Source organism: Streptomyces sp. NPDC001902, assembly GCF_042891295.1.
Classification (GTDB): Bacteria; Actinomycetota; Actinomycetes; order Streptomycetales; family Streptomycetaceae; genus Actinacidiphila.
This window is the reverse complement of the sequence record NZ_JBIATA010000004.1, coordinates 32,222-87,461: the sequence shown is the minus strand read 5'-3', so window position 1 is coordinate 87,461 and position 55,240 is coordinate 32,222. Positions and strand designations below refer to the sequence as shown.

Annotated in this window: 52 protein-coding genes (1 of these 52 only partly in view); 28 read left to right on the top strand and 24 right to left on the bottom strand. The window is 74.0% G+C overall.

What is annotated here, in order from left to right; all coding sequences use genetic code 11:
* The 3 genes from pulA to ACFYYN_RS09130 all read left to right on the top strand — a co-directional run.
* A protein-coding gene (gene pulA / locus ACFYYN_RS09140; RefSeq protein WP_500545260.1) for a pullulanase-type alpha-1,6-glucosidase crosses the window boundary here: on the top strand, positions 1-4,679 show its 3' portion. Its footprint begins 751 nt before the window's first position; the window shows 4,679 of its 5,430 coding nt (coding positions 752-5,430); its start codon lies off the left edge, out of view; its stop codon occupies positions 4,677-4,679.
* A 215-nt stretch (positions 4,680-4,894) separates the two neighbouring features.
* Positions 4,895-5,671 (top strand): TNT domain-containing protein, encoded by a 777-nt coding sequence (locus ACFYYN_RS09135; RefSeq protein ID WP_500545259.1) that lies wholly within the window; start codon positions 4,895-4,897, stop codon positions 5,669-5,671.
* Between the two features lie 12 nt (positions 5,672-5,683).
* Complete coding sequence (locus ACFYYN_RS09130; protein WP_500545258.1) at positions 5,684-6,034, top strand: hypothetical protein; 351 nt, start codon at positions 5,684-5,686, stop codon at positions 6,032-6,034.
* Positions 6,035-6,114: 80 nt separating this feature from the next.
* Here the strand turns inward: ACFYYN_RS09130 and ACFYYN_RS09125 are convergent, their stop codons facing one another.
* From ACFYYN_RS09125 to ACFYYN_RS09115, 3 genes are all read right to left on the bottom strand, one after another.
* A complete protein-coding gene (locus tag ACFYYN_RS09125) occupies positions 6,115-6,621 on the bottom strand; it encodes a GNAT family N-acetyltransferase (RefSeq protein WP_500545257.1) in 507 nt (168 codons plus the stop codon).
* Entirely contained in the window at positions 6,618-7,496 is an 879-nt protein-coding gene (locus tag ACFYYN_RS09120) for a hypothetical protein (RefSeq protein WP_500545256.1), read from the bottom strand. Before ACFYYN_RS09120 ends, ACFYYN_RS09125 begins: the two co-directional genes overlap by 4 nt.
* A 122-nt stretch (positions 7,497-7,618) precedes the next feature.
* Entirely contained in the window at positions 7,619-8,293 is a 675-nt protein-coding gene (locus ACFYYN_RS09115; protein WP_500545255.1) for a Tat pathway signal sequence domain protein, read from the bottom strand.
* A gap of 278 nt (positions 8,294-8,571) precedes the next feature.
* On the opposite strand from ACFYYN_RS09115, the gene ACFYYN_RS09110 reads away from it, so the two are divergent.
* From ACFYYN_RS09110 to ACFYYN_RS09100, 3 genes are all read left to right on the top strand, one after another.
* Complete coding sequence (locus ACFYYN_RS09110) at positions 8,572-9,369, top strand: TetR/AcrR family transcriptional regulator (protein ID WP_500545254.1); 798 nt, start codon at positions 8,572-8,574, stop codon at positions 9,367-9,369.
* Between the two features lie 188 nt (positions 9,370-9,557).
* The gene (locus ACFYYN_RS09105) at positions 9,558-10,214 is read left to right on the top strand and encodes a DUF6230 family protein (RefSeq protein WP_500545253.1); all 657 of its coding nucleotides are present in this window, start codon (positions 9,558-9,560) and stop codon (positions 10,212-10,214) included.
* Positions 10,214-10,654 carry a DUF6114 domain-containing protein gene (locus ACFYYN_RS09100; protein ID WP_500545252.1) on the top strand — a complete coding sequence of 147 codons (441 nt, stop codon included), beginning with the start codon at positions 10,214-10,216 and terminating at the stop codon, positions 10,652-10,654. Before ACFYYN_RS09105 ends, ACFYYN_RS09100 begins: the two co-directional genes overlap by 1 nt.
* Here the strand turns inward: ACFYYN_RS09100 and ACFYYN_RS09095 are convergent.
* A complete protein-coding gene (locus ACFYYN_RS09095) occupies positions 10,638-12,608 on the bottom strand; it encodes a hypothetical protein (RefSeq protein WP_500545251.1) in 1,971 nt (656 codons plus the stop codon). The genes ACFYYN_RS09100 and ACFYYN_RS09095 overlap by 17 nt on opposite strands.
* A 119-nt stretch (positions 12,609-12,727) precedes the next feature.
* On the opposite strand from ACFYYN_RS09095, the gene ACFYYN_RS09090 reads away from it, so the two are divergent.
* Positions 12,728-13,891, top strand: coding sequence for a hypothetical protein (locus ACFYYN_RS09090; protein ID WP_500545250.1), 1,164 nt, complete (start codon positions 12,728-12,730; stop codon positions 13,889-13,891).
* A gap of 23 nt (positions 13,892-13,914) precedes the next feature.
* Entirely contained in the window at positions 13,915-14,439 is a 525-nt protein-coding gene (locus tag ACFYYN_RS09085) for a DUF1203 domain-containing protein (RefSeq protein ID WP_500545249.1), read from the top strand.
* A gap of 66 nt (positions 14,440-14,505) precedes the next feature.
* On the opposite strand, the gene glnII is transcribed toward ACFYYN_RS09085, so the two are convergent.
* Complete coding sequence (glnII, locus tag ACFYYN_RS09080; protein ID WP_500545248.1) at positions 14,506-15,525, bottom strand: glutamine synthetase; 1,020 nt, start codon at positions 15,523-15,525, stop codon at positions 14,506-14,508.
* Between the two features lie 218 nt (positions 15,526-15,743).
* Between glnII and ACFYYN_RS09075 the strand changes: the two genes are divergently transcribed.
* From ACFYYN_RS09075 to ACFYYN_RS09065, 3 genes are read left to right on the top strand one after another with little or no spacing between them, the layout of a single operon-like run.
* Positions 15,744-16,118 carry a 5-carboxymethyl-2-hydroxymuconate Delta-isomerase gene (locus ACFYYN_RS09075; RefSeq protein ID WP_500545247.1) on the top strand — a complete coding sequence of 125 codons (375 nt, stop codon included), beginning with the start codon at positions 15,744-15,746 and terminating at the stop codon, positions 16,116-16,118.
* Between the two features lie 2 nt (positions 16,119-16,120).
* Positions 16,121-16,990, top strand: a complete 870-nt coding sequence (locus ACFYYN_RS09070) for a Gfo/Idh/MocA family protein (protein ID WP_500359662.1) — start codon at positions 16,121-16,123, stop codon at positions 16,988-16,990.
* 58 nt (positions 16,991-17,048) lie between these two features.
* Positions 17,049-17,450: a hypothetical protein gene (locus ACFYYN_RS09065; RefSeq protein WP_499511481.1), complete on the top strand. Its 402-nt coding sequence runs from the start codon at positions 17,049-17,051 to the stop codon at positions 17,448-17,450.
* A gap of 6 nt (positions 17,451-17,456) precedes the next feature.
* Here ACFYYN_RS09065 and ACFYYN_RS09060 read toward each other — a convergent pair whose 3' ends face one another.
* Positions 17,457-18,077 carry a hypothetical protein gene (locus tag ACFYYN_RS09060; protein ID WP_500545245.1) on the bottom strand — a complete coding sequence of 207 codons (621 nt, stop codon included), beginning with the start codon at positions 18,075-18,077 and terminating at the stop codon, positions 17,457-17,459.
* 71 nt (positions 18,078-18,148) lie between these two features.
* On the opposite strand from ACFYYN_RS09060, the gene ACFYYN_RS09055 reads away from it, so the two are divergent.
* Both ACFYYN_RS09055 and ACFYYN_RS09050 read left to right on the top strand, forming a co-directional pair.
* On the top strand, positions 18,149-19,159 hold the full coding sequence (locus ACFYYN_RS09055; protein ID WP_500545244.1) for an NADPH:quinone reductase: 1,011 nt from the start codon (positions 18,149-18,151) through the stop codon (positions 19,157-19,159).
* A gap of 80 nt (positions 19,160-19,239) precedes the next feature.
* On the top strand, positions 19,240-19,827 hold the full coding sequence (locus ACFYYN_RS09050) for a TIGR03086 family metal-binding protein (RefSeq protein WP_500545243.1): 588 nt from the start codon (positions 19,240-19,242) through the stop codon (positions 19,825-19,827).
* On the opposite strand, the gene ACFYYN_RS09045 is transcribed toward ACFYYN_RS09050, so the two are convergent.
* Positions 19,814-20,650 (bottom strand): undecaprenyl-diphosphate phosphatase, encoded by an 837-nt coding sequence (locus ACFYYN_RS09045; protein ID WP_500545242.1) that lies wholly within the window; start codon positions 20,648-20,650, stop codon positions 19,814-19,816. The genes ACFYYN_RS09050 and ACFYYN_RS09045 overlap by 14 nt on opposite strands.
* A gap of 465 nt (positions 20,651-21,115) precedes the next feature.
* Here ACFYYN_RS09045 and ACFYYN_RS09040 point away from each other — a divergent pair, with 465 nt between their 5' ends.
* The 9 genes from ACFYYN_RS09040 (at position 21,116) to ACFYYN_RS09000 (ending at position 29,719) form a co-directional block, all read left to right on the top strand.
* Positions 21,116-22,210, top strand: coding sequence for a magnesium and cobalt transport protein CorA (locus tag ACFYYN_RS09040; protein WP_500545241.1), 1,095 nt, complete (start codon positions 21,116-21,118; stop codon positions 22,208-22,210).
* Between the two features lie 26 nt (positions 22,211-22,236).
* Positions 22,237-23,412 carry an NAD(P)/FAD-dependent oxidoreductase gene (locus ACFYYN_RS09035; protein WP_500545240.1) on the top strand — a complete coding sequence of 392 codons (1,176 nt, stop codon included), beginning with the start codon at positions 22,237-22,239 and terminating at the stop codon, positions 23,410-23,412.
* Positions 23,409-23,717 carry a (2Fe-2S)-binding protein gene (locus ACFYYN_RS09030; RefSeq protein ID WP_500322324.1) on the top strand — a complete coding sequence of 103 codons (309 nt, stop codon included), beginning with the start codon at positions 23,409-23,411 and terminating at the stop codon, positions 23,715-23,717. The genes ACFYYN_RS09035 and ACFYYN_RS09030 overlap by 4 nt, the downstream gene beginning before the upstream one ends.
* 355 nt (positions 23,718-24,072) lie before the next feature.
* Positions 24,073-25,407, top strand: coding sequence for an FAD-dependent oxidoreductase (locus ACFYYN_RS09025; protein ID WP_500545239.1), 1,335 nt, complete (start codon positions 24,073-24,075; stop codon positions 25,405-25,407).
* On the top strand, positions 25,404-26,303 hold the full coding sequence (locus ACFYYN_RS09020; protein WP_500545238.1) for a dihydrodipicolinate synthase family protein: 900 nt from the start codon (positions 25,404-25,406) through the stop codon (positions 26,301-26,303). The genes ACFYYN_RS09025 and ACFYYN_RS09020 overlap by 4 nt, the downstream gene beginning before the upstream one ends.
* Positions 26,304-26,365: 62 nt before the next feature.
* Positions 26,366-27,367 carry a proline racemase family protein gene (locus ACFYYN_RS09015; RefSeq protein WP_500545237.1) on the top strand — a complete coding sequence of 334 codons (1,002 nt, stop codon included), beginning with the start codon at positions 26,366-26,368 and terminating at the stop codon, positions 27,365-27,367.
* Positions 27,368-27,425: 58 nt separating this feature from the next.
* The gene (locus ACFYYN_RS09010) at positions 27,426-28,097 is read left to right on the top strand and encodes a GntR family transcriptional regulator (protein ID WP_500545236.1); all 672 of its coding nucleotides are present in this window, start codon (positions 27,426-27,428) and stop codon (positions 28,095-28,097) included.
* Complete coding sequence (locus ACFYYN_RS09005; RefSeq protein ID WP_500545235.1) at positions 28,094-28,792, top strand: (2Fe-2S)-binding protein; 699 nt, start codon at positions 28,094-28,096, stop codon at positions 28,790-28,792. Before ACFYYN_RS09010 ends, ACFYYN_RS09005 begins: the two co-directional genes overlap by 4 nt.
* A 135-nt stretch (positions 28,793-28,927) precedes the next feature.
* On the top strand, positions 28,928-29,719 hold the full coding sequence (locus ACFYYN_RS09000) for an SAM-dependent methyltransferase (RefSeq protein ID WP_500545481.1): 792 nt from the start codon (positions 28,928-28,930) through the stop codon (positions 29,717-29,719).
* A 14-nt stretch (positions 29,720-29,733) separates the two neighbouring features.
* Here ACFYYN_RS09000 and ACFYYN_RS08995 read toward each other — a convergent pair whose 3' ends face one another.
* Entirely contained in the window at positions 29,734-30,192 is a 459-nt protein-coding gene (locus tag ACFYYN_RS08995) for an SRPBCC family protein (protein WP_500322332.1), read from the bottom strand.
* 138 nt (positions 30,193-30,330) lie between these two features.
* Here ACFYYN_RS08995 and ACFYYN_RS08990 point away from each other — a divergent pair, with 138 nt between their 5' ends.
* Positions 30,331-30,558 (top strand): hypothetical protein, encoded by a 228-nt coding sequence (locus ACFYYN_RS08990; protein ID WP_500545234.1) that lies wholly within the window; start codon positions 30,331-30,333, stop codon positions 30,556-30,558.
* A 470-nt stretch (positions 30,559-31,028) separates the two neighbouring features.
* On the opposite strand, the gene glnA is transcribed toward ACFYYN_RS08990, so the two are convergent.
* Positions 31,029-32,441, bottom strand: a complete 1,413-nt coding sequence (gene glnA / locus ACFYYN_RS08985; protein WP_499511463.1) for a type I glutamate--ammonia ligase — start codon at positions 32,439-32,441, stop codon at positions 31,029-31,031.
* Positions 32,442-32,640: 199 nt separating this feature from the next.
* On the opposite strand from glnA, the gene ACFYYN_RS08980 reads away from it, so the two are divergent.
* On the top strand, positions 32,641-33,108 hold the full coding sequence (locus tag ACFYYN_RS08980; RefSeq protein ID WP_500545233.1) for an RDD family protein: 468 nt from the start codon (positions 32,641-32,643) through the stop codon (positions 33,106-33,108).
* Between the two features lie 94 nt (positions 33,109-33,202).
* Here ACFYYN_RS08980 and ACFYYN_RS08975 read toward each other — a convergent pair whose 3' ends face one another.
* From ACFYYN_RS08975 to lipB, 4 genes are all read right to left on the bottom strand, one after another.
* Positions 33,203-33,883: a DUF4191 domain-containing protein gene (locus tag ACFYYN_RS08975; protein WP_500322334.1), complete on the bottom strand. Its 681-nt coding sequence runs from the start codon at positions 33,881-33,883 to the stop codon at positions 33,203-33,205.
* A 79-nt stretch (positions 33,884-33,962) separates the two neighbouring features.
* Positions 33,963-34,196, bottom strand: coding sequence for an SCO2195 family GlnR-regulated protein (locus ACFYYN_RS08970; protein ID WP_499516811.1), 234 nt, complete (start codon positions 34,194-34,196; stop codon positions 33,963-33,965).
* Positions 34,197-34,434: 238 nt separating this feature from the next.
* Entirely contained in the window at positions 34,435-35,409 is a 975-nt protein-coding gene (gene lipA, locus ACFYYN_RS08965; RefSeq protein ID WP_500322335.1) for a lipoyl synthase, read from the bottom strand.
* Positions 35,410-35,448: 39 nt separating this feature from the next.
* Positions 35,449-36,255, bottom strand: coding sequence for a lipoyl(octanoyl) transferase LipB (lipB, locus tag ACFYYN_RS08960; protein ID WP_500545232.1), 807 nt, complete (start codon positions 36,253-36,255; stop codon positions 35,449-35,451).
* A gap of 363 nt (positions 36,256-36,618) precedes the next feature.
* On the opposite strand from lipB, the gene ACFYYN_RS08955 reads away from it, so the two are divergent.
* On the top strand, positions 36,619-38,142 hold the full coding sequence (locus ACFYYN_RS08955) for an NsdA family TPR-like regulatory protein (RefSeq protein ID WP_500545231.1): 1,524 nt from the start codon (positions 36,619-36,621) through the stop codon (positions 38,140-38,142).
* Positions 38,143-38,756: 614 nt separating this feature from the next.
* On the opposite strand, the gene ACFYYN_RS08950 is transcribed toward ACFYYN_RS08955, so the two are convergent.
* Positions 38,757-39,998, bottom strand: coding sequence for an NAD(P)/FAD-dependent oxidoreductase (locus ACFYYN_RS08950; RefSeq protein ID WP_500545230.1), 1,242 nt, complete (start codon positions 39,996-39,998; stop codon positions 38,757-38,759).
* Positions 39,999-40,152: 154 nt separating this feature from the next.
* A complete protein-coding gene (locus ACFYYN_RS08945) occupies positions 40,153-41,055 on the bottom strand; it encodes a TIGR01777 family oxidoreductase (RefSeq protein WP_500545229.1) in 903 nt (300 codons plus the stop codon).
* A 50-nt stretch (positions 41,056-41,105) separates the two neighbouring features.
* Here ACFYYN_RS08945 and ACFYYN_RS08940 point away from each other — a divergent pair, with 50 nt between their 5' ends.
* Positions 41,106-41,591, top strand: coding sequence for a GNAT family N-acetyltransferase (locus tag ACFYYN_RS08940; protein WP_500545228.1), 486 nt, complete (start codon positions 41,106-41,108; stop codon positions 41,589-41,591).
* Positions 41,592-41,652: 61 nt separating this feature from the next.
* Here ACFYYN_RS08940 and ACFYYN_RS08935 read toward each other — a convergent pair whose 3' ends face one another.
* The 6 genes from ACFYYN_RS08935 to ACFYYN_RS08910 all read right to left on the bottom strand — a co-directional run bounded on the left by ACFYYN_RS08935 (position 41,653) and on the right by ACFYYN_RS08910 (position 49,750).
* A complete protein-coding gene (locus ACFYYN_RS08935) occupies positions 41,653-42,168 on the bottom strand; it encodes a DUF4240 domain-containing protein (RefSeq protein WP_500545227.1) in 516 nt (171 codons plus the stop codon).
* A gap of 88 nt (positions 42,169-42,256) precedes the next feature.
* A complete protein-coding gene (locus ACFYYN_RS08930; protein ID WP_500545226.1) occupies positions 42,257-43,228 on the bottom strand; it encodes a helix-turn-helix transcriptional regulator in 972 nt (323 codons plus the stop codon).
* A 401-nt stretch (positions 43,229-43,629) separates the two neighbouring features.
* Complete coding sequence (gene sucB / locus ACFYYN_RS08925) at positions 43,630-45,396, bottom strand: 2-oxoglutarate dehydrogenase, E2 component, dihydrolipoamide succinyltransferase (protein WP_500545225.1); 1,767 nt, start codon at positions 45,394-45,396, stop codon at positions 43,630-43,632.
* Positions 45,397-45,447: 51 nt separating this feature from the next.
* Positions 45,448-46,836 carry a dihydrolipoyl dehydrogenase gene (gene lpdA / locus ACFYYN_RS08920; RefSeq protein WP_499511451.1) on the bottom strand — a complete coding sequence of 463 codons (1,389 nt, stop codon included), beginning with the start codon at positions 46,834-46,836 and terminating at the stop codon, positions 45,448-45,450.
* Positions 46,837-47,139: 303 nt separating this feature from the next.
* Entirely contained in the window at positions 47,140-48,651 is a 1,512-nt protein-coding gene (locus tag ACFYYN_RS08915) for a leucyl aminopeptidase family protein (protein ID WP_499511450.1), read from the bottom strand.
* 286 nt (positions 48,652-48,937) lie between these two features.
* Entirely contained in the window at positions 48,938-49,750 is an 813-nt protein-coding gene (locus ACFYYN_RS08910) for an adenosylcobinamide-GDP ribazoletransferase (RefSeq protein WP_500545224.1), read from the bottom strand.
* Positions 49,751-49,819: 69 nt separating this feature from the next.
* Here ACFYYN_RS08910 and ACFYYN_RS08905 point away from each other — a divergent pair, with 69 nt between their 5' ends.
* Complete coding sequence (locus ACFYYN_RS08905) at positions 49,820-50,557, top strand: hypothetical protein (RefSeq protein WP_500545223.1); 738 nt, start codon at positions 49,820-49,822, stop codon at positions 50,555-50,557.
* A gap of 191 nt (positions 50,558-50,748) precedes the next feature.
* On the opposite strand, the gene ACFYYN_RS08900 is transcribed toward ACFYYN_RS08905, so the two are convergent.
* The 3 genes from ACFYYN_RS08900 to ACFYYN_RS08890 are packed head-to-tail and all read right to left on the bottom strand — an operon-like array spanning position 50,749 to position 54,781.
* On the bottom strand, positions 50,749-52,455 hold the full coding sequence (locus ACFYYN_RS08900; RefSeq protein ID WP_500545222.1) for a phosphatidylglycerol lysyltransferase domain-containing protein: 1,707 nt from the start codon (positions 52,453-52,455) through the stop codon (positions 50,749-50,751).
* 39 nt (positions 52,456-52,494) lie between these two features.
* A complete protein-coding gene (gene cobT / locus ACFYYN_RS08895) occupies positions 52,495-53,538 on the bottom strand; it encodes a nicotinate-nucleotide--dimethylbenzimidazole phosphoribosyltransferase (protein ID WP_500329943.1) in 1,044 nt (347 codons plus the stop codon).
* A 40-nt stretch (positions 53,539-53,578) separates the two neighbouring features.
* Positions 53,579-54,781, bottom strand: coding sequence for a bifunctional adenosylcobinamide kinase/adenosylcobinamide-phosphate guanylyltransferase (locus ACFYYN_RS08890; RefSeq protein WP_500545221.1), 1,203 nt, complete (start codon positions 54,779-54,781; stop codon positions 53,579-53,581).
* Between the two features lie 69 nt (positions 54,782-54,850).
* Here ACFYYN_RS08890 and ACFYYN_RS08885 point away from each other — a divergent pair, with 69 nt between their 5' ends.
* Positions 54,851-55,057, top strand: a complete 207-nt coding sequence (locus ACFYYN_RS08885; RefSeq protein ID WP_500329941.1) for a hypothetical protein — start codon at positions 54,851-54,853, stop codon at positions 55,055-55,057.
* The last annotated feature ends 183 nt before the right edge of the window (positions 55,058-55,240 follow it).

Sequence of the window (55,240 nt, the reverse complement as noted above, 5' to 3'; positions counted from 1 at the left end):
CCGCGAACAGCAAGGTCCCGGCCTGGCTGAACGACCCGACGATGTACCACAACCGGGGCGACTCCACCTTCGCCGGCGAGAGCTCCGACCAGGGTGACTTCTCCGGTCTGGACGACCTGTGGACCGAGCGTCCCGAGGTCGTGAGAGGCATGGAGGAGATCTACGAGAAGTGGGTCCGCGACTTCGCCGTCGACGGCTTCCGCATCGACACCGTCAAGCACGTCGACCTGCCGTTCTGGACCCGGTGGGCCACGGCGCTGGACGCCTACGCGGCCGAGCACGGCCGCAAGGACTTCTTCATGTTCGGCGAGGTCTACTCCGCCGACACCGCCATCACCTCCCCGTACGTCAGGCAGGGCCGCCTCGACTCGACGCTCGACTTCCCCTTCCAGGACGCCGCCCGTCAGTACGCCTCCCAGGGCGGCTCCGCGGCGAAGCTGGCCGGGGTCTTCGGTGACGACCACCGGTACACGACGGACAAGGCCAACGCGTACGAGCAGGTCACCTTCCTCGGCAACCACGACATGGGCCGCATCGGCACGTTCCTGAAGCAGGACAACCCGAAGGCCGACGACGCCGAACTCGTGCGGCGGGACCGGCTCGCCAACGAGCTGATGTTCCTCTCGCGCGGCAACCCGGTCGTCTACTACGGCGACGAGCAGGGCTTCACCGGCGCCGGCGGCGACAAGGACGCCCGCCAGACGATGTTCGCGTCCAAGGTCGCCGACTACCTCGACGACGACCAGCTGGGCACCGACCGCACCCACGCGAGCGACGCCTACGACACCGGCGCACCCCTCTACCAGGCGATCGCGAAGCTGGCCGCGCTCCGCAAGGCCCACCCGGCGCTCGCCGACGGCGTCCAGACCGAGCGCCACGTCGCCGACGGCGCCGGGATCTACGCCTTCTCCCGCACCGACGCGAAGACCCGCACCGAGTACGTCGTCGCCGTCAACAACGCGACCGAGGCGCGGACCGCCGACGTCCCCACGGGCTCCGCGAACACCGCCTTCACCGCCCTCTACGGCACCCAGGGCTCCGTCACCAGCGGCGCCGACCGGAAGATCGGCGTGACCGTTCCGGCGCTGTCCACCGTGGTCTACAAGGCGGCCAAGCCGCTCGGCGCCCCCGCCGCCCGGCCGTCCCTCACGCTGAAGGCCCCCGCCGCGGGTGCCACCGGCACCGTCGAGCTCTCCGCCGACGTCGACGGCGGGCAGCTCAACCGGGTCGTCTTCGCCGCGCAGACCGGCAACGGCCCGTGGAAGGTCCTCGGCTCCGCGGACCACGCGCCGTACAAGGTCACCCAGACGGTCGGTGACGAGGTGACGCCCGGCACCGCGCTGCGGTACAAGGCCGTCGTGATCGATTCCGCAGGCCGCACCGCGAGCGCCACCGCCGGGACCACCAGCGGCACCCCGGTTCCGCCGCAGCCCCCGGTGGCGAGCAGCCGCGACTACGCGATCGTCCACTACAAGCGGGCCGACAACAACTACACCGACTGGCGCCTGTACGCCTGGGGCGACATCGCCGACGGCGAGGGCACCACCTGGCCCGCCGGGCACGACTTCATCGGCCGCGACGCTTACGGCGCCTTCGCCTATGTGAAGCTCAAGCCGGGCGCGTCGAACGTCGGTTACCTCGTCATCGACAAGGACGGGAACAAGGACGTCGCCGCGGACCGGTTCATCGACGTCACGAAGACCGGTGAGATCTGGGTGGAGCAGGGCAAGGAGGCCGTGGCCACCCAGGCCCCCTCCGGCACCGAGCCCGGGCAGGACAGGACGAAGGCCGTCCTCCACTACCACCGGGCCGACAACGACTACACCGGCTGGGGCCTGCACACCTGGACCGGCGCCGCGAACCCGACCGACTGGACCGCCCCGTTGCAGCCGGTGCGGACCGACGCCTACGGCGCCGTCTTCGAGGTGCCGCTCGCCGCGGGCGCCACGTCGCTCAGCTACATCCTGCACAAGGGCGACACCAAGGACCTGCCCGCCGACCAGTCGCTCGACCTCGCCACCTACGGACACGAGGTGTGGCTCCTGAACGGAACCGAGAAGTACCTCCTGCCCTCCACGTCCGGCTCCTCCGCCGACCTCGACCTGTCCTCGGCCAAGGCCCAGTGGATCGACGCCGACACCGTCGCGTGGAAGACCGGCGACACCGCCGCCAGTCACCAGCTCGTCTACGCCCCGGACGGCGGCCTGGCGATCAAGGACGGCGCTCTGACCGGCGAGGGCCACTGGCTGCGCCTGCAGCGCGTCGCGGGCGGCCTGACCGACGCCCAGAAGGCCCGCTTCCCGCATTTGAAGGACTACGCGGCCTTCACGATCGACCCGCGCGACCGTGACCGGGTCCGCACCGCCCTCACCGGCCAGGTCGTCGCCACGCAGCGGCTGGCCAACGGGGCGTTGCTGTCCGCCACCGGCGTCCAGATCCAGGGCGTCCTGGACGACCTGTACGCCGCGAAGGCGACCAAGGCCGCGCTCGGCCCGGTCTTCTCCCACGGCAGGCCCACGCTCTCCGTATGGGCCCCGACCGCCCAGTCCGTCGCCCTGGACCTGGACGGGCGCACCGTCCCCATGCGGCGCGACGGCTCCACCGGCGTGTGGAGCGTGACCGGTGAGCGGAGCTGGACCGGCAAGCCGTACCGCTACGCCGTGAAGGTCTGGGCGCCCAGCGTCCAGAAGGTCGTCACCAACACCGTGACCGACCCCTACTCGGTCGCCCTGACCGCCGACTCGAAGCAGAGCCTGGTCGTCGACCTCGACGACAAGGCGCTCGCTCCGGGCGGCTGGTCGCACCTGGCCAAGCCCAAGGCCGTGGGCCTGAACAACGCGCAGATCCAGGAACTGCACATCCGGGACTTCTCCGTCGCGGACGCCACCGTCCCCGCGAAGGACAAGGGCAAGTACACCGCCTTCACCGACACGGGCTCCGCGGGGATGACGCACCTGAAGGCGCTTGCGAAGTCCGGGGTCTCCTACGTCCACCTGCTGCCGGCCTTCGACTTCGCCACCGTCGCGGAGAAGAGCGCCGACCAGGCCACCGTCGACTGCGACCTGGGCGCCTACCCGGCCGACTCCGACAAGCAGCAGGAGTGCGTGGCCGCGGTCGCCGCGAAGGACGCCTACAACTGGGGCTACGACCCCTTCCACTACACCGTCCCCGAGGGCTCCTACGCCACCGACCCGGACGGCACGGAGCGCACCGTCGAGTTCCGGAAGATGGTGCAGGGGCTCAACCAGGCGGGCCTGCGGGTCGTCATGGACGTGGTCTACAACCACACCGCCGCGAGCGGCCAGGACGACAAGTCCGTCCTCGACCGGATCGTCCCCGGCTACTACCAGCGCCTGCTGGACGACGGCACCGTCGCCAACTCCACCTGCTGCTCCAACACCGCGACCGAGAACGCGATGATGGGCAAGCTGGTCGTCGACTCGATCGTCACCTGGGCCAAGGAGTACAAGGTCGACGGCTTCCGCTTCGACCTGATGGGCCACCACCCCAGGGCGAACATCCTCGCCGTCCGCAAGGCGCTGGACACGCTGACCCCCGCGAAGGACGGCGTCGACGGCAAGAAGATCATCCTCTACGGCGAGGGCTGGAACTTCGGCGAGGTCGCCGACGACGCCCGCTTCGTGCAGGCCACCCAGAAGAACATGGCCGGCACCGGAGTCGCCACCTTCTCCGACCGGGCCCGCGACGCGGTCCGCGGCGGTGGCCCCTTCGACTCCGACCCCGGCGTCCAGGGCTTCGCCTCGGGCCTGTTCAACGAGCCCAACGGCTCCGCCGCCAACGGCAGCGAGGCCGAGCAGCGGGCCCGCCTGCTGCACTACCAGGACCTCATCAAGGTCGGCCTCACCGGCAACCTGAAGTCCTTCTCCTTCACCGACAGCAGCGGCAAGGAGGTCAGCGGCGCCGAGGTCGACTACAACGGCTCACCCGCCGGATACGCGGACGCCCCCGGCGACGCCCTCGCCTACGCCGACGCCCACGACAACGAGGCCCTGTACGACGCGCTCGCCTTCAAGCTGCCCCAGGGCACCTCGCCCGCCGACCGGGCACGCATGCAGGTCGTCGCCGAGGCCGTCCCGGCCCTCTCCCAGGGGCCGGCGCTCTACCAGGCGGGCTCGGACCTGCTGCGCTCCAAGTCGCTGGACCGCAACTCGTACGACTCCGGCGACTGGTTCAACGCCATCCACTGGGACTGCTCCTCGGGCAACGGTTTCGGCCGCGGCCTGCCCCCCAAGGCCGACAACGAGTCCAAGTGGTCCTTCGCTAAGCCGCTGCTGACCGCGGACACGCTCCGGGTCGGCTGCGCGCAGACCACCGCGGCCTCGGCCGCGTACCAGGACCTGCTGCGGATCCGCTCCACCGAGCCGGCCTTCGGGCTGACCACGGCGGCGCAGGTCCAGGAGCAGCTGTCCTTCCCGCTCTCGGGCGAGCAGGAGACCCCCGGCGTCATCACCCTGCAGCTGGGCCGGCTGGTGGTGGTCTTCAACGCGACCCCGAAGGCCCAGGACCAGCGCGTCGGCGCCCTGTCGGGGAAGGGCTACGCTCTCCACCCGGTGCAGGCCGCGGGCTCCGACGCCGTGGTGAAGCGGGTCTCCTACGACGTCGCGTCCGGCACCTTCACCGTGCCGGGCCGCACCGTCGCGGTGTTCGTCCGGAAGTAGCGACACGTTCCGTGACCGCCCGGTCGGCGGCCCGCTCTCCGCGGGTCCCGGCCGGGCGGTGCTGCGTACGGGCGAAGTGGGTGGCCATCCGGATGAATCGGCGGCGCGTCGGTCCCGGTGGGTGATCCGCCAGGGGTACGTATCCGCGCGGCTCCGGTGACGCAGGGTGATTGCCGTCTCGGGAGGCCTCGTTCCCGTCGTCCCCTGGAGGACCCTTGAAGCGGCGCCAGCGAATATCGCTTTCCAGCCTTCCCACCCTGCTCGTCCTGCTCGTCGGCACCCTCCTGGGTGCGGTCGTCCCCGCGCACGCCGACGACTGGGGGCCGGGCGCACAGCTCGCGGCCCACCACGACCGCCCCGGGGCCGGCCCCGGATCGGGCCCCGGCTCCGGTCCTGGTTCCCGCCCCGGTTCCGGCCCGGTCGTGGGAGCTCCCGGGCACCTTCCCGGTGGCCCGGAGAACCCGCGCATCTGCATCGGTGCCACCTTCACCGACCGCAAGTTCTTCTGCGGTGACCCCCGGCTCGGCCCGCGGCAGCTGCCCACCAAGGGCCTGCTCGGCGCGATGGTGGCCGACTACCGGCGCCTCGACGGGCAGAACGCCAACGGCTTCCTGCGCACCTGGTTCGACTTCACGACGAACAGCTACAAGTTCCCGCCCAACGACGGCTTCCTCCCGGGCGGCCCCGTATCGGTCATCAACCTCGCCGTGGGGCAGAAGATCGACCGCTTCGGCGGCGAGGGCGGACGGTTCCTCGCGCCCGCGGGCTCGCCGTACTCCCAGCGCTCCATCGCGCCGTCCAACCTCAACACCTTCGACCCGGGCTACCCCTTCAACTACCACCTGTACAAGGTGGTCAGGCCGTTCGCGGTCTCCGCGGGAGTCGTGGCGCCCTTCTACGGGCAGCCGGGCAACGGGCTCCAGTACGTGCTGCCGCTGAACGACAGCGTGCTCAACCACATCAACAACGGCGAACTGATCCGGCTGAACTGACGGGCCCCGACCATGGACCGGCGTGAACTGTGCGAGGCGCTCGCCTCCGCGGGGGTGCCCGGCGGGCTGTACGAGGTCCCCGGATTCCACGAGTTCGACCTGCGGCCACCGGACTTCAGGTACCTCCGGCAGGAGGGCGACGTGTGGGTGGTCGGCAACTACGAACGCGGGGTGCACGACCCGCACCGGCGCTTCGACACCGAGGACGCGGCCTGCCGCTACCTCTACGACCGGCTCACCGACCGCGGGCCAGGACCGGGCCCCGGAATCGACCAGGAGATGGAGGAGGTGCTCCGCGACCGGGAGGAGATCCGGCGCGCGGCCCATGATTCCTATGAACGGGCCCGGCGCCGGGAGACCTGACCCGCGGACGTCCAGGCCGCACGTGGCGGAGCGGCCCGCCCCCGACCTCCGGGCGGGCCGCTCCGCCGCGTGCCGTGCGCCTACAGCTTCTTCTCCAGCAGGGTCACCGCGTACGGGCTGCCCTTGCCGCTCTGCTTGTGGGGCTGCTCTCCGACGACGGTGTAGCCCGCGCCCTCGTAGTACGCCCGCAGCTGCGGGTTGGCCGCCACGCAGTCCAGCCGCGCGTACGGGCGGCCGGACTCGGCGATGCGGCGCTCCGCCCGGTCGAGCATGGCCCGGCCGGTACCGCGGGGGGCGGCCGTCCGGTCCACCATGAGCCGGTGGACGTAGCCCGCGTCCGGCGGGCGCACCCCCCAGGCGTGCTCGTCGTCCCACCACAGCTCCCAGGCGCCGACCACCCGGCCCTCGCGTTCGGTGAGCCAGACCTCGCCCGCCGCCATGCGCGTGCGGAAGTGACCCTCGTCCATCTCGCCGGGCTTCCACTGGTCGATGCCGTGCTCCTGCATCCAGCGGGCCGCGTCGTCCCGGAGGCGGACGAGGAGGGCGGCGTCGTCGGGCAGCGCGAGGCGGAAGGAGAGGTCGTTCATGCCCCCATTGTCAGGGAACCGTTCCCGGGCCATCGCTCGGCCGGTCCCGCGAGGGCGAGGCCCACCAGTCCCATGCCGACGAGCCCGAGCATGCCCAGCACGTACAGCCAGGCGAAGGCCGAGCCCCAGTCCATGGCGCCGGGGTGGGTGAGGACCGCCAGGAGCGAGAAGGCGCCGACCGCGGCGTAGCCGGCCGCGCCCGCCCTCATCCGTTCCGGATCGCCCTCGCGCAGCGCCCACAGCGAGCCGAGGCCGAAGGTGAGCGTCCACACGCCCAGCGCCCGAAGGTCGAGGTCGGTCACCGGCCACGGCCACGCGCCGCGCAGCGCGCCGGGCACCGTGAGCATGGCCGCCCCGAGGCCGCAGCCCACCAGCGCCACCCAGGCGACGGGCACCCCGGTGAAGAGGTCGGCCGGCCCGGACCGCGGCGGGTCGGCGCCCGGAGCGCGGGACTGCACGGCCAGCAGGACCAGCCCCACGACCGGCATCACGGCGTGGACGGCGACGAAGCCCCACGCGCCGAGGAAGCCGCCGATCTCGCCCTCGGTCAGGTGCAGGCGGTCGTGGTGCAGCACGGCGACGCCCAGCATCAGCACCAGTTGGGCCAGCGAGGTGTACGCCACGATCCGCACGTCCACCCAGCGCCGCAGCCGCAGCCCCACCGCGAACAGGGCCACTCCGGAGGCGTACGAGGCACCGAGGGTGGCCGCGGTCAGCGGGGAGCGGACGGTCCAGGCGAAGTACGCCGCCGTGCCGCCGGCGAACAGCAGCAGGAGCAGTGCCAGGTAGCCGCACGCGAGCATCAGCGGCACGAAGTACAGCGCGCGCAGCGAGGGCCGGACGGCGCGCCCGGGGACGTCCGCGGGAGTGGTCATGGCACGACAGGGTGCCGCATCGCCGCCCGGAACTGAACCCTTCGGCAGGAAGGAGTTACCAAGGGTACGGCCAGGTCCGGGCGGCTCGCGGCGCCGCGTGGGGGGGTGGCGCGGCGGTCCGGTCAGTTCACGAAGACGGCAGGGCCGCCGTCCTGGCCGGAGTCGGTGACCGGGGCGTACTTCGCGGTGAAGAACCCGTTGGCGAAGCAGAGCGAGGAGCCGGAGGCCTTGGTGAACTGCTGGGCGGCGAAGGTGATGCTGTTGTCGGCGTTGTCCGCCGTGCCGGTCAGGCCCGCCGCCCGGTAGACGCAGGTGACGCTGCCCAGCAGGGTGCGCAGCACGACCGTGGTCTGGACGGTCGAGCCGTCGGCCGGGGAGACGGTGACGACGCCGTCGGAGGAGACGGCGGAGGTGTACGGCAGGTTGTCGACCGTGATGCTCGTGACGCCCAGCACGCCCACGACGTTGCTGCGGCAGCTCGCGCTCGGGAAGGTGTGCGCGGTGACCGACTCGGTGGCGGTGCCCGGGGCGGCGGGGTTGTCGGTGACGGTCGCGACGAAGGTCGACTCGGAGCACGTCACGCCGCTGGTGCCGGTGGCGCTGGAGTAGAGCGTGGCGCTGGTGCCGGGGGCCAGCGAGGCGTTCAGCACGTCGCCGGCCGCGACGGGGGTGCCGCCCGGGGCTCCGGTGGTGAGGACCGGTGCGTCCGCGGCGGAGGCGGGCGCGGCGGCCTGCAGTAACGAGAGCGCGGCGGCGGTGGCCGTGGCGGCCAGCGCGAGGGCGGGACGAGTGCGCATGCGGGTGCCTCGTTTCGGTGTGGGGGGAGGGTGGGGGGACGTGGGGGACCGCACCGGGGACCCGTACGGGATCAGGAGCGGGACCGCGGCCGGGGAGCTGCGGGCGACGGTGGCGGGGGTCCGGAATCGGCCATGCGCACGTGCTCCTCGTGACGGAGTGGGGCCGGGAGGATGTGCTGCGGTGGAGAACGGGTCCGGCGCCACGAACCCGTGGGAAACCTGCGAGAGTTGTAAACCTGACGAGTATTCAGCGTCAAGGACCCGGAAGGAAGTTCGAGATGACCGCGGTTCCCTCGACACCGCCGCCCCTCGTGCTCCCCGGCACCAGGACCGGCCGCGATCCGGAGCGCTCCATCCGCCGCGGACCCCGCCGCGTGCCGGCCGAGGTGGTCGCCGCCACCCAGCGCGACCGGCTGCTGGACGGCATCGTCCGCACCGTGGCGCAGAGCGGCTACGCCAAAGCCCGGATCAGCGACATCTGCCAGGCCGCGGGCGTGACGAGGCCGGTGTTCTACGAGCAGTTCCGCGGCAAGGAGGACGCCTTCCTGGCCGCCCACCGCCACGGCACCGGACTGGTCATCGCCTCCATGGAGGCCGCCTCGGAGGCCGCCGGCGACTGGTCCGCCGGCATCCGGGACGCCCTCGGCGCGCTGCTCGGCATCCTCGCCGGGGCGCCCGCCTTCGCGACCATGGCCGTGGTCGAGATCGACGCCGTGGGGGAGGCCGGGCGCGAGGAGCGCGATGTGCTGCTCGCCCGGTTCCGGCGCTTCTTCACCGCCGCGGACGGCGCCGCCGGTGCCGTCGGGGCTCCGCCGCAGGTCGCCGCCACCGAGCTGGTCGACGCCGTCGTCGGCGGGGTGTACGCGAGCATCTACCGGCGGATCGCCGCAGGTGGCGCCGCCGAACTGCCCGCACTGCTGCCCACCTTGAGCTACTTCGTCCTCGCGCCGTTCCTGGGGCCGGAGGCCGCCGCGGCGCGGCTCGCGGAGCCGCGGCCCCCGGCCCGCGCCTCCTCGACGCCGTGCCTGGCGCCCGCCGCGCCCCTCCGTCACAGAATCGACGCACCGTCATCATGAGCCGCACACAGGGCCCTTGACCCGGTCCCTACCCGGTTGTAACTTCCACCCCGGCCACTGCGCCGTACCGTGAACGCCCTCGCGCCCCGCCGGGAGGCGCCGGGGACGGACGTGCGCAGCCGCTGTCCGCGCCAGGACACCGCGCCAGTCAGCTCGTTCCTCCGCATTCGCATGTCCTGGGAGCAGCCATGGCCTCGTCCGAAGAGCCCGGAACCACCGGCACCGCCACACCCGCCACACCCGCCACCCCCGAACGGCCCGGCCGCGTCCGCTGGCGCCGCGCCGCCGTGATGGCCGTACCCGCCGCCGCGATCGGCGCCACGCTCATGGTCCTCACCGCGCAGGGCGCGCTCGGCGTGCAGTTCGCGATCTCCGGGATGCCCTTCACCGTCACCGCCACCGAACTCAAGGGCGAGGGCTTCGCGCAGTTCGGCGGCCTCGACTCGATGGCCGAGGGCAGCCCGAACACCGGCGACACCGGCGGCCAGGTCCTGGTCGTCGTCTCCGCGATCAAGAAGGCGACGCTCACCGACCTCTGCCAGAGCGTCGACCTCGGTGGCACCAACCTCGTCATCACGGCGGGCGGCGGCGCGGAGAAGGTCACCGCCCGCGGGCTGACCACCGACTCCACCGAGCTGTCCGGCGACGCCGCCTTCGACGGCATCGAGATCGGCAACGACGCCAGCACCCTCGACAAGGCCGGCGTCCAGGGCCCGATCGGCGTCTTCAGCCAGCAGTCCGACACCGTGACCATCGACAACCTGCGGCAGACCAACTACGCCACGACGGCCGCGGTGTTCAAACTGCCCGGCCTGAAACTGAAGTTCAGCGGCGAGGGCTGCTGATGGCCGGCTTCCGCCGGTGGCGCGGCCGCCGCCCGTTCTGGGGAGGGGTCCTGCTGACCCTCGGCGGCGCCGAGATCCTGGTGACCGAGAAGGCCGCGCTGCCCGTCGTCCTGCACATCGGCGCGCAGGGACTGGCCGGCTACCTCCTGCCCGGGCTGATGGTGATCTGCGGGCTGCTGATCCTGCTCAACCCGGCCCAGCGGCTCTTCTACTCGGTCGTCGGTGTCCTGCTGGCCCTCGGCAGCTGGGTCACCTCGAACCTCGGCGGCTTCTTCGTCGGCCTGCTGCTCGGCGTCGCCGGCAGCTGCCTCGCCTTCGGCTGGCACCCCGACGGGGGAGCACCGCGCCGCGCCCGCTCCCCGCGCGGCGCCCCGGCGGCCGCTCCTGGCACGGAGCAGGCCACCGGGGCGGGGGAGGGCGGGCTCAGCGCAGCGTCGTGAGCGCCGCGCCCGAGTCGAGCACCGCCGACAGCTCGGCCCGGGCGCCCTGTTCGGCGCGCACCGCCATCGTCGGGCCCTTCGAGGCGCCGGTCACGCCGCCCGTGGCCTTGATCCGCGTCACGTCACGGCTGCCCGCCGCCAGCAGGTACCAGTGGCCGGCGGTGGACTTCCACAGCGCCCCGGCCAGCACTTGCGGCACCGCCCGGCCGCACGCCCCGCTGTCCCGGCCGCTCTGGCCCACCGGTGCGCCCGGGGTGCCCGGTTCGGAGACCGGGGGCAGGAACAGCGCCAGCGCCCGGCCGTCCGTGCCGCGCCAGGTGTCGGCGCGGGCGCACACCCACGACGCCTGCCCGTTGCCCTCCGGCAGCCGCTGCGTCGCGTACCGCCAGACATTGACCGACCGGGTGCCCAGGCCGCTCATGGAGGGAAGGTTGCAGGCCGTCCGGGCCACGTTCGCCAGCGCCGTGGGGCCGGTCGCCTCCAGCGGCGTGGCGTCCGCGGCGGGCTGGTACGTCAGGTGCGCCGGCACGAGGTCGCCGAGGTCGGTGAGGAGGAACGGCCGGTCCACGCCGAGCCCGCCGGCGGCCCGGAACTGCAGCGCGGGCCAGGTGTCCCCGCACACCCCGGGACGGCTGTCCGCGCCGGGCATCCGCACCGGCTCGGTCACCCCGTCCGCCGTGCGGTCCAGCTTCGCCGGGGCGCGCCCCGGGTCCCGCAGGTCGCGGGAGGCCGCCTCGGTGACCCAGGGGGCGGTCAGGAACCGGGTGTTGCCGTCCGTACGGCCCAGCACCACGGCCGCCGTGGTCACGCCCGCGCCGTCCACCCGGGCGAAGTCCAGGGCCGCCGAGCCCCCGCCGTCGCGCGGCTCGGCGTAGCGCACCAGGCGCAGGCCGTCGTACATCAGCACCACGGTGGCGCCGTCCACGTCCCCCGCGTACAGCAACTGCGGCTGCTGCGCGGGCAGTCCCTCGGCGGTGCCCTTGGTGGCCGACACGGCGACGTTGCCGGAAGGGTGCGCCCACACCGCCATCGCCCGGCCCAGCAGCGCCCGGTCGCCGGCGCGCCCGCCGCGGGCCGGCCAGGCCGTGAAGTCCACCCGGGAGGCGCGGGTCCACGCGGTGTCCTGCACCCGCACCAGCTTCGCCGGGTCCAGCAGATCCGCGGTCCCGTACGCGCCCCCCGGCGACCCGCCCGCCGCGTACGGGTCCTGCCCGCCGGCCAGTACCGCGACCAGGGTCGCGGTCACGGCGACCGCGCCCGCCGCGATGAGGCCCACGCGCACGTGCTGCCGCCTGCGCAGCAGATCCGTCGGCCGGGCCTGCACCGTGCACGGGTCGAACCCGGTGCCGCCCAGCAGCAGTCCCTCCGGTACCGCCTTGGCGGCCTTCAGGGCGCCCCGCGGGTCGGCCACGCCGGCGGCCACCAGCAGCCTGCGCACCTCGCGGCCGTCCGCGTGCCGGGGCCGCTCCAGCTCCAGCAGCGCGTAGGCCGCCCGCCCGGCCGCGCTCAGCCCGGACAGCGCCCGGTCCAGCTCCGCCTCGTCCGTCCCGGTCGCCTTGGTGTGCAGCCGCAGGCCCCAGACGTACGGCGCCGGGCCGCCCACCACCGTCCTGCGCAGCCGGCCCCGCCAGCCCCGCTCGCGGCCGAACGCCAGTGCCGTGTCCAGCACTTCCTGCCGCACCAGGGCGTACGCCGGGTCCACGGTCCCCCGCGGCCCGGGGACGTCCACCACGGCGGGGTCCGGCTCGCACGGCGAGCGCGGCAGCACGCCTTGCGTCAGGGTGTGGGCGGTCAGCACCCTCCGGTGCCGGCCGAGCGACGGCGGCAACGTCAGGTAGGCCAGCCGGACCAGGTGCGGGTAGTTCTCGACGAGTGCGGCCTCCGCCTCCTCGACGTCCACGATGACGGCTGCGCCGTGCCGGGGACGGGTGGCGGTCGCGTGCGGGGCGTTCACGTTCCGTAGAACGAGTGAATCCTGGGATGGTCACCCCGCCACCGCGCGCCGCCCCGGTGCCGGAGCGCCCAACCGGCCTGCGAGCAGGCGTTGTCGGTGCCCCGCGCCATGATGGCCGCATGCACGAGACGGACTGGGCACGGCTGTTCCACGCCTACGGCGCCGCCACGGACACCCCGCGGCATCTGGCCGCCCTGCGCACCGGCCGGGAGGCGGACGTCCGGGCCGCCCTGGAGCACCTCAACGGGGCGATCGTGCACCAGGGCACACCCTGGCCCGCCACACCGCCGGCCGTCCGCCAGGTCGCGGAGCTGCTCGCCGGGGAGCACCCGGCCGCACCCAGGCAGGCTCTGCTGGCCTTCCTGCGGTACGCGGCGCAGGCGGCGCCCGACCCGGCGGAGGCGCAGGAGTGGCGGGCGCGGGCGTTCCCCGCGGACGGGGCGGCGGCCGACGCCTGGCAGGAGGCCTGGGCGAACGCGGACGAGGAGGAGCAGCAGGCCCTCTGGGACGACGAGATGGCCGACCTGGCGGTCGTCCGTCCGGCCGTGGGGGTGTACGACGCCCTGCCCGCCGTCCACGCGGCAGCGGCCGTCCACCTGACCGACCCCGACCCGCAGGTGCGGACCGCCGCGGCCGCCTGCGTGGCGCGCACGGCCGCGCACCCGGCGCTCGCCGGCCGCAGGGACGAGGTCGTCCGGGTCCTCACCGCGGTCGCGGCCACGGCCGGGACGGACGAGCGCGCCGCCCTCGCCGTCCACCTGGGGGAGTTGGGCGAGGCGCCCCGGGCCCTGCTCGCCGACCCCGAACCGGCCGTGCGGGTCTGCGCCGCGCTCGCCCCCGCCCTCGACGGCGACGAGGACGCGCACACGGTGCTGCTGGACGCCCTGCGCGACCCGGCCGCGCTCGACGCGGCGTTCGGCCGCAAGCCCGCCACCTTCACCGGCCGGCCCCGCTTCACCGTCGCCGCCGCACTGTGCCGGCGCGTCACCGACCCCGAGCGGCTGCTGCCCGCGGCCCTCGCCGTCCTGCCGCTGCTCCCGTGGCGCCACCCCGACCCGGACATCGGCCCCTATCTGCCCCGGTTCTTCCCCGACGGCTGGCCGGCGCCCCACAGTGCCACCGCGGCCCAGCGTGCCTACGCCGGGGCCCTGGCCGCGCACGACACCCTGTGGGATCCGCGCGGCGGCAATCGGGGTGCCCTCCTCGCCCGGTTCGGGCTGCCCGGCGACCGTGCCGCGTGGCGTGCCCTGAGCACGACGTCCGAATCCCGCCGGACCTCCTGACCGGACCGGGCGACGCTGGGGGCATGGACACCCATCGCATCGTGTACGAGGTCCGGGCGCTCGACCCGGCCGTCGCCGAGGAGTTGCGGGACGGCGACGACGCCGGTCTCGTACCCCGCCCCGAGCCGGACCCGGAGGGCGGCGCCCCGCTCCGCTGCTGCCTGCGGCACAGCGCACCGGGGGAGCGGATCGCGCTGGCCGCCTACGCGCCGCTGCGCCGCTGGGCCGCCGCGACCGGGGCCGACCCCGGCCCGTACGACGAGACCGGGCCGGTCTTCGTGCACGCCGCCGCGGAGGACTGCCCCGGCCCGCCGGACGCCCCCGGCTACCCCGCGGCCCTGCACGGCGAGCGGCGGGTCTTCCGGTGCTACGACGCCCGGGGCCGCATCCTCGGCGGCCGGCTGGTCAGGCTGACCGCGGACGAGGTCTCCGCGGGCGCCGCCGACGCCGTCCTGGCGGCCCGGTTCGCCGATCCGCGGGTCGCCCTGGTGCACGTACGGGCCGTGGAGTACGGCTGCTTCCTCTTCGAGGCCGTCCGCGTGCCGTGAACGTGCGGTGGACGCGCCGAGGGCGCCCGGCGTGTGGACGGGCGCCCTCGGGGATGGTGCGGAGCGTCAGACGAGGTCGGCCTTCTCCAGCGCGGAGCAGCAGGTGTCGACGATGAGGCGGGTGACGACGTAGGGGTCGACGTTGGCGTTGGGCCGGCGGTCCTCGATGTAGCCCTTCTTGTCGACCTCGACCTGCCACGGGATGCGGACCGAGGCGCCGCGGTCGGAGACGCCGTAGCTGTACTCGCTCCAGGGGGCGGTCTCGTGGGCGCCGGTCAGGCGGGCCTCGACGCCGGAGCCGTAATTCTTGATGTGCTCCATCGGCTTGTCGTCGCGGCCGAGGGCCTCGCAGGCCTCGATGATCGCGTCGTAGCCCTCGCGCATGGCCTTGGTGGAGAAGTTGGTGTGCGCGCCCGCGCCGTTCCAGTCGCCCGGGGCCGGCTTGGGGTGCAGGGTGGCCGAGACGCCGAACTCCTCGGCGGTGCGGTAGAGCAGCCAGCGCGCGACCCACAGCTGGTCGGCGACCTCCAGGGGGCTGAGCGGGCCGACCTGGAACTCCCACTGGCCGGGCATGACCTCGGCGTTGATGCCGGAGATGCCCAGGCCCGCGGCGAGGCAGTTGTCGAGGTGCTGCTCGACGATCTCGCGGCCGAAGATCTCGTCGGCGCCGACGCCGCAGTAGTAGCCGCCCTGCGGGGCCGGGAAGCCGGCCTCGGGGAAGCCCAGCGGGCGCGAGCCCTGGAAGAAGGTGTACTCCTGCTCGATGCCGAACAGCGACTCCTGGCCCGCGAAGTGCTCGGCGACCGGGCGCAGCAGGGCACGGGTGTTGGAGGGGTGCGGGGTGTCGTCGATGTTGAAGACCTCGCACAGCACCAGCAGGTCGTCGCCGCCGCGGATCGGGTCCGGGTACGTGGCGACGGGCTTGAGCACGCGGTCCGAGCTGTGGCCCTCGGCCTGGTTGGTGCTGGAGCCGTCGAAGCCCCAGACACCGGGCTCCGCGCCGTCGGCGAGGATCTTGGTCTTCGAGCGCAGCTTCGCGGTCGGCTCGGTACCGTCGATCCAGATGTACTCGGCCTTGTAGCTCACGGGCGTCATCCTTGTTGGCGGGGGCCTTGCGGGTGGGTGGTGTTGCCGCTGCAGCCTCACAACCTGCGATTTCGCATCCATTGCCCGTGTGTTAACCCGGTGTGAACGCGCTGCCGTCCCACCTGCCGGACACCCCGGCAGGGCCTGCGGAAGGCCCTCCACCGCCCTGGGGACGGGCCCCCGTGGACCGCCGTGACCAGGGACGTAGGGTGTGTGCCATGCCTCACATCACCGTGGACTACACCGGCAACCTCGCGGACGCCTTCGACCGGCGCGGCTTCGCGACCGCGTTGCACCCGCTGGTCGCCAAGACCATCGACACCAGGGTGGAGGCGTGCAAGACCCGCTTCCGCCGGTCCGACGAGTACGTCCTCGCCGACGGCGCCCCCGAGCACGCGCTGGTGCTCGTCCAGGCCGCCGTCCTGTCCGGGCGCACGCCCGAGGCCAAGACGGAGCTGAGCGAGGCCGTCCTGGAGCTGGTGCGGGAGCACCTCGCGCCGACGCCGGGGCTGAGCGTGCAGACCGCCGTCGACGTCGTCGACCTCGACCGCACCTGGTACCGCAGCCACACCGAGCCGGCGGGGGAGCGGTGACCATGCGCATCGGACTGCTCGGCACCGGCCCCTGGGCGGAGATCGCCCACGGCCCCGCCCTCGTCGCCCACCCCGAGGTCGAGTTCACCGGGATCTGGGGCCGCCGCCCCGAGGCGGCGGCCGCGCTCGCCGCGACCCTCGGCACCCGTGCCTACGCCGACGTGGACGAGCTCATCGGCGACGTGGACGCGGTCGCCATCGCCCTGCCTCCGGACGTGCAGGCCCCGCTGGCCGCGCGTGCCGCCGAGGCCGGCCGGCACCTGTTGCTCGACAAGCCGGTCGCGACGACCGTCGCCGACGCCCGCCGCGTCGCGGACGCCGCCGAGGCCGCCGGGGTCGCGTCGGTGGTCTTCTTCACCCTCCGCTTCGACGCCACGAGTTCCGCCTGGATCGACGAGCAGGCCGCCGTGGACGGCTGGTTCACCGCTCGTGCGGAGTGGTTCGGCTCGGTGTTCACCTCCGGCGACAGCCCCTTCGCCGCATCCCCCTGGCGGCGCGAGAAGGGCGCGTTGTGGGACGTCGGGCCGCACGCGCTGTCCGTGCTCCTCCCGGTCCTCGGGGACGTCACCGCGCTCACCGCCGTCCAGGGGCCCGGCGACACCGTGCACCTGGTGCTGCGGCACGACAGCGGCGCCTCCAGCACGGCGGCGCTCAGCCTCACGGCCCCGCCGGCGGCCGCCGGCATGACCGTCGAGCTGCGCGGCACCTCCGGGGTGGTCTCGCTCCCCGGCCGCGCCGACGGTCCCGTGCCCGCCTTCGGCAACGCCATCGACGCCCTGCTCACGGCCGTGCGCACCGGCGTCCCCCACCCCTGCGACGCCCGCTTCGCGGCGCGCGTGACGGAGTTGCTGGCCTCGGCCGACCCTGCGTGACGCGCCGTCAGGGGCAGGACCCTGGCGGGCGACTTGCGAAGTGCCTATCGTTTTGGGTATGGCAGCGGACTGGTGGTCCATCGAAGTCCTCAACGCCAGCACATCCGCCGCGGCATGGCGTGACGCGTATGCGCCGACGCTCGTGGAGTCGGCGGTCACCAACCGTGCACTGGCGTGGGAATGGCACTCGTACGGGTGGGGCGTCGTCTTCGAGTTGTGCTTCCGTGAAGAGGAGCACTGGCTCGCATGGCGCGCCCTGCCCGGCACTCGCGCGGCGCTCGACGCCGTCCCCGATCCGGTCTCCGGCGTCCTGGTCCACCGCGGTCGCGGCGGCACCAGCGGAGCCTTCGTCCCCCGCTCCCCGCACCGGTCGCCGGGCGCGGCCGCGGTGGGTCTCCCCGATCCGCCGCCGGAACCGTCCGGCGCGGCCGTCCTGTGCGAACGGGCGGCGCGCGCGTAACGCCCCTCAGCGCGCGCCCCGCCCCGCCCGCATCTGTGGTGGCCACGCGTGGCCCGTGGTCTCCAAGGCCGCGGCCCGCAGCAACTCGAGCACGGCGGCGGCGGGATGGTCGGTGAACGCGGGGAACCGCCACCGGTGGTACGCGCTCCAGTAGCTCACCGCGCGGCGCTCGGTGAGGGCGAGGAACTCAGGGTGCTCCGCGGCGAACCGCCCGTACACCCGGCGTGCCTCGCTCCCCGGCGCCAGGGCCCCGGTGAGCCGTGCGTGGAGGTCGGCGACGATCTCCGGCACGTACTCGCCGGTGAGCCGCACCACGAACGGCACCGCCCAGGGCTCGGCCACCCCGGCCACGTGCGCCGCGTGGCGTTGCCGTACGTACCCGTCGTGGTGCAGCGCGTACAGACAGTGCAGGACGAGGCGCTGCCGGGGGGTGAGGGCGGCCGGCACGTCCGGGTCCGGTTCGCGGCGGTGGAGGCGCACCGGCATCCGCACATCGCCGTGGACCTCCCAGTGGGGGTCGTAGGGCGGGGGCGGTGGGAGCAGGGCTGCGACGGCGCGCACGTCCGGCGCGAGCGGGGCTGGGAACGCCGCCTCCAGGGACGGCGGATCGGCGGGCGCGGCGGACACGGGCCGACCCTACCCGGACCGGACACCTGTGCGGCGGGAAGAATGCGCCTCGGTGCCGCCTTGTACGGATCATGAAGGCCATCGTGTACACGGAAGGCGGCGGCCCCGAAGTGCTGCGCCTGACCGAGCGGCCGCTGCCGCAGCCGGGTCCGGGCGAGGTACGGGTACGGGTCGAGGTGTCGGGGGTCAACCCGACGGACTGGAAGTCGCGGCGCGGCGGTCCGCCCGCCACGGTCACGGAGCAGGTGCCGAACCAGGACGGCGCCGGGGTGGTCGACGCGGTCGGGGACGGCGTCGACCCCGGACGGACCGGTGAGCGGGTGTGGCTGTGGGAGGCCGCCTGGCAGCGGGCGGACGGCACCGCCCAGGAGTACGTGACGCTCCCGGAGGCACACGCCGTGCCGCTGCCCGCGACCGCGTCGTTCGACACCGGCGCGAGCCTCGGGATCCCGGCGATGACCGCGCACCGCGCGCTGACGGTGGCGGAAGGCGGCCCGGCCCGGCTCGCCCCGGGTGTCCTCGGCGGCCGGAACGTCCTGGTCGCGGGTGGTGCGGGCGCGGTCGGCCACGCGGCGATCCAGCTCGCGCGCTGGGCGGGGGCGTTCGTCGTGGCCACGGTCAGCAACCCCTACAAGGCCGAGCTCGCCCGTGCCGCGGGGGCGCACCACGTCGTGGACTACACGGCCCCCGACCCGGCCGCGGAGATCCGCCGCGCCGCCCCGGAGGGCGTGGACGTCGTCGTGGAGGTCGCCGTGGCGGTGAACAGCGGGCTCGACCTGGCGGTGCTGGCGCCGAACAGCGTCGTCGCCTACTACGCGGACAACGGCGGCGCCGAGTTCACGCTGCCCGTCAGGGAGACCTTCGCGCGCAATCTGCGCTGGCACGGCGTGCTCGTCTACACCATGCCGGACGCCGCGAAGCGCGAGGCGGTCGCGGCCGTCACCGAGGCCCTGCGGGACGGCGCCCTGCGGTCCGGCGAGGAGTCGGGGCTGCCGCTGCACCGCTTCCCGCTGGAGCGCACCGCCGACGCCCACGCGGCGGTGGAGGAGGGCGTCGTCGGCAAGGTCGTCGTGGATGTGTAGGCCGCGGGGGCGGCGGGCGGCCGCCCGGGCTGTCGCGTTTGTTCAAGACCGGCCGCCGCCCCTGCGCCGAGCATGGCCGCATGACCGAACTGCACGCGTACCTGATCGAAGCCGCGGGCGAGGCCGCCCGCGTCGCCCGCGGGGTGGGCGGCGACCCCGCCCGGCTCTCCGCGCCGACGCCCTGCGGGGAGTGGGACACCCGCACGCTGCTGAACCACTGGATCCTCTACACCTCGCACGGCCTGGAGCACCGCGCGCTGCGCGAGCCGCTGCCCGAGGAGCTCACGGCCCGCGACTTCACCGCCGGCCCCGACTGGGCCGGGGCGTACGCGGAGCAGCTGGACCGGGCCGTGGCGGCGTGGGCGGCGCCGGAGGCCTGGGAGGGGGAGGTCGACCTGGGCCATGGGTCGATGCCGGCCGCCGAGGTCGCCTCGATGATCGTCAAGGAGCTCGCCGTCCACGGCTGGGACGTGGCCCGTGCCACCGGCCAGGAGTACCGCTGCGGCGAGGCCCTCGGCGCGTTCGTGCTGGCGGTCGTGGACCGGTACGCCGAGGTCTACCGCCGGTACGAAGGGTTCGCCGCGCCCGTCACGCTGGCCGACCCCGCCGCGGCCACCGCCTTCGAGCGGGCCCTGGCCCTGTCAGGCCGTACGCCTACGCGGCGATGACCCCCGTGCCCAGCAGGCCGAAGAGGAGGACGCCGATCACGAGCCGGTAGATGATGAACGCGTTGAACGAGTGCTTGGCCACGAACTTCAGCAGCCAGGCGATCGACGCGTAGGCGACGACGAAGGAGACGGCCGTCCCGACGACGAGCGGCGCCGTGTCCACCCCGGCGCCGAGCGCGTCCTTCAGTTCGTACAGACCGGCACCGGTCAGCGCGGGGATGCCCAGGAAGAAGGAGAGCCGCGTCGCGGCGACCCGGTCCAGGTCGAGGATGAGCGCGGTGGACATCGTCGCGCCGGAGCGGGAGAAGCCGGGGAAGAGCAGGGCGAGGATCTGCGAGGAGCCGACGAGCATGGCGTCCTTGAACGTGGTGTCGTCCTCGCCGCGCTTGTGGCGGCCCATCTGGTCGGCCGCCCACATCACGCCGCTGCCGACGATCAGCGAGCCCGCGACCACCCACAGCGAGGCCAGCGGCCCCTCGATGAGGGGCTTGGCCGCCAGGCCGACGACGACGATCGGGATCGTCGCGAAGATCACCCACCAGCCGAACTTGTAGTCGTGGTGGTACCGCTCCTCGCGGTTGACGATGCCGGTGAACCACGCCTTGCAGATCCGGACGATGTCCTTGAAGAAGTAGACCAGCACGGCCGCGATGGCGCCGGACTGGATGACCGCGGAGAAGGCGACGACGGCCTTGTCGTCCACCGGGATGCCCATCAGGCCCTCGGTGATCTTCAGGTGGCCGGTGGACGAGATCGGGAGGAACTCGGTGACCCCCTCCACGACGCCGAGCACAGCTGCCTGACCGATACTGATGGCGCTCATGGGACCCATCTCTGCGGAGGACGTGGCATGCCCGGGCCTGCACCGGCCGGAGCCCTACGGAGTGTAAGAGAAGTCCCGCGCCCCCCGCGAACCAGGTCCGCCCCGACCGCACCCCCGACCGGACGCCCCGGCAGGCGGCCACCTCGCGAACAGGGCGGTCGCGCGGGAGCACGGTCCGGCGGTCTGTCGCGCATGTCACATCACCGGCATCCGGTGAGAAATGGTGCCGAAGGTTATTTCTGTCAGGAAAATGTGCGGAAGCGCGCAAAATGATGCGACCCCGGCGCGGGGGCGATCGCCGACGACGTGGCGGCCGGCGCGACACCCCCGCCATGGGAAGGAGGCAGCGGCGTCCGCACCGCCGCACCCCAAGGCCCGCGCGGTGCAAGGACGGTGTGACGGAGGGCTCGAACAGGCCCGGTCGTGGGCAATACTGGCGGCCGCATGCCTGCGTAGGAGCCTTTCATGTCGATGATCAGCAATCTCCGCAAAGCCGTCCGCCTCACCCACGTACGCCAACGGCGTGTGGACCTCAGCCACCCGGCGCGTTCCCCGCTGGGCAGTTCGGTGGTGAACTGCGTGGTCTACATGGACGGACTGCGCCAGGACGACTGCGCCGCGTACGAGGCGATCGCCCGGGTCCGCAAGTCCGGCCGGGGCTTCGTGTGGATCGGGCTCCACGAGCCGTCGGAAGCGGAGTTCGCCGGTGTCGCGGAGCTGTTCGGGCTCCACCCGCTCGCCGTCGAGGACGCCGTGCACGCCCAGCAGCGGCCCAAGCTGGAGCAGTACGGGGACACCCTGTTCACCGTCCTCAAGACGGCCCGCTACGTCGAGCACGACCGGCTCACCGCCACCAGCGAGGTGGTGGAGACCGGCGACGTCATGGTCTTCACCGGATCCGACTTCGTCATCACGGTGCGCCACGGGGGCCACGGCTCGCTCGGCCCGCTCCGGGAGGGCCTGGAGACGGTCCCCGACCAGCTCGCCAAGGGGCCGGCCGCCGTCCTGCACGCGATAACCGACCACGTCGTCGACCAGTACCTCGCCGTCACCTCCGCGGTCCACGCGGACATCGAGCAGGTCGAGACCGACGTCTTCTCCGACCACCGCGGCCGCGGCACCGACGCCGGCCGGATCTACCAGCTCAAGCGCGAACTGCTGGAGCTCAAGCGGGCCGTGGCCCCGCTCGGCCGCCCCCTCCAGCGGCTCGCAGAGGAGCCCCTGCCCGGCATCGAGGCCGACCTGCGGACCTACTTCCGCGACGCCGCCGACCACCTCGCCCGCGCCACCGAGCAGGTCACCTCCTTCGACGACCTGCTCAACTCGATCCTCCAGGCCAACATCGCGCAGGTGTCCATGGCCCAGAACGAGGACATGCGCAAGATCAGCGCCTGGGTCGCCATCCTCGCCGTCCCCACCATGATCTGCGGCCTGTACGGCATGAACTTCGAGCACATGCCGGAACTGCGCTGGACCTACGGCTATCCGCTCGCCGTGGGCGTGATGGCCGTCGCCTGCTTCGTCATCCACCGCGGATTCCGGCGCAACGGCTGGTTGTGAGCAGTGCTGTGTGACATATTACCGGCGTGAGCAAGCCGACGAGCTGCGATGTCGTGGTCGTCGGCGCCGGGATGGTGGGCGCGGCCTGCGCCCTCCAGGCCGCGGCGGCCGGGCTCCGCACCGTCCTCGTGGACCGCGGGCCGGTGGCCGGCGGCACCACCGGGGCCGGCGAGGGCAATCTGCTGGTCTCCGACAAGGAGCCGGGTCCGGAGCTCGCACTCGCCCTGCTCTCCGCCCGGCTGTGGCAGGAACTGACGGAGCGTCATCACCTGGGCGTGACCGCCGAGTACGAGGCCAAGGGCGGGCTCGTCGTGGCGTCCGGCGCGGACGGACTGCGCGCACTGGAGGGCTTCGCCGCCGCCCAGCGGCGCAGCGGCGTCCAGGCGGTGCCCGTCCCGGCGGACGGGCTGCGCGAGCTCGAACCCCACCTGGCGGACGGACTCGCCGGGGGTGTGCACTACCCCCAGGACGCCCAGGTGCAGCCCGCGCTCGCCGCCGCCCGCCTCGTCCGCGCCGCCCGCGACCTTGGGGCGCAGGCGCGTCTCGGCACCACGGTGACGGCGGTGCTCCGCGCGCCGGACGGCGCCGTGCGCGGGGTCCGTACCGACCGGGGCGACATCCACGCCCCGGCCGTCGTCAACGCCGCGGGCACCTGGGGCGGCGAGGTGGCCGCCCTCGCCGGGGTGCGGCTGCCCGTACTGCCGCGACGGGGCTTCGTCCTGGTCACCGAGCCCCTGCCGGCGCGCACCGTCCGCCACAAGGTGTACGCGGCCGACTACGTCGCCGACGTCGCCAGCGACTCCGCCGCCCTGCAGACCTCCGCCGTCGTCGAGGCCACCGCCGCCGGCCCCGTCCTCATCGGAGCCAGCCGCGATCGCGTCGGCTTCGACCGCACCTTCTCCCTGCCCGTCGCCCGCCGCCTCGCCGCCCAGGCCCTCGCCCTGTTCCCGGTGCTCCGGGACGTCGCGACGCTGCGCGCCTACACCGGCTTCCGGCCCTACCTGCCGGACCACCTCCCCGCGATCGGCCCCGACCCCCGCGTCCCCGGGCTCCACCACGCCTGCGGCCACGAGGGCGCCGGCATCGGACTCGCCCCGGCCACCGGCCACTTGATCGCGCAGTGCCTCACCGGGGCCCGCCCCGAGCTCGACCTCACCCCCTTCCGCCCCGACCGCTTCCCCGCCGAGGAGGCCACCCCGTGAGCCGTCGCAGCCCCCTGCGCCTGGCCCGCGCCGCACCGGGCCCGGGCTTCACCTTCACCTTCGAGGGGCGCGACATCCCCGCCCACCCCGGGCAGTCCGTCGCCGCCGCCCTCTGGTCGGCCGGCGTCCTGTCCTGGCGCACCACCCGCGTCGACGGCGCCCCGCGCGGCGTCTTCTGCGGCATCGGCGTCTGCTTCGACTGCCTCCTCACGGTCAACGGCCGCCCGGGGCAGCGCGCCTGCGTCACCGTCGCCCACCCCGGCGACGTCGTCACCCCGCAGGTGGGCACGGGGGAGCTGCCGTGAGCGCCGGCGTCGGGGCCGCGGTGCGTCGTGGCCGGGGCGGGCGTCGGGGAGCTGCCGTGGGTGTCCGCGGTGCCGGCCCGGCGCGGTGCGGCGGTTCGGCGCGGTGGCGGGCGCCGGCGAAGGCGCGCGGGCAGCGGAATCCTCGGGAAGGGACGGCGGGTCCCGCCGCGGACCGGCCCGGTCCGTCGGTGACCGCGGCGACGTCGCCGGCCATGGCCGGGACGTCCGTCCCGGACTCGCCGGACGGTGCCGGAGCCAACGGAGGGGGACGGCCGGGGCCCGTGCGGGGCTTGTCCGCGCCTCAGGGGGTGGTCCGCGGGGGGCGCCCCGCACCGGGCCCGCGGGGGACGCGGGCGTGACCGGGGACAGGTACGAGCTGGCCGTCGTGGGGGCCGGGCCCGCGGGGATCGCGGCGGCGCTGGCGGCCGCGGACGCGGGCGTACGGGTCGCCCTGGTCGACGCCGCGCCCCAGGCGGGCGGGCAGTTCTACCGGCAGCCCGCGCCGGGACTCCGGGCGCGCAGGACCCGGGCCCTGCACCACGCGTGGCGCACCTGGCAGGGGCTGTACGGGCGACTGGAGGCCCACCTCGCCACGGGCCGCGTCACCCACCTGCCGCAGCGCCAGGTCTGGTGCATGGAGCCCGGGTTCACCCTCCACACGCTCGAGGCGGGCGCGATCCGGGCGGACGCGGTGGTCCTCGCGACCGGGGGCTACGAAAAGGTGCTGCCGTTCCCCGGCTGGACGCTGCCCGGGGTCGTCACGGCGGGCGGCGCGCAGGCCATGCTCAAGGGCGGCCTGGTGCTCCCCGGCCGTACGGTCGTCGTCGCCGGGACGGGGCCGCTGCTGCTGCCGGTCGCGGCGGGCCTCGCGGCGGCCGGGGCGCGCGTCGCGGCGCTCGCCGAGGCCGCCGACCCGCGTGACCTGCTGCGGCACGCCACCGCCGTACCCCTCGGCAAGGCCGTGGAGGGTGCCGCCTACGCCGTCCGGCTCGCCCGGCACGGGATCCGCGTGCGCTGGCGGCACACGGTTGTCGCCGCCCACGGCGAGGACCGCGTCGAGGCGGTCACCCTCGCCGGGCCCGACGGCACACGGCGCCGCGTCGCCTGTGATGCCCTCGCCGTCGGCCACGGGCTGTTGCCGCACACCGACCTGGCGGACTCCTTCGAGGTGGACGCGGAACAGCGCACCCCCACCCCCGGCGTCTGGGCCGCGGGCGAGGTGACCGGCGTCGGCGGCGCGGAGCTCGCGCTGGCCGAGGGGGAGATCGCCGGCCGTTCCGCCGCCGCCCGGCTGCGCGGCACCGAGCCCGACCCCGCCGCGTGGGTCGCGGCCGCCCGCCGCCGCGGGCGGCTGCGGAGGTTCGCCGCCGTGCTCGACGCCGTCTACCGGCTCCCCGGCGACTGGGCGGAGTCCACCGTCACCGACGACACCCTGCTGTGCCGCTGCGAGGAGGTGCCCGCCGCCGCCGTCCGCGAGGCCGTCCGCGACCTCGGCGCCGGCGACCTGCGCACCGTCAAGCTGCTGACCCGCGCCGGGATGGGCTGGTGCCAGGGCCGCGTCTGCGGCCCCGGTGTCGCCGCCGTCGCCGGTTGCCCCTTCACCGACCCCGGGCGGTCCCTCGCCCGGCCCGTGCCGCTCGGCCTGCTGGCCGGCGGGGCAGAAGAAGAGGAAGAGAGGGAACGGCCATGAACACCACCCCCGACCGCCCGTGGCGCGGCGTGCTCGTCGCCACCGCCCTGCCGCTGCGCGCAGGTGACCTGTCCGTCGACCACGAGGCCTACGCGGCCCACTGCGCCTGGCTGGTGGCGAACGGCTGCGACGGCGTCGTGCCCAACGGCTCCCTCGGCGAGTACCAGGTCCTGACCCCTGCCGAGCGCGCGCGGGTCGTGGAGACGGCCGTCGCCGCGATCGGCGGCGAGCGCGTCGTACCGGGCGTCGCCGCGTACGGCTCGGGCGAGGCGCGCCGCTGGGCCGAGCACGCCGCCGACGCCGGCTGCTCGGCCGTGATGCTGCTGCCGCCCAACGCCTACCGTGCGGACGAGCGTTCCGTGCACGCCCACTACGCCGAGGTCGCGCGGGCGGGGCTGCCGGTCGTCGCGTACAACAACCCCTACGACACCAAGGTCGACCTGACCCCGCGCCTGCTCGCGGAGCTGCACGGCGCGGGTCACATCCAGGCCGTGAAGGAGTTCAGCGGCGACGTGCGCCGCGCCTGGGAGCTGGCCGAGCTCGCCCCGGAACTCGACCTCGTGGTGGGCGCGGACGACGTCCTGCTCGAACTGGCCACCGCGGGCGCCAAGGGCTGGGTGGCGGGCTACCCCAACGCGCTGCCCCGCGCCTGCGGCGAGCTCTTCCGCGCCGCGGTCGCCGGGGACACCGCGACCGCGCTGCCGCTCTACCGGGCGTTGCACCCGCTGCTGCGCTGGGACTCCCGGACGGAGTTCGTCCAGGCCATCAAGGTGTCGATGGACCTCACCGGCCGGTACGGGGGCCCCTGCCGCCCGCCGCGCACGCCGCTGCTGCCGGAGCAGGAGAAGGAGGTCAGGGCCGCCACCGAGGCCGCGATCGCCGCCGGCCTCGCCTGACCGGGCTCCGGCCTCGCCCAGCCGGGCTCCGGCCCCCCGACCCACGAGGAGGACACACCCCCATGCGCAGCAAACTCGTCCTGCACGCGGTGGACTCCCACACCGAGGGCATGCCCACCCGCGTCGTCACCGGCGGCATCGGCACCGTCCCCGGCGCCACCATGAACGAACGCCGCCTCCACTTCCGCGACCACCTCGACCACATACGGCACCTGCTGATGGACGAGCCGCGCGGCCACGCCGCGATGAGCGGGGCGATCCTGCAGCCGCCGACCCGTCCGGACGCCGACTACGGCGTGATCTACATCGAGGTCTCCGGCTACCTCCCGATGTGCGGGCACGGCACGATCGGCGTGGCGACCGTCCTCGTCGAGACCGGCATGGTGCCGGTGACCGAGCCCGTCACCACGGTCCGTCTCGACACCCCGGCGGGCCTGGTCGTCGCGGAGGTCGCCGTCGAGGGCGGTGCGGCGACCGCCGTGACCCTGCGCAACGTCCCCTCGTTCTGCGTCGCGCTGGACCGCAAGGCCGTCCTCGCCGACGGCCGCACGGTCACGTACGACCTCGCCTACGGCGGGAACTTCTACGCGATCCTGCCCCTGGACGGCTTCGGCCTGCCCTTCGACCGTTCCCGCAAGGACGACATCCTCGCCGCGGGCCTCGCGCTGATGGACGCGATCAACGCGGAGGACCCGCCCGTCCACCCGGAGGACCCCACCATCCGCGGCTGCAAGCACGTCCAGTTGCTGGCGCCCGGCTCCACGGCCGTCCGTTCACGGCACGCCATGGCCATCCACCCGGGCTGGTTCGACCGTTCACCCTGCGGCACCGGCACGAGCGCGCGCATGGCCCAGCTGCACGCCCGCGGCGAACTGCCCCTGCACCAGGACTTCGTGAACGAGTCCTTCATCGGCACGCACTTCACCGGCCGGCTCACCGACACCGCCGAGGTGGCCGGTCTGCCCGCCGTGCTGCCGTCCGTCACGGGCCGCGCCTGGATCACCGGCACCGCCCAGTACCTGCTGGACCCGGCCGACCCGTTCCCCGCCGGATTCGTCCTCTAGCCGCCCGGGCACCGATACTGGGCGCATACATGCCACGTCGCCGAGGAGGAGCCACCGCATGGCAGCGCACGACGGGCCCGCCCTGCCCGCCCTCGGCGGGCAGCGCACCGGCAGTTACCGCGAACTCGTCGCGGACGCCCTGCGCGCGGCGCTGGTCGCCGGGGAGCTCCGCCCCGGCGAGGTGCACTCGGTGCCCGCGCTGGCGGCCCGCTTCGGCATCTCCGCCACGCCCGTCCGCGAGGCGCTGCTGGACCTGGCCAAGGAGGGGCTGCTCGACCCGGTGCCCAACAAGGGCTTCCGGGTGACCGCGGTGTCCGAGCGGCAGCTCGACGAGTACACCCACATCCGCTCGCTCATCGAGGTCCCGACCGTCACCGGCCTCGCCTCCACCGCCGACGCCACGGCGCTGGAGGCGCTGCGCCCGGCCGCCGAGGAGATCGTCACCGCCGCCGCGGCCGGCGACCTCATCGCCTACGTGGAGGCCGACCGCCGCTTCCACCTCGGGCTGCTCGCGCTCGCCGGCAACGAGCACCTGGTCGAGGTCGTCGGCGACCTGCGCAAGCGCTCCCGGCTGTACGGCCTCACGGCGCTCGCCGAGCGCGGCCTGCTGCGGGCCTCGGCCGAGGAGCACCTGGAGCTGCTGGACGCCCTCCTGGCCCGCGACGGCGCGGCCGTACAGGCCGTCATGACCCGGCACCTCGGGCACGTCAGGGGCCTGTGGGCGCGATGACCGGCGCAGGCGCCGTGGGACCGGGACCCTTCTTCACCGTGCGCACCGGGCCGGGGGAGCCGCGGGCCGAAGGTTTCGTGCCGCTGGCGCAGGTGTACGCCGGGCGGCCGTCGCCCGAGCTCACCGGCCGGGTGGCGGAGGTCGGGCGGCGCCTGCGCACCTCCGAGCGGCGCGTCGCCGCCTCGCTGGCCCACCAGGGGCTGGCCGCACGGCTGTGGTCCGTCGCGCTCGGCCCGGCGGCGCTGACCGGCCGCATGCCCGACCTGTCCGGCGGACGCCTGTGGTGGCACCCCGGCCGGTCCACGCCGGACGAGCTGTGGCTGCCGGACGACGCCCCGGACGTGCCCGCGGGGCGGCTGCGCGAGGACGTCCTCCACGGCCACCTCGTGCCCCTCCTCGCGGCCGTGCACGCGGTGTCGGGCGTCGCGCCCGGACTGCTGTGGGGCAACGCCGCCTCGGCCCTCGCCGGCACCCTGCGGGTGCTGCACTCCTGGTGCCTGGGGGAGGGCGCGCGCCCCGACGCGGCCGCCCGCGCCGTCGCGCTGACGGAGGAACTGACGGCGGACCCGCTGCTGCGCGACGCCGGCGACCTCCGGCTCACCGGGACCGGCGCGCCCGCCTACGCACGCCGCAGCTGCTGCCTGTACTACCGCGTGCCCGGCGGCGGGCTGTGCGGGGACTGCGTGCTGCGCTGAGGGCGGGAAGGGTGCCCTTCGTTCGGCCCCTCGACCAGGAACTATCCACGTGGGCAGAGAAGTTGATGATGTGAAAAGCTGTCGTCAGCGGTGCCGGGTCAGGGCCCGGACGGCCGCCGAGAGGAGCGCAGCGTGATGGAGAACGGCTTCCGCGCAGAGGAGATCGACACCGGCAGGCCGCACCCCGCGCGGATCTACGACTACCTGCTGGGCGGCAAGGACAACTACGAGGTGGACCGCACGGCCGCCGACGCGCTCGCCGCCGTCGCGCCCGAGGTGAGGATCGGCGTCCGCGCCAACCGGGCCTTCATGCGCCGGGCCGTCCGGCACGTGGTCGGCAGCGGCGTCCGCCAGGTCCTCGACATCGGCACCGGCCTGCCCACCTCCCCCAACGTGCACGAGATCGCCCAAGAGGTGGCGCCGGACGTCCGCATCGCGTACGTCGACAACGACCCGATCGTAAACACGCACGCCAACGCCCTGCTCAGCCGCTCGGGCGCCACCAGCGTCGTGCTCGCCGACCTGCGCGACCCGCGGGCCGTCCTGGAGCACCCCGACGTCCGCCGGGTCATCGACTTCGACGAACCCGTCGCCCTGCTCCTCGTCGCCGTCCTCCACTTCCTCACCGACGCGGAGAAGCCCGCCGAGATCGTCGCCACCCTGCGCGACGCGCTCCCGGTCGGCAGTTATGTGGTGCTCTCGCACGCCACCGGCGACTTCGCCGACCGCAGCGACGCCCAGGCGGTCTACAACAACGCCACCGCCACCTTGAACCTCCGCTCCCGCTCCGAGGTCGAGCGGTTCTTCGACGGTCTCGAGCTGGAGGACCCGGGCCTCGTCCAGGTCCCCTTCTGGCGCCCCGACGCCCCGGTCCCGCCCCGCTCCGCCGAGATCGGCTTCTACGGCGGCGTGGCCCGCCGCGGCTAGCGGGACCCCGCCCCTCAGGCGGGCCGGTCCAGACGCGCGGCGAGGACCCGGGCCCTGGCCTGCTGGACCGCCCCCGCCTGGGAGGCCGCGAAGCGCAGCAGGCCGGGGGGCGTGCGCAGGTGCAGGGTGTCGGTGACGAGGCTGCCGGCCCCGTCGCGGTCGATGGCGAAGCGGTAGCCCATGCGGACCCGCGCGGGGCTGCGCACCTCGCCGGAGATCTCGGCGGAGTGCGGCAGGCGGTCCGGGACGGCGACGAGCGTGACGTCGATGACGTTGTCGTGCCGCAGCAGGCCGAGGAAGCGGAACCGCTCCACGGCCGTGTAGCGCACGGTCCCGCCGCTGCGGCGCACGTCGCGGACGTCGACGAGGAGCGGCGACAGGCCGATGTAGTGCGACGGCTCCGCCAGGTGCGCGAAGACCTCCTCCGGCGGCGCGGCTATCCGGAAGGTGTGCTTCAGTTCGGCGGACGGCATCCCGGACCCCTCCTCGACACGGCGCGCGGCACGGTGATCCTCCCACCGCGCAGCCCCGTACGTGCCCCATTCGGCACCCGGGAACGGGAAAGCCGTCAGCCGGCTCTGGGGTGGGAGGATCCTCCCGGAGGGGCGCGTATGGACATGTTCGAACTGATGGCGTGGCTGGCCGAGCGCGGAGTCACGACCGTGTTCAAGGCCGACGGCGACCGCATGGTCGAGCGCAGGAAGGCATGGATGGTCATCGTCAGCGGTGGACCGCTCGGCGAGGACTCGTTCTTCCGCGCGGACATGGCCACGGCGGATGCATGCCTTGACGCGGTGCTCGCTCACCTGGAGAGCAAGGGAATGTCGCCGTTCGCATGACCCGGAAGAGGTTGTTCAAGGAAGGTTCGGCCGAAGGCAATTCCGGTCAGAGCACGGTCAGTTGGCCGGTGCCTCACGGGCGCTTGGCCGGGACGACGTCGAAGCGATCCTGGAGGCCCTGCCTTTGCGTGCCCGCCGTGAGCTTCGGCAGATCGTCGCGCTGCTCGACGAGGAATTCGAGCGGCGGACGCACCTACCGACCCGACAGGCGTCGGTGCCACCAACCGGCCCTGAACCTCACCGGCGCTGTGGGATCCGGCACCGCCCGGCGCCGAGCGGCTCCAGCGCCCGGCAAGCTGCCCGCGTCCAAGTCGCCCGCCTTCCCAGCCGGTGCTCCACGCCACCGCCAGGCCACCGACCGGGCGCGAACGCACGGGGCCGTCGACCGCGTCTTCCGGATGAGGAAGGACGCAGGCGACGGCCCCGGTACGGCCCCGGAGGGGATGCAGGTGCTGTGACCTGCGGCGTTCTTAGATGTCGAAGTAGAGCTCGAACTCGTGCGGGTGCGGGCGCAGCGCGATCGGCGCGATCTCGTTGGTCCGCTTGTAGTCGATCCAGGTCTCGATCAGGTCGGAGGTGAAGACCCCGCCCTGGAGGAGGAACTCGTGGTCGGCCTCGAGGGACTCCAGGACCGCCGACAGCGAGGTCGGGACCTGCGGGACGCCCGCGTGCTCCTCGGGGGCGAGCTCGTACAGGTCCTTGTCGACGGGCTCGGCCGGCTCGATCTTGTTCTTGATGCCGTCGAGGCCGGCCAGCAGCAGCGCCGAGAAGGCCAGGTACGGGTTGCCGGAGGAGTCCGGGGCGCGGAACTCGATGCGCTTGGCCTTGGGGTTCGCACCCGTGATCGGGATGCGGATGGCCGCGGAGCGGTTGCGCTGCGAGTAGACCAGGTTGACCGGGGCCTCGAAGCCGGGGACCAGGCGGTGGTAGGAGTTCACCGTGGGGTTGGTGAAGGCCAGCAGCGCCGGGGCGTGCTTGAGGATGCCGCCGATGTAGTAGCGGGCGGTGTCGGACAGGCCCGCGTAGCCCTGCTCGTCGTAGAACAGCGGGGCGCCGTTGGTCCACAGCGACTGGTGGACGTGCATGCCGGAGCCGTTGTCACCGAAGATCGGCTTGGGCATGAAGGTCGCGGTCTTGCCGGCACGCCAGGCGACGTTCTTCACGATGTACTTGAAGAGCATCAGGTCGTCGGCCGCGGCGAGCAGCGTGTTGAACTTGTAGTTGATCTCGGCCTGGCCGGCGGTACCCACCTCGTGGTGCTGGCGCTCGACCTGCAGGCCGGACTTGATCAGCTCCAGGGTGATCTCGGCGCGCAGGTCGGCGAAGTGGTCGACCGGCGGGACCGGGAAGTAGCCGCCCTTGTACTTGACCTTGTAGCCGCGGTTGTCCTGCTCCGCACCGCTGTTCCAGGCGCCGGCCTCGGAGTCGATGTGGTAGAAGGACTGGTTCGCGCTGGTCTCGAAGCGGGCGCTGTCGAAGACGTAGAACTCGGCCTCGGGGCCGAAGTATGCGGTGTCGGCGATGCCGGAGGAGGCGAGGTAGGCCTCGGCCTTCTTCGCCACGTTCCGCGGGTCACGGCTGTACTGCTCGCCGGTGATCGGGTCGTGGATGAAGAAGTTGACGTTGAGCGTGGAGTCCTTGCGGAACGGGTCCAGCTTGGCCGTGGACAGGTCCGCGATCAGCGCCATGTCGGACTCGTGGATGGCCTGGAAGCCGCGGATCGAGGAGCCGTCGAACATCAGCTGCTCGTCCGGGTCGAAGGACTCGACCGGGACCGTGAAGTGCTGCATTACACCGGGCAGGTCGCAGAACCGGACGTCCACGAACTTGACGTCGTTGTCCGAGATGAACTTCTTCACCTCGTCGGCGTTTTGGAACGACATCCAACTCCTCCTTGGCCCGGCCCGGGAGGCCGGATTGCAGCTCATGGGTGCGACCAGTGCGGTGGCGCACGTTGGTGCCGACCATAGAGATCGGGCATTTCCCTCTCGTGACCCATTTGTTTCTTGCAGGTTAACCGAGCCGCCGCACGGGTGCCGGGTCGGACGCGGGCGCCCCGGGGCGGGGGGTTACCGTGGAGCCGTGGACAACAGGGATGTCATCGGATCGTGGATCGAGGGCCCGAAGGCCGCCGCGGAGAGGATGGGCGTCGACTTCGGCTACCGCGGGCAGCGCCTCGGGCTGCCCGAGGAGGGCCCCGGCTCGATCGCCCCGGTCGGGCGGCGCATCGCGGCCCTCTTCATCGACTGGGGCCTGTGCGCGGTGATCGCATACGGGCTGATCGCGCACCGTGACGCGGCCGCGGCCAATCCGTGGACCACGGTGGTCTTCGGCCTCATGAGCGTGCTGCTGCTGGGCACCATCGGCACCACCCCGGGCAAGCGCCTGCTGCGGCTGCGCGTGGTCCGGCAGGACGGCGGGCGGCTGGGCATGGGCGCCGCGGCGCTGCGGACGCTGCTGCTCCTGCTGGTCATCCCGGCGGTGGTCTGGGACCGCGACACCCGCGGCATGCACGACCGGGCCGTGAAGGCGGTCCAGATCCGGATGTGACCGCGGCTGCGGATGTGACCGCGGCGCACACCACGCGAAGTGCCCCGGACGAATCGATTCGTCCGGGGCACTCCGCGTTCCGTTTCGTATGCGATCAGCGGCCCTTCGGCATCCGCATCCCCTTGGGGAGCGGGCCCTTCGGCACCGGCATGTTGCTCATCAGGTCGCCCAGCGCCCGCAGCCGGTCGTTGACCTCGGTGACCTTGGGGCCGGGCAGGACCCGCGGCAGCTTCAGCAGGGTGGTGCGGATCTTCTTCAGCGGCACCTGGCCCTCGTCGTTGCCCACGACGAAGTCGGTGACCGGGACGTCGACGACGATGCGCGCCATCTTCTTCTTCTCGGAGGCCAGCAGGCCCTTCACCCGGTTCGGGTTGCCCTCGCCGACCAGGACGATGCCGGCCTTGCCGACCGCGCGGTGCACGACGTCCTGGCTACGTGTCATCGCCACCGCGGGTGTCACCGACCAGCCGCGGCCGACGTTGTCCAGCACCGCCGCCGCTGCGCCGGGCTGTCCGTCGAGCTGGCCGAACGCGGCCTTCTCGGCACGCCGCCCGAAGATGACCGCCATCGCCAGCAGGGCCAGCAGGAAGCCCAGGATGCCCGCGTAGATCTCGTGACCGATCAAGAAGCCGATGGCGAGGATGACACCGAAGGTGACGATTCCCACAGCCGCAAGGACGAGACCGACCTTGGAGTCGACCCGCCTGGTCATCTTGTAGGTCTGGGCGATCTGCTTGAGGCGCCCAGGGTTGCTCTCGGATGTTTCCCTCGCCATGCCGCACAGGATACGTGGCCCGCGCGTCCCGGGCCCCACCGGAGGGGGTCCGGTTTTCTCCCGGAGGCTCTGCCGGGGCCTAGAGGACGTCGCCGCGCGGGGCGCGCGAGGAGACCAGGGCGTCCATCACGTGCTGGGCGTCGCGGCGGTCCTTGGCGCGCTTGCGGTCCTCCAGGACGGCGGACCAGGCGTTGCGGCGGGCCGTCTCCTCCGCGCCGCGGAACAGGAAGTACTCCACGGCGCGCAGCGCGCCGGCGGCGGCGCCGGGGATGGTGGTGCTCTGGCGGTGGAGGTGTGCGGCCTCGGCCTGCATGGTGGTGTCCCCCTCAGGACGGCTCAGACGCGGGTGGATGTTCCGCTCATCCAGAGTCACCACATTGTGTTACCAGTCCGTGACCGGTCGGTCAAACCGTCGTGAAACCCCGGCGGTGGCTTTGCGCCGTCCTCCGCGGACGTACCGCACGTCAGGGACGCGTCAGGGGCCCCCGCGGGAGCCCCTGACGTGACGAACCGCACGTTCCGGCGGTGATCCGGAGGTCACCGCAGCGTGATCAGACCGCCTGTGCGGCGACGACCTCGCCGCGCTCGCCGCGGCGCTCGACGGCCTGCTGGAAGAGCCGGCCGGCCCGGTACGAGGAGCGCACGAGCGGGCCCGACATGACACCGGCGAAGCCGATCTCCTCGGCCTCCTCCTTCAGCTCCACGAACTCCTGGGGCTTCACCCAGCGCTCCACCGGGTGGTGCCGCAGGCTCGGACGCAGGTACTGGGTGATGGTGATCAGCTCGCAGCCCGCGTCGTGCAGGTCCTGCAGCGCCTGGCTGACCTCGGCGCGCTCCTCGCCCATGCCGAGGATGAGGTTGGACTTGGTCACCAGGCCCGCCTCGCGCGCCTTGGTGATGACCTCCAGCGACCGCTCGTAGCGGAAGCCGGGGCGGATGCGCTTGAAGATCCGCGGCACGGTCTCCACGTTGTGGGCCAGCACCTCGGGGCGGGCGCCGAAGACCTCGGCGAGCTGCTCGGGCACCGCGTTGAAGTCGGGGATCAGCAGCTCGACCTTGGTGCGGCCGTCGGCCCGCTCGGCGGTCATGGCGTGGATCTGCCGCACGGTCTCGGCGTACAGCCAGGCGCCGCCGTCCTCCAGGTCGTCGCGGGCGACGCCGGTGATCGTGGCGTAGTTCAGGTCCATGGTGACGACGGACTCGCCGACGCGGCGCGGCTCGTCACGGTCGAGGGCCTGCGGCTTGCCGGTGTCGATCTGGCAGAAGTCGCAGCGCCGGGTGCACTGGTCGCCGCCGATGAGGAAGGTGGCCTCGCGGTCCTCCCAGCACTCGAAGATGTTGGGGCAGCCCGCCTCCTGGCACACCGTGTGCAGACCTTCGCGCTTCACCAGGCCGTGCAGCTCGGTGTACGCGGGACCCATCTTGGCCCGGGTCTTGATCCACTCGGGCTTGCGCTCGATGGGGGTCTGGCTGTTGCGGACCTCCAGACGCAGCATCTTGCGGCCTTCAGGTGCGACAGCGGACACGTCCGACTCCCTCTCGCGGCTTCGTTTCCTTGGTGAACATCAGCGTACGCCTGTGGATTCCTGGACGGCCCGGGGGAGCGGCTCGGCCGACTCCAGGACCAGCCGCAGGTGCTTCTCGACCACCGGGAGGACCTCGGCGACGGTGACCTCGCGACCCAGCTCGTTGCTGAGCGAGGCCACCCCGGCGTCCCGGATGCCGCACGGCACGATCCGGTCGAACCAGGTGTTGTCGGGGTTGCAGTTGATCGCGAAGCCGTGCATCGTCACGCCCTTCGCGACGCGGATGCCGATGGCGGCGAGCTTGCGGTCCTCGCGGCGCTGGCCGGCGTTGGACGGGGCGTACTCGGGGCCCGAGAGGCGGGGGTCGAACTCGTCGTCCTGCAGCCGCGGGTCGAAGTCCAGGGTCAGTCCCGGGATCACCGGCGGCCGGTCCTCGATCGGGTCGCCCAGCACCCACACGCCGCTGCGGCCCTCCACCCGGGTGGTCTCCAGGCCGAACTCGGCGCACGCGTTGATCAGCGCCTCCTCCAGGCGGCGCACGTGCGCGACCACGTCCACCGGGCGCGGCAGCTTCAGGATGGGGTAGCCGACCAGCTGGCCCGGCCCGTGCCAGGTGATCTTGCCGCCGCGGTCGACGTCCACCACGGGGGTGCCGTCCAGCGGACGCTCGCTGTCCTCGGTGCGGCGGCCCGCGGTGTAGACGGGCGGGTGCTCCAGCAGCAGGCACGTGTCGGGGATCTCGTCGGCGAAGCGCGCGGCGTGCACGCGACGCTGCTCCTCCCACGCCCCCAGGTACTCCACCGCGTCCTCGCCGAAGCCCAGGTGGACGAAGCGCAGGTCACTCACGGCCGCTCCCTTTGTGGTCCTTTGCGGCGCCCCTCCACGAGTCAAGAGCGCCTCAGCAACTGTACGTCCGGTCAGGTGGTGTCCCGCACGGGGCCGGGGGCTTAGCACCCGGCGAAGGGCAAAGGAAGCGTTCTGCCGATATGTGGGTGCAGATTCACCCGATACAGCGAATGCGAGGCGCTCGGGTGGTGAGTGAGTCGATACAGAACGTTACATTCGCGCCGTTCTGCGGATGGTTCCGGGGGCCGCGGGCGGTGAACACCGCTCCGGACGCCCGCGGCGCCGCGCACCCGCGCAGCCGGACCCCCGCAACTCCGCAACTCGCACGCCCGCACGCCCGGAAGGCAGGGGACCGCACCACTGATGTCCGACCGTTCCTCGCAGCGCCCCCCGAACCGTCAACTGGCCGCCCTGATCGCCGAAGCCGGGTTCTCCAACGCCGGGCTCGCCCGTCGGGTGGACCAGCTCGGCATCGAGCACGGTCTGGATCTGCGGTACGACAAGACCTCCGTCACCCGGTGGCTGCGCGGCCAGCAGCCCCGGGGCACGACGCCCGCACTCATCGCCGAGGTCTTCACCCGGCGGCTCGGCCGGCGGCTGTCCGCCCACGACCTCGGCCTCGACGCCGTCGCCCCCGTCTACGCGGGACTGGAGTACGCCTCCTCCCCGGAGGAGGCCGTGGAGATCATCTCCGGGCTGTGGCGGAAGGACACCGGGAACCAGGCCGACCTCCGCAAGATCGCGTTCACCCCCGCGGGACTGGTCGTCCCCAGCCGTGACTGGCTGATCGGCCGGGCGGACGACCGGGTGGGGCGCGGCCCCGAGCCGGGCACCGGCCCCTCCGGTCCCGGTCCCGGCCACGGCGGCGGTCCGGGGGCGGCGCGGCTGCCGGCCCAGCGCGCGGGGGGCGGGTCACGGGGGGCGCCCGCACCGGTCGTGGTCGCCGCGCCCGCGGTCTTCGGGGGCGCCGGTCAGCGGGTCGGCGTGGGGGACGTCGCCGCCCTGCGCTCCGTCGGTGAGCTCTTCCGCACCCTCGACAACGCCTACGGCGGCGGCCACGCGCGGCAGGCCCTCGTCCGTTACCTGGAGCACGAGGCCGAACCCATGCTGCGCGGCACCTACGGGGAGACCATGGGGCGCCGCCTGTTCGCGGCGGTCGCCGACCTCACCCGGCTCGCGGGGTGGACCTCGTACGACATCGGCGCGCACGGGCTCGCCCAGCGGTACTTCGTGCAGGCGCTGCGGCTCGCGCAGGCCGCCGGGGACCGGGTCTACGGGGGGTACGTCCTCGTCACGATGAGCCGCCAGGCGGTCTACCTCGGGCACGGCCGCGAGGCCGTCCAGCTGGCGCGGGTCGCCCAGCAGGGCGCCGCCGGCGGTGCCCCACCGGTCGTGCAGGCGCTCTTCCACGCCGCCGAGGCACGCGGCCACGGACTGCTCGGCGAGGTCCGCGCCTGCACGGCGGCACTGGTGCGGGCCGAACGCGTCCTGGAGGCGGTCAGGAACGGCGACGACGTCCCGTCCTGGGCGCGCTTCTTCGACGAGGCCCAGCTCGCGGACGAGTTCGGCCACTGCCACCGCGACCTCGGCCAGTACCGCGCGGCCTCGCAGCACGCCGAACGCTCGCTGCAACTGCGCGGCCACGCGTACGCGCGCAGCCGCGTCTTCTGCCGCACGGTGCTGGCCGCCGCGCGCCTCGGCCTCGGCGAGGTCGACGCCGCCTGCGCCCTCGGCGCGGAGGCCATGCAGGCCGCGGTCGAGATGCGCTCGCTCCGTGCCGTCGAGTACGTCCGCGACTTCAGCCGCCGCCTCGAAACCCACCGCGACGCCGCCCCCGTCCGCGCCTTCCACGACCGCGCCGCCGCGCTGGGCGTCCCGGCGGGGTGACACCGGTCGGCGGCGCGGGGAGGATGCCGCCGTCGAGGTCCGGCCCGGACGGGTTCCCGCCCCGGCGCGGTTCGCGGGGTTCCGCCGTGGTGCCGCGCCGGCGCGTGGGGTACAGGTTCCGGCGGTCGCGGGGGGTCCTGTGCCGGCCCGGTGCGGTCCGTGGACCAGCGGGGGGAGCCCGCCGGCCTCAGGTGCCCCGGCCCAGGTGCCGGGTGCACCGGACGGCGCCGCGGCAGGAGGGCGGCGCGCCCACGGGGCCGGAGAGCCGGGAGCCGGCGGGCGCCACTGCGCCGCGCCGGGTGTCTCGTGTGGAGAGGGAGGCCCGGGGGTGCCGGGCCGCCGATCCGGCAGGTACGCGACGGTGGCGAGGGGGACCGCGCCGGTGCGCGGCCGCCGTTCTGCCGCCTCGGCGCTCCACCGCGACTCCGCCCCGTCCGCGCGTCCACGACCGCGGCGTGCCCGCGACCCTGACGGGCCGGCGTCAGGGCAGGCCGCGCACGTCGGACCGGCTTCGGGCGGCGCAGGGCATGCCGCCCGTTCGGCGCCCGGCTGAGGCCGCGCAGCGCGTCCCATCGGACCGCGCGGGCCGACCCACGCCCTCCCCCGGGTGGCGGTCAGGCGGCCAGGGGTTCGGCGGGGGGCGCCGGGGGGAGGCCGACGTCGCGGAGGAGGTGCTGGGCCGCGCGGCGGCCGGAGAGCAGGGCGCCCTGGACGGTGCTGGTGTCCCGGTGGTCGCCGCAGACGTAGAGGCCCTGCAGGATCCGCACCGGGCGGCGCAGGTCGTGCGGGGCCGTCATCGCGGGGAGCGCCTCGGCGTCGTGGTGGACGGCGAGCAGCTCCCACGCCGCCGTGGACGTGCCGTAGAGCTCGGCGAGGTGGGCCCGGACGGCGATGTCGTCCGGGACGGGGGCGGCGGCGCGGCCGAGCAGTACGGAGGTGACCAGGGCGCGGCCCACGGGGGCGCGGGAGGGGTCGACGAGGCTGGCCGGAAACGTGTGGGAGACCGGCCCGCGCCGGTCCGCGTCGAGGACGAGCGCGGGCTGCTTCAGCGGTGCCGAGGGCGCGGCGTGGTGCAGGACGGTGACGCCGTGGAAGGCAGGGACCCGCAGCCCCGGCAGCAGTCCGGCCGCCGCGCGGGCCCCGGTGGCGACGACCACGGCCCGGCACGGGATCTCGTCCCCGCCCGCGGTGCGGACGCCGTTGGTGGCCGCGGCGACCGCCCGCACCCCGGTGCGGACCGTCCCGGGCGGCAGCCCGGCCACCAGGGCCTGCGGCACCGTCACGGCGCCGCCCGCCGGCAGGCACGTACGGCCGAGGGCGAAGCCGCGCAGGACCAGGTCGGCGACCCGGCTGGACGTCGTGAGGTCCGGGTCGCAGAGCAGCGCGGACAGCAGCGGCCGCAGGTACCCGTCGACCGTGCGGGGTGCGAAGCCGCGCGAGGCGAGGGCGGCGGCGGCCGTGGTCTCGGGACGGTCCAGGAGGCGCTCGACGGGGGCGTCGGCCAGGCGGTTGAGGGCCGCCCGCAGCCGGGCCTTGTCCAGGGGCGAGCCGATGGGCGCCCGCGCGGCGGCGAGTGCGCCGCGCGGGTCGCCGACGCGGTAGCCGCGGCCGGCGGCCCGTACCAGGACGCCGGGGGAGAGCGGCCGCAGCTGCAGGCCCCGCAGGACCGCGGTGCGGCGCAGCTCCGGGTAGGAGGTGCTGAGCAGTTGTGGACCCCGGTCGAGGAGGAAGCCGTCGACCTTCTCGGTCGCCATGCGGCCACCGACCCGGTCCTCGGCCTCCAGCACGGTGACGGTGAGCCCCGCACCGGTGAGGTGATGTGCCGCGGAGAGCCCGGCGAGGCCGGCTCCGATCACGCACACGTCCGTAGGTGAACCCGTAGAGCGTGCTGTAGAGAGCACGATGCCCCTCCCCGAGGTCGGCACGTTTCCCCGCTCGCGTCAGCTGGCGCTGGAACCGTCATGCCCACTCACGCGCCAACTGATGCCGGAAAATGGCTGTGGGTGGCATTCAGTGCCTTTCTTCGGCCAGTGCGGCGCGGATCGCCTCGTCGATCCCGGGGTGGGTGTGGGTGAACCCGGAGTCGAGCAGCACCCGCGGCACCGCACGGGTGCTGCCGAGGATCTCGGTGGCGAACTCCCCGACGACCGTGCGCAGTACGGGTCCGGGGACCGCGAACACCGTGGGCCGGCGCAGCACCCGTCCCATCGCCCGGGTCACCTCGGCGTTGGTCAGCGCTTCGGGCGCGCACAGGTTGACCGGCCCGGAGACGGACCCGGTGTCGACGATGTGGCGCAGCGCCGCGATCTGGTCGTGCAGGGAGATGAAGCTCCAGTACTGGCGGCCGTCGCCGAGCCGGCCGCCCAGGCCCGCCTTGAAGAGCGGGAAGAGCCGGCCCCACGCCCCGCCCTTGCCGGAGACGACCAGACCGGTGCGGGCGAACGCGGTGCGGACGCCGACGTCGCGGGCCGGGCCGGCGGCGGCCTCCCAGTCGCGGCAGACGGAGGGGAGGAAACCGGTGCCCAGCGGGGCGCCCTCGTCGACCCGGCGGTCGCCGGTGTCGCCGTACGCGGTGATGCCGGAGCCGCTGACGAGCACCCGCGGTGGGGTGTCCAGGGAGGCGAGGGCCCGCGCGAGGGTGTCGGTGCCCCGCACGCGGCTTTCGCGGATGGTCCGCTTGTAGTCGTCCGTCCAGCGGTGGTCGCCGACCCCGGCGCCGGCGAGGTGGACGACGGCCTCCACGCCCGCGAGTCCCGCGGTGTCGATCGTGCCTTCCCACGGGTCCCAGCGCACTTCGTCCGGCCCGGACGGCTCGCGCCTGACGAGGCGTACGACCTCGTGCCGGTCGGAGCGCAGGGAGCGGACCAGGGCGGAGCCGATGAGGCCGGACGAACCGGTGATGGCGATGCGCATGGGGACATCGTCGCGCGGAACGGCCCCCGTGGTGTGGGAAGGTGACCCGCATGTCCGACGTCCGCGTGCGCCCGGCCCTGCTCTCCGACGACCCCGCGCTCGTCCGTCTGGAGCGGGCGACCTGGTCGACCCTGCACGCGGTGCGGCCGCCCCGGGAGGAGAACGAGGACTTCTTCAGCGAGCGCTGGGGCCCGGACGCGTTCCTGGTGGCGGAGGCCGACGGCCGCGTCGCCGGCTTCGTCGGGGTGGTGCCGCCGACGCCGCTGGCCTCCAACGCCCACGTGCGCCAGATCCAGGGCCTGGCGGTCGACACCTGGGCGCGGGGCCGCGGGGTGGGGCTGGAACTCGTCCTGGCGGCCGTGGCGGAGGCCCGCCGGCAGGGCGCGGTGCGCGTCACGCTGCGGGTGCTGGGCCACAACACCCCGGCCCGGCGGCTGTACGAGGCGGCCGGGTTCACCGTGGAGGGCGTCCTGCGGGGGGAGTTCCTGCTGGACGGCGTCTACGTGGACGACGTGTGCATGGGGCGCCGGGTCTGACGGGTCACCCGGCACGGCCCGGCGGCGCGGGACGCCGGGCGCGCGGCCGGCGCGGTCCGGCTCAGCCGAAGCGTTCCCAGAGCCGGGGGAATCGTTCCGCCACCGCGGCCGTGTTCTCGAAGTCGATGTAGACGCCCTCCGGCTCGGCGGGCTGCGGCGGCAGGTCCAGGTCCGGCAGCCGGACCCCGGTGAGCTGCTCGTACGCCTCGTCCGCCGCGTAGCCGAGGTCCTCCGCGTCGCCGTCGACCTCGGGGTCGAAGGAGTCGGACATCTCCGCGAGGCTGTCGGGGTCGTGGACGGCACCCTCGAAGACGTGCCGGCCCTGGCCGATGAGCCAGCACCGGAAGAAGTCGAAAGCGTCGTCGCCGGCGCCGCCCAGCATGAGGTCGGCGGCGCCCCACACGTCCCAGCGGTAGGCCCGGTTGAAACGGCTCTCGAAGTGCCGCGCGAAGTCGACGACGGACTCCGGGTCGAGCTGGGTCAGCCGTTCCACCAGGAGGTCGGCGTGCTCCTCCGGGTCGCCCCCCGCTGCCTCACGCGTGCTGTCGACGATCTCCCAGAACTCCGTCTCGTCCATCACCGCTCCAGCATCCTGGCTGCGGCCCTCCGACGCACGCGGAACACGGCAGACGCGGCCCCGTGTCGCGGGCCGCACCGCACGGCCCTCAGGCGTAGACGGCGGCCATGGCGCGGACCGCGTCGGCCAGCCGCTCGCGCAGGGCCGGCGGGCCGAGCACCTCGGCGTCGGGGCCGAGGGAGAGGAGTTGTTCGTAGGCGACGTCCTGGCTCTCGACGGGGAGCGTGACGGTCACCCGCCCCCGTGCGTCCGGCGGCGCGGCGGCCGCGAAGGCCTCGCGGGCCGCGGTGCGGTCGGCGGCGTACGGCAGGCGGCGGGCGCCGTCGGGCGTCAGGCGCAGGACGACCTCGTCGCGGAGCACCGAGCGGGCGAACTCGGCGGCCCGGGCGTCCCAGAACGCGGGGAGGTCGAAGTCCGGGTCCCTGCTGAAACGATCCTCCGTCGGCTCCGCCGCGGCGAACCGGTCCACCCGGTAGACCCGGACGTCCGCGCCGCAACGCGCCACCGCGTACCAGACGCCCCCCTTGAGCACGAGGCCGTACGGATCCAGCGTGCGCTCCACCTCCATCTCCGCCTCCCCGCGCCGGTATCGGGCCCGCAGCCGCCGGTCCCCCCACACCGCCTCGGCGAGCGCCGGCAGCAGCCGCGGCGTCTGCGGTTCCTGCCACCAGCCCGGCGCGTCCAGGTGGAAGCGCTGTGCCGCCGCACGCGGCGCGTCCCGCAGTTCGGGCAGCAGGGCGGCCGAGACCTTCAGGCGGGCCGAGGAACCGGCGTCGTGCAGGCCCATGGCCCGCAGCGCGGCGGGCACCCCGGACAGGAAGAGCGCCTCCGCCTCCGCCCGGGCCAGCCCGGTCAGCCGGGTGCGGTAGCCGTCGACCAGCCGGTAGCCGCCGGCGCGTCCCCGCTCGGCGTAGACCGGCACCCCCGCCTCCGACAGGGCCAGTACGTCCCGGCCGACGGTGCGCTCGGACACCTCCAGGGCCTTGGCGAGTTCGGTGGCCGTCATCGACTCGCGGGACTGGAGCAGGAGGACGAGGTGGATCAGTCGTGCCGCACGCATGCCCCGAGGCTATGCGGTCGCCGTGGGCACCGGGACGGGGCCGGTCCGGGAGGTCCGGACCGGCCCCGCCGGAGCCCGCTGCGTGCGCGTCAGCGCGGGGGGAAGGTCACCGCAGCGTGCAACCCGCCAGGGCGGCCGGGCCGGTGGGGACGGTGGCGCCCCGGCGGGAGCAGGGGACGGTGACCGGCGGTCACCGCCCGGCGGTGGTCGGCCTCGCCGATCCGCCGTCGCTGCAGGGCGCGTTCGCCGGCATCCGGCTCCCCGGGCCCTGCCCCCTTCCGTACGTACGCCGGGCCCGGACCGTTCAACGGGCGGGGGAGTTGCCGGAGAACGGCCGAGGCCCCAGCCCGGAGGGGGCTGGGGCCTCGGCCGTCGTACGGTCCCGCGAGGACTCCGGTCGGTTACAGACCGAGGTCGCCCTCGAACTCGCCGGCCTCGAGACGGGCCTTGACGTCGTTCAGGTAGCGGGCGGCGTCCGCGCCGTCGACCAGCTGGTGGTCGTACGACAGGGTCAGGTACGCCACGTCGCGGATCGCGATGGTCTCACCCAGGTCCGGGTGGTTGATCACGATCGGGCGGCGCACGGTGGCACCGATGCCGAGCTCGGCGACCTGCGGGTAGTTCACGATGATCGTGTCGAACAGCGCACCGCGCGAGCCGGTGTTGCTGATCGTGAACGTGCCGCCGGACAGGTCGTCCGGGCTGATCTTCTTGTTGCGGACCTTGCCGGCCAGCTCGGCGGTCTTCTTGGCGATGCCGGCCAGGCTCAGGTCGCCGGCGCCCTTGATGACCGGGACCATCAGGCCCTGCTCCGAGTCCACCGCGATGCCGACGTTCTCGGCGTCGTGGTAGGTCACGGTGCCGTCGTCGTTGATCTTGGCGTTGATGACCGGGTGGGCCTTCAGCGCCTCGGCGGCGGCCTTCACGAAGAACGGCATCGGCGAGAGCTTGACGCCCTCGCGGGCCAGGAAGGACTCCTTGGCCCGGGCCCGCAGCTTCATGATCTTGGTGACGTCCACCTCGACCACGGTCGACAGCTGCGCCTGGCTGTGCAGGGCCTTCATCATGTTCTCGGCGATGACCTTGCGGATGCGGGTCATCTTGACGGTCTGCCCGCGCAGCGCGGCGGCGGCGGCCGGCACCGTGACGCCCGCGGCCGGGGCCGGGGCGGTCGGCGCGGCAGCGGCGGCCTTGGCGGCCTCGGCGGCGGCCAGGACGTCCTGCTTGCGGATGCGGCCACCGACACCGGTGCCCTTGACCGAGGCGAGGTCCACGCCGTTCTCGGCGGCGAGCTTGCGCACCAGCGGGGTCACGTACGCGCCCTCGTCGGTCGGCGCGGTCGCCGAGGGGGCGGCCGGGGCGGCCGGAGCCGGGGTGACCGGAGCCGGAGCCGCGACCGGCGCGGGGGCCGGGGCGGGCACCGGAGCCGGGGCGACCGGGGCCGGAGCAGGCGCGGGGGCCGGAACCGGGGCAGCGGCCGGGGCGGGCGCCGGGGCCGCGGCGGCCGGGGCGGGAGCGGGGGCGGCGGGGGCCGGGGCGGCGGCGGGCGCGGCACCGGCGGCACCGATGACGGCGAGCTTGGCGCCGACCTCGGCGGTCTCGTCCTCACCGACGAGGATCTCCAGCAGGGTGCCGGCGGCCGGCGACGGGATCTCGGTGTCGACCTTGTCGGTGGAGACCTCGAGCAGCGGCTCGTCGGCCTCGACGCTCTCGCCGACCGACTTCAGCCAGCGGGTGACGGTGCCCTCGGTCACCGACTCGCCCAGCGCAGGCAGCAGCACCGGGGTGCCCTCGGCGCCGCCGGCCGGGGCCGGGGCGGGGGCCGCGGCGGCAGGCGCCGGGGCCGGGACGGGGGCGGGGGCCTCCTGCACCGGAGCCGGCGCGGGCTCCGCCGCGGCGGCCGGGGCGGGGGCGGCAGCGGGGGCGCCCGTGCCGTCGTCGATGACGGCCAGCTCGGCGCCGACCTCCACCGTCTCGTCCTCGGCCACCTTGATGGAGGAGAGGATGCCCGAAGCGGGCGCCGGGATCTCGGTGTCGACCTTGTCGGTCGACACCTCGAGCAGCGGCTCGTCGGCCTCGACGCGTTCACCCTCGGCCTTGAGCCAGCGGGTGACGGTGCCCTCGGACACGCTCTCGCCGAGCGCCGGCAGGGTTACGGAAACCGCCATGGTTTCGGTTGCTCCTAACGATCTGTGCGGATCTGTCTGCGTGTCCGTGGGTCAGTCGTGCGAGTGAAGGGGCTTGCCCGCGAGCGCGAGGTGCGCCTCGCCGAGGGCCTCGTTCTGCGTCGGGTGCGCGTGGATGAGCTGCGCGACCTCGGCCGGCAGCGCCTCCCAGTTGTAGACCAGCTGGGCCTCGCCCACCTGCTCGCCCATGCGGTCGCCGACCATGTGGACACCGACCACGGCGCCGTCGCGGACCTGGACGAGCTTGATCTCGCCCGCGGTCTTGAGGATCTTGCTCTTGCCGTTGCCGGCCAGGTTGTACTTCAGGGTGACGACCTTGTCGGCGCCGTACAGCTCCTTGGCCTTGGCCTCGGAGATGCCGACGGAGGCGACCTCCGGGTGGCAGTACGTGACGCGCGGCACGCCGTCGTAGTCGATCGGCACGGTCTTCAGACCGGCCAGCCGCTCCGCGACGAGGATGCCCTCGGCGAAGCCGACGTGGGCCAGCTGCAGGGTCGGGACGAGGTCGCCGACCGCGGAGATGGTGGGCACGTTGGTGCGCATGTACTCGTCGACGAGGACGTAGCCGCGGTCCATGGCGACCCCGGCCTCCTCGTAGCCCAGGCCCTGGGAGACCGGGCCGCGGCCGACGGCCACGAGCAGGACCTCGGCCTCGAACTCCTTGCCGTCGGCCAGGGTGACCTTGACGCCGTCGGCGGTGTACTCGGCCTTGGAGAAGAAGGTGCCGAGGTTGAACTTGATGCCCCGCTTGCGGAAGGCGCGCTCCAGCAGCTTCGAGCTGTTCTCGTCCTCGACCGGCACGAGGTGCGGCAGGCCCTCGACGATGGTGACGTCGGCGCCGAAGGACTTCCACGCCGAGGCGAACTCGACGCCGATGACACCGCCGCCGAGGATGATCGCGGACTTCGGCACACGGTCCAGGACCAGCGCGTGGTCGGAGGAGATGATGCGGTCGCCGTCGATGGCCAGGCCCGGCAGCGACTTCGGCACGGAGCCCGTCGCCAGCAGGACGTGCCGGCCGGTGTAGCGCTGGCCGCCCACGTCCACGGAGGTGGGGGAGGAGAGCCGGCCCTCACCGGTCACGTAGGTGACCTTGCGGGAGGCCACCAGGCCCTGCAGGCCCTTGTAGAGGCCCGAGATCACGTCGTCCTTGTACTTGTGGACCCCGGCGATGTCGATGCCCTCGAAAGTGGCCTTGACACCGAACTGATCGGCCTCGCGGGCCTGGTCCGCGATCTCACCGGCGTGCAGCAGAGCCTTCGTGGGGATGCAGCCGCGGTGCAGGCAGGTGCCGCCGAGCTTGTCCTTCTCGATCAGGGCGACGTCCAGACCGAGCTGCGCCGCACGCAGCGCTGCGGCGTAGCCGCCGCTACCGCCACCGAGGATCACTAGGTCGAAAACGGTGCTGGCGTCGTTCGCCACGTCACGTCCTCCATGCATGGATACGCCGGAGCCGGTCCGTCATGACCGGGCGGCGGCTTTTGTTCGGCCGCTTCTGTTAAACGGGGCCCTGTCGTGCCGAGACAACATCTTCGCACTTGTTCGGGGCCGACGAGGCACCGGGCCGGTGTCTGAGACGTACGGAACGTCCCCGGCCGGGGCTACTCGCCGGTATCCCTTGCGAAATACGGAGCGGTTGTACTCTTTGCTCGCCCTTGGCGAACGCGTACGGCCCCGGATGCCATACCCGGGGCCGTACGGAATGTGCCGAGGCTTACACCGCGGTCAGAGGAGCTCGCCCTCGCCGGCCTTCTCGGCCACGCGCACCAGGGTGCGGATGGCGGAGCCGGTGCCGCCCTTGGGGGTGTAGCCGAAGGGGCCGGACTCGTTGAAGGCGGGGCCCGCGATGTCCAGGTGGGCCCAGGTGATGCCCTCGCCGACGAACTCCTTCAGGAACAGGCCGGCCGCCAGGCCGCCGCCCATGCGCTCGCCCATGTTCGCGATGTCCGCGGTGGGGGAGTCCATGGCCTTGCGCAGGTCGGCCGGGAGCGGCATCGGCCAGGACTGCTCGCCGACCTCGGTCGCGACCTCGTGCAGCGCGGTGCGGAAGGCGTCGTCGTTGGCCATGACGCCGAAGATGCGGTTGCCCAGGGCCAGCACCATGGCGCCGGTCAGGGTCGCCACGTCGATGATCGCGTCGGGCTTCTCCTCCGAGGCGCGGGTGAGGGCGTCGGCCATCACCAGGCGGCCCTCGGCGTCGGTGTTGAGCACCTCGACGGTCTTGCCGCTGTACATCTTCAGCACGTCGCCGGGGCGGGCGGCGCTGCCCGAGGGCATGTTCTCGGCGAGCGCCAGCCAGCCGGTGACGTTGACGGGCAGTCCGAGGCGCGCGGCGGCGACCACGGTGGACAGCACGGCGGCGGCACCGCTCATGTCGCACTTCATGGTCTCGTTGTGACCGGCCGGCTTCAGGGAGATGCCGCCCGAGTCGTAGGTGATGCCCTTGCCGACCAGTGCCAGGTGCTTGGCGCCGCGGCCCTTGGCACCCGTGTAGGCGATCTTCACCAGGCGGGGCGGGTTCGCCGAGCCCTGGCCGACGCCCATGATGCCGCCGTAGCCGCCCTTGACCAGCGCCTTCTCGTCCAGCACCTCGATCTTGAGGCCGTGCTCCTTGGCGGCCTCCTGCGCGAGCGCGGCGAAGGACTTCGGGTGGAGGTCGTTCGGCGGCATGTTGATCAGGTCGCGCGCCCGGTTGACCTCCGCCGCGATGACGGCGGCCCGCTCGGCGGCGGCCTTGAACGCCTTGTCCCGCGGCTTCGCGCCGACCAGCGCGACCTCGGCGAGTGGGGCCTTGCCGTTGGACGACTGGTACGCGGTGTACGTGTACGCGCCGAGCAGCGCGCCCTCGGCGACCGCCTGCGCGGCGTCCGCGTCCTGCACCGGAAGGGCGTAGGCGGCCTTCTTCGACCCGGCCAGCGCGCGGGCGGCGGCGCCGGCGGCCTTGCGCAGCGCCTCGGTGTCGTACGCGGCGCCGTCGGCCGGGGCCTCACCGAGCCCGACCGCCAGCACGACCGGGGACTTCAGGCCGTCCGGGGCGGGGAGCTTGGTCACCTCACCCTCCGCGCCCGAGGCGCCCAGTGTCTCGAGCGTCGCGGCGAGCCGGCCGGAGAAGGCCTGGTCCACCGCCTCCGCCCCGGCGGCGACCTCGGGGCCCTTGGCGCCCTTGGTCACGCCGACGACGACGGCGTCAGCGCGCAGCGCTGCCGCGGAGGAGGTGCTGAGAGTCAGTGCAGTCACGGTGATGCGGATCCTGTTCCTTCGGGGGTCCAATACTTGACGCCGGACTCCGTCCGGCTCCCTCGTGCCCGACGCCGGGCGTCCTTCGCGGCACGGGCGGGGGTGCAGCACCGACCTTACGCTCACTCCTGTCGCTTGCGACCACGACCTGCGCCCATGGCGGCGAAGGCGCGGGTTTTCCCTATGGGAACGCGCCCGCGCGGCACCCCGGGCAGGGTCCCGATCCCCTTCCGCCCGGCGGGAGTTGGGGCGCCGGACCGCATCGCGCCCGGTCGCCGTGCGGCGCTCAGCCCAGGATGAGCACCAGCAGCGCGGCCGTCGCGGCGGTCTCGCACAACGCGCCGAAGACGTCACCGGTGACGCCGCCCAGGCGCCGGCGGCACCGCCGCAGCAGCAGTTCCGCGGCGGCCAGGGCCACCGCCGCCGCCGCCGCACAGCGCGCCGCGTCCGGCACGCCGAAGGCGGCCCCGCAGCCGGCGCAGACCGCCACCGTCAGCGCGGCCGACGCCCAGGCGGTACGGGCGGGGACCGCGCCCGCCACGGCCGCGCCGAGCCCGCCGGGGCGAGCCGGGGGCACACCGTCACGGCAGGCCAGCGTCATCGCGGCGCGGGCGGTGAGCCCGGCCAGGGCGGCGGCGACCGCACCCCGGGTCCAGGACTGGCCGTACAGCTCGGCGAGCGCGGCGACCTGGGCCAGCAGGACGAGGACCAGGGTGAGCACACCGAAGGGCCCGATGTCGGACTGCTTCATGATGCGCAGCGCGTCCTCGGCGGGCTTGCCGCTGCCCAGCCCGTCGGCGGTGTCGGCCAGCCCGTCCAGGTGCAGCCCCCGCGTCAGGGCGGCCGGTACGGCGGCGCTCGCCACCGCGGCGGGCAGCGGCCCCGAGCCGAGGAGCAGCAGGAGTCCGCCGGCCGCCGCCGCGCACAGCCCCACGACCAGCCCGGCCACGGGTGCCCAGAGCATCCCGGCGCGGGCCGCCGGGCGGTCCCAGCGGGTGACCCGGACCCGCAGCACCGTCAGGGTGCCGAAGGCGAAACGCAGTCCGTCGGCGGCCGTGACGGCAGGGTTCGCGGGAGCGGGTGCGGGGTCGGCGGTCATGGCGTGCAGGGTAACCGCCGGGCCGGAACCGTATAGTGCCGCGTACGGGGCGAATCTGGAGCAATCGGCATGGGCGACTGGTGGTACCGCAACATCATCGAGCCGGGAAAGCTGCCGCTGCTCCTCGCGCTGGGCGCGTTCGTACTGACCTTCCTGGTCACCCGGATGATCACCCGTCTCATCCGGGCCGGCAGGGGCCCCTTCCGCAACATCTCCTCGGGCGGCACCCACATCCACCACGTGGTGCCCGGGATCATCCTCATGACGATCGGCGGCTTCGGGGGCGTCGCCAGTTCCTCGCGGGGCTTCGGCGCCTACCTGTCCGCGGTCCTGTTCGGCGCCGGAGCGGGCCTGGTGCTCGACGAGTTCGCGCTCGTGCTCTACCTCGACGACGTGTACTGGAGCGATCGCGGCCGCAAGAGCGTCGAGGCCGTCGTCGTCACCTTCTCCGTCGTCGTGATGATGCTCCTCGGCCTGGTCCCCTTCGGCGTCAACTCGGTCAGCCCGGACGAGCAGCAGAGCCGCGTCTCGGTGATCCTCACCATCGCCGTCAACTTCCTGTTCGTCCTCGTCGCCCTCGTCAAGGGCAAGCTGCGCTCCGCCGTCGTCGGCGTCTTCGTGCCCTTCGTCGCGCTGTACGCGGCCCTGCGGCTGGCGCGCCCCGACTCGTTGTGGGCCGAGCGGCTCTACTCACGCAGGCCCGGGGCGGTCCGGCGGGCGGAGGCCCGCGCCGCACGGCACGACGCGCGCTGGTCGGGCCCGTTGCGGCGGCTCCAGGACTGGATCGGCGGCTTCACCGAGCACTGAGCCCCGGCGCGTCCGCCAGGTGTGCGGCGCGTGTGGTGGCCGCGTGCCGGGTGCAGGCCGCCGCGGCGCCCCGGCCGGGCCCGCCGGCGACGGTTTCCTCGTCGGCACCGCCGGTGGCGGTCGGCGGCTCCAGGTGCCCGATCGTCTCCGTGTCGCCGTGCCGCCCTGGCGTCCCGGCGATCCGGGCCGGCTCAGCGCCGCGGCGAGGGCATCCGGGGCGCGGCGAGGAAGCCCTCGGCCCGTGCGCTCGCCAGTCCGATCCGGGGCAGTTCGCCGCCCTTCTCGAAGAGCAGGAAACGCGGCTCCCAGACCGGCCGGTACTTGGCGTTGGCGCGGTACAGCGACTCGATCTGCCACCACCGGGAGAAGAAGGTCAGCAGCGCCCGCCACATCCGCAGCACCGGCCCGGCGCCCAGCCTCGCCCCGCGCTCGAAGACCGAACGGAACACGGCGAAGTTGAGCGACACGCGCTCGACCCCGGTCTCCTCCGCACGCCGGATCAGCTCGATCACCATGAACTCCACCAGCCCGTTGTCGGAGTCCCGGTCACGGCGCATCAGGTCCAGCGACAGCCCGTGCCGCCCCCACGGCACGAAACTGAGCAGCGCCCTCGGCTCGCCCTGCCCGTCCGCGCACTCCATCATGACGCACCGGCCGTCCGCCGGGTCGCCGAGCCGCCCCAGCGCCATGGAGAAGCCCCGCTCGGTCTGCCCGTACCGCCAGCGGTCCGCGCGCTCCAGCAGGGCCGCCATCTCCCGCGCCGGGATGTCCTCGTGACGCCGTACGCGGACGGTGTACCCGGCGCGCCCGATCCGGTGGTACGCCTGCCGCACGGTGCGCATCGCGCGGCCCTCCAGGGTGAAGTCGGCGACCTCGACGATCGCCTCGTCGCCGAGCTCCAGGGCGTCGAGCCCGTGCCGTGCGTAGACGGTGCCGGCCTCCTCGCCGGCCCCCACCACCGCCGGCACCCAGGCGTGCTCGCGGGCCTCGGCGAGCCAGGCCTCGATCGCCCCGGGCCAGGCCTCTGGGTCGCCGATGGGGTCGCCGGAGGCGAGGGACACCCCGCCGACGACGCGGTAGGCGATCGCCGACTTGCCCGACGGCGACCAGACGACGCTCTTGTCGCGGCGCAGCGCGAAGTAGCCGAGCGAGTCACGTTCGCCGTGCCGGTCGAGCAGGGCCCGCAGCCGCATCTCGTCCTGCGGGCCCAGCAGTTCGCGGCCGCGGGGCGAGCGGAAGGCCGCGTACAGCACCAGCAGGAACAGCACGGCGCTCATGGCGTTGATGGCGACGTCGACCCAGCCCGGGGTCGAGATCCCCGGGAAGGACTCCTCGGCGTCCGCCAGCGAGACCACGCGGAGCATGGCGTACGCGTACCGCTGGCCGAAGGTCGAGCCGTGCCCCGTGTCGGTGACGGTGACCAGGCCCGCGGCGAGGAGTCCGCCGGCCGCGACGCCGCCGACGGCGACCGCCGCGGCCAGCCGGGGGTTGGAGGGGTCGCCCTTGGCGCGGAACGCACGGCGCCCGGCGAGCAGCGCGGCGCAGAAGGCGGCGGTGATCCCCAGCGACACCCAGTTCTGCGGGTGGCCGCGGAACGCGGGGACGGCCGTCGCCGCGGCCAGGAACAGCAGGTAGAGCCCGGCGAGGACGAGGTTGAGCAGCCAGGCCGCGCGCTTCCTGCGGCGCATCGTGACCGCCAGGAAGAGCGCGAGGAAGGCCGGGGTGTAGCCGGCGGTCAGCAGGTACGGGGTGACGTACTCGTCGACGTCATGACGCCGGATGTCGTTCCCGAAGGACACCCACACCGCACCCAGCAGGTCGACCAGGCCGACCAGGCGCAGGTACCGGACGGTGGACACCGCGCCGCGTTCACGCCAGACCGAGACGGCCGTTCCCATAGGTCCGGATCCTACGGGAACGACCCGGTTCGCGATGGGTCAGAAACGTTCCGGCAGCTCCGCCGACAGGGCCGCCGCCGCCTTCAGGAGGGGGAGCGCCAGCAGCGCGCCGGTGCCCTCACCCGCCGTCACCTTCTGGTCGAGCAGCGGCTCGATGGACAGCCGGTCCAGCGCCTTGACCTGCCCCGGCTCACCGCTGGCCTGCCCCGCCAGCCACCAGTCCGGCGCCCGGAAGGCGATCCGCTGCGCGACCAGCGCGCACGCCGCGGACACCACGCCGTCCAGCACCACCGGCAGCTTCCGCACCGAGGCCTGCAGCAGGAAACCGGTGATCGCCGCCACGTCCGCGCCGCCGACCGCCGCCAGCAGCTCCAGCTGGTCGCCCAGCACGGGCCGGGCCCGGCGCAGCGCGTCGCGGATCGCCGCGCACTTGCGCATCCACGCGATGTCGTCGATGCCCGAACCGCGGCCGGTCACCACGGATGCGTCGGTACCGCACAGCGCCGCGATCAGCACCCCGGCCACCGTGGTGCCGCCCACGCTCAGATCGCCCAGGAGCACCAGGTCCGTGCCGGAGTCCGCCTCCTCGTCCGCGACGGCCATGCCGGCCCGGAACGCCGCCTCGGCCTCCTCGGCCGTCAGCGCGTCCTCCACGTCGATCCGGCCGGAGCCGCGCCGCACGCGGTGCGCCGTCACGTCGGCGGGCAGGTCATCGGCCGGCGCGTCCACGCCGACGTCCACCACCCGCAGCGCCGCGCCGTACTGACGGGCCAGCACATTGACCGGGGAGGCCCCGTCCAGGACCCGCCGCACCAGCTCGACCGCGGTGCCCCCGGGGCGGGCGGACACCTTCAGTGCCGCCACCCCGTGGTCCGCCGCGAAGAGCACGGCCTTGGGGTGCTCGATCGGGCGTAGGGTCGCCGCGCCCTGGACCGCCGACAGCCAGTCGGCGAGCTCGGCCAGCCCGCCCAGCGCGCTCGCCGGGCGCACCAGCCGCTGCCAACGGTCGCGTGCGTCACGGCGCACACCGGCGTCCGGACGCTCCACCAGGGTCGCGAAGTCATCAAGGTTCAGGCCGCTCACGGGGTCGAACACTACCGGTCCGCGGGGTCGCGCGCCGAGGTCAGCCCCGCAGTGACAGCGCCTGTCCCGCGACCACCAGCACCACGTGCTCGGACTCGTCGGCCAGCGCGAGGTTCAGCCGCCCCAGCTCGTCCCGGAATCTGCGCCCGCTGGCCGTGGCCGGTACGACCCCGGAGCCGACCTCGTTGCTGACCGCCACGGCCGTACGGCGGGTCGCGCGCCACGCCGCGGTCAGTTCGCCGACGCGGCGGCGCAGTTCGCGTTCGGCGCCCTCCGCCCACTTCTCGTCGTCCCACGCGCCGAGTTCGTCCATGGTGTGCGTCAGCCACAGCGACAGGCAGTCGATCAGCAGCGCGGGCCCGTCCTCCTCGGCCAGCAGCGGCAGCAGGTCGCAGGTCTCCACCGTCTGCCACGACTGCGGACGCCGCTCGCGGTGCAGCGCCACGCGCTCCGCCCATTCCGGGTCACCGCCGCGCGTCCCGCCGGTGGCCACGTACAGCACGTCGGGGAAGGCCGACAGCCGCCGCTCCGCCTCCACCGACTTGCCCGACCGCGCCCCGCCCAGCACGAGCGTGCGCCGCGGCACGTCGGGCACGTCGTGCAGGTCGCCGACGGTCAGCGTCGTGCCGTCCGGCACCGCCCGTACGCCGAGCGCGGCCAGCCGGCGCCGCAGCTCCGGCCCGGGGTGGACGCGGTGGTCCAGGTGGACCGCGACGACGTCGGTGGTGCTCCCGACCGCGCCGGCCGCGCGCAGCCGCGCCAGCCCGTCCGGCCGGCCCACGGCGTCCAGCAGCACCATCCGGTACGGCTCCACGGCCTCCGGCAGCCCCGCCGGAGCGCACTCCGGCGGCAGGTACAGCAGCCGCTCGCCGTACGGTCCCGTCACCTCGTAGCCGGTCCCGGGCGCGTCGAGCGGCACCGCCCGCACCCGGTGCCCGGTCAGCAGGGTGATCTCCTGCCCGGCCGCCACCCGGCCCGGCGCGGGGAGCCCCGCCGGGATCTCCACGGCCGGCCCGTCGTGCGGATGCGACAGCAGCACCTGGCGGACCCCGGCGAGCGAGTGACCGGAGCGCGCCGCGGTCAGCGCGAGGCCCGGCGTCAGGTCGAGCAGCAGCACCCCGTCCACGAGCAGCGAGGTCGCCGCCCGCGCCTGGTCGCCCACCGCCGTCGCGCACGCCGCGCACGGGCAGCCGGGGAGGGGCAGGCCGTCGGGGCCACCGGTGCCGAGGAGAGTCAGTTCCACGTGCAGATCCTCTCGCGTCCGCGCACGCTACGCTGCCGGGCAGGCACCCCCAGGGACGAGGAGACGGACATGGCGTGGACGTGGCGTTTCGAGAAGACCGACGGCACGGAGGTCACCCCCGCGGTCGAGCCCGAGGAGTTCCCCACGCAGGGCGACGCCGAGTCCTGGATCGGCGAGGTCTGGAAGGACCTCCTCCAGGGAGGCGCCGACCAGGTGCACCTCTTCGAGGACGGCACGAAGATCTACGGCCCGATGAGCCTGCACGCCGACGAGTAGACCGGTGACCGGGCGGCCGGGGGTCCGGCCGCCGCACCACGGCGGGGGGGGGGGGGGGGGGGGGGGCCCCCCCCCCCCCCCCCCCCCCCCGCGCGCCCCCCCCCCCCCCCGCCCCCCCCGTGACAGGACGGAGGTGAAGGGGCCGCCCCCCGGCGGGGGTCAGAAACACGGGTGGCAGGGCGG

What these genes read in the sequence shown, in the direction of transcription:
- ACFYYN_RS09130 (WP_500545258.1), top strand. Translation starts at nt 5,684, where the DNA reads ATGGACCGGCGTGAACTGTGCGAGGCGCTCGCCTCCGCGGGGGTGCCC.
- ACFYYN_RS09125 (WP_500545257.1), bottom strand. Translation starts at nt 6,621, where the DNA reads ATGAACGACCTCTCCTTCCGCCTCGCGCTGCCCGACGACGCCGCCCTC.
- ACFYYN_RS09120 (WP_500545256.1), bottom strand. Translation starts at nt 7,496, where the DNA reads ATGACCACTCCCGCGGACGTCCCCGGGCGCGCCGTCCGGCCCTCGCTG.
- ACFYYN_RS09115 (WP_500545255.1), bottom strand. Translation starts at nt 8,293, where the DNA reads ATGCGCACTCGTCCCGCCCTCGCGCTGGCCGCCACGGCCACCGCCGCC.
- ACFYYN_RS09110 (WP_500545254.1), top strand. Translation starts at nt 8,572, where the DNA reads ATGACCGCGGTTCCCTCGACACCGCCGCCCCTCGTGCTCCCCGGCACC.
- ACFYYN_RS09105 (WP_500545253.1), top strand. Translation starts at nt 9,558, where the DNA reads ATGGCCTCGTCCGAAGAGCCCGGAACCACCGGCACCGCCACACCCGCC.
- ACFYYN_RS09100 (WP_500545252.1), top strand. Translation starts at nt 10,214, where the DNA reads ATGGCCGGCTTCCGCCGGTGGCGCGGCCGCCGCCCGTTCTGGGGAGGG.
- ACFYYN_RS09090 (WP_500545250.1), top strand. Translation starts at nt 12,728, where the DNA reads ATGCACGAGACGGACTGGGCACGGCTGTTCCACGCCTACGGCGCCGCC.
- ACFYYN_RS09085 (WP_500545249.1), top strand. Translation starts at nt 13,915, where the DNA reads ATGGACACCCATCGCATCGTGTACGAGGTCCGGGCGCTCGACCCGGCC.
- ACFYYN_RS09075 (WP_500545247.1), top strand. Translation starts at nt 15,744, where the DNA reads ATGCCTCACATCACCGTGGACTACACCGGCAACCTCGCGGACGCCTTC.
- ACFYYN_RS09070 (WP_500359662.1), top strand. Translation starts at nt 16,121, where the DNA reads ATGCGCATCGGACTGCTCGGCACCGGCCCCTGGGCGGAGATCGCCCAC.
- ACFYYN_RS09065 (WP_499511481.1), top strand. Translation starts at nt 17,049, where the DNA reads ATGGCAGCGGACTGGTGGTCCATCGAAGTCCTCAACGCCAGCACATCC.
- ACFYYN_RS09055 (WP_500545244.1), top strand. Translation starts at nt 18,149, where the DNA reads ATGAAGGCCATCGTGTACACGGAAGGCGGCGGCCCCGAAGTGCTGCGC.
- ACFYYN_RS09050 (WP_500545243.1), top strand. Translation starts at nt 19,240, where the DNA reads ATGACCGAACTGCACGCGTACCTGATCGAAGCCGCGGGCGAGGCCGCC.
- ACFYYN_RS09045 (WP_500545242.1), bottom strand. Translation starts at nt 20,650, where the DNA reads ATGAGCGCCATCAGTATCGGTCAGGCAGCTGTGCTCGGCGTCGTGGAG.
- ACFYYN_RS09040 (WP_500545241.1), top strand. Translation starts at nt 21,116, where the DNA reads ATGTCGATGATCAGCAATCTCCGCAAAGCCGTCCGCCTCACCCACGTA.
- ACFYYN_RS09020 (WP_500545238.1), top strand. Translation starts at nt 25,404, where the DNA reads ATGAACACCACCCCCGACCGCCCGTGGCGCGGCGTGCTCGTCGCCACC.
- ACFYYN_RS09015 (WP_500545237.1), top strand. Translation starts at nt 26,366, where the DNA reads ATGCGCAGCAAACTCGTCCTGCACGCGGTGGACTCCCACACCGAGGGC.
- ACFYYN_RS09010 (WP_500545236.1), top strand. Translation starts at nt 27,426, where the DNA reads ATGGCAGCGCACGACGGGCCCGCCCTGCCCGCCCTCGGCGGGCAGCGC.
- ACFYYN_RS09005 (WP_500545235.1), top strand. Translation starts at nt 28,094, where the DNA reads ATGACCGGCGCAGGCGCCGTGGGACCGGGACCCTTCTTCACCGTGCGC.
- ACFYYN_RS09000 (WP_500545481.1), top strand. Translation starts at nt 28,928, where the DNA reads ATGGAGAACGGCTTCCGCGCAGAGGAGATCGACACCGGCAGGCCGCAC.
- ACFYYN_RS08995 (WP_500322332.1), bottom strand. Translation starts at nt 30,192, where the DNA reads ATGCCGTCCGCCGAACTGAAGCACACCTTCCGGATAGCCGCGCCGCCG.
- ACFYYN_RS08990 (WP_500545234.1), top strand. Translation starts at nt 30,331, where the DNA reads ATGGACATGTTCGAACTGATGGCGTGGCTGGCCGAGCGCGGAGTCACG.
- glnA (WP_499511463.1), bottom strand. Translation starts at nt 32,441, where the DNA reads ATGTCGTTCCAAAACGCCGACGAGGTGAAGAAGTTCATCTCGGACAAC.
- ACFYYN_RS08975 (WP_500322334.1), bottom strand. Translation starts at nt 33,883, where the DNA reads ATGGCGAGGGAAACATCCGAGAGCAACCCTGGGCGCCTCAAGCAGATC.
- ACFYYN_RS08970 (WP_499516811.1), bottom strand. Translation starts at nt 34,196, where the DNA reads ATGCAGGCCGAGGCCGCACACCTCCACCGCCAGAGCACCACCATCCCC.
- ACFYYN_RS08955 (WP_500545231.1), top strand. Translation starts at nt 36,619, where the DNA reads ATGTCCGACCGTTCCTCGCAGCGCCCCCCGAACCGTCAACTGGCCGCC.
- ACFYYN_RS08945 (WP_500545229.1), bottom strand. Translation starts at nt 41,055, where the DNA reads ATGCGCATCGCCATCACCGGTTCGTCCGGCCTCATCGGCTCCGCCCTG.
- ACFYYN_RS08940 (WP_500545228.1), top strand. Translation starts at nt 41,106, where the DNA reads ATGTCCGACGTCCGCGTGCGCCCGGCCCTGCTCTCCGACGACCCCGCG.
- ACFYYN_RS08935 (WP_500545227.1), bottom strand. Translation starts at nt 42,168, where the DNA reads ATGGACGAGACGGAGTTCTGGGAGATCGTCGACAGCACGCGTGAGGCA.
- ACFYYN_RS08930 (WP_500545226.1), bottom strand. Translation starts at nt 43,228, where the DNA reads ATGCGTGCGGCACGACTGATCCACCTCGTCCTCCTGCTCCAGTCCCGC.
- sucB (WP_500545225.1), bottom strand. Translation starts at nt 45,396, where the DNA reads ATGGCGGTTTCCGTAACCCTGCCGGCGCTCGGCGAGAGCGTGTCCGAG.
- ACFYYN_RS08910 (WP_500545224.1), bottom strand. Translation starts at nt 49,750, where the DNA reads ATGACCGCCGACCCCGCACCCGCTCCCGCGAACCCTGCCGTCACGGCC.
- ACFYYN_RS08905 (WP_500545223.1), top strand. Translation starts at nt 49,820, where the DNA reads ATGGGCGACTGGTGGTACCGCAACATCATCGAGCCGGGAAAGCTGCCG.
- ACFYYN_RS08900 (WP_500545222.1), bottom strand. Translation starts at nt 52,455, where the DNA reads ATGGGAACGGCCGTCTCGGTCTGGCGTGAACGCGGCGCGGTGTCCACC.
- ACFYYN_RS08885 (WP_500329941.1), top strand. Translation starts at nt 54,851, where the DNA reads ATGGCGTGGACGTGGCGTTTCGAGAAGACCGACGGCACGGAGGTCACC.